Raw genomic sequence first — 40,546 nt, 5'->3', positions numbered from 1 at the left:
GAGCAACAGGAACCTGGTCAAGTACAGCGCGGCAGTTTTACCGACGGGGCCAGGGTCCCACGAATGAACCCATCACACCCTTGTTTACGGCACGCGACAACTGGCAAAACTATCAGGTGGCCTGCGCCAAGCCCCTTTAGCGTGCGCGCTTCAAGGTCTCACTCGGCAGCTCGCAAAACAGCTGCCGATAGCTCTCTGAAAACCGCCCCAAATGCCAGAACGACCAGCGCATAGCCACCTCGGCCACGGTCGCCTGCGCGCCGCGCAATAAATCCCGGCGTGCACCGTTGAGCCTGCGCAGGCGCAACCAATGCGCTGGCGGTAGGCCAGTAAAGGCCTTGAACGCCTGCTGCAACTGGCGCAGCGACACCCCGGCCACCTTGGCCAACTGCAACAAATTGAGGGTTTCGTCCGGGCAGTCGGCAGCCCACTCACTGACCCTGTGCATGATCGCCCGCTCCTCATCACGCCGCTCACGGGCGTCGCCGTGCAAGCAGTGCCCGGCATTGTCGAGAATAAACAGGCAGTCTTCGAGCAACTGCTCACCCAGCGCCCTGCCCTGCACCGGGCAAGCCGCCTGGCCTAGCTGGGTCAGCGTGGCGCTTAGCCAGTTGCCGAACAAGGCGTTCTGCCGGCAGCTCAGCGGCACCATGAACAGCCCGCGCAAACGCTCAAGGTCCAGGTGGTGGCTGGCCAGAAACGGCTGCTCGAACACCACCGCCACTTCCTGGTAGTTCTCGGGGGTTATCCAGATATTGCGGCTGTCTTCGTTGAGCAGGTACAGGCTGTTCTCGCTGCGGTCGAAACAGAACGCCAGGGCGCCGCTGGGGGCGCGGAAGCATTGCTCGACCCGGGTATTGAGATGCTCTTCATAGACCTGCACGCCCTCCAGCCCCAACCAGCGCAAATGGCCACTGAAATGGCCGGGCGACATCTGCTGGTAATGCTGTTGCCAGCTGGGGGTGGCGCGGGTCTGCTCAGCGACATCGGTGGTATGAAAGTGCTGAACCTGCAAGGCGGTTGGCGCTGTCACGCGTTGTCCTTGTGCACTCTTCTGGTGCATTCATGGGCGAAGAAAGTGGATAGATCGCCCTGGCGGGCTGCAGCCAAGATAGTCGCCAGCGTCACCTGTGGGAAGTGCTTGCGTGCAAAGCGCAGCTTGCCGCCCACCACAACAACCCAACCAAGAGGTCTGTATGAACGCCCCCTTCGATCAGCTGTCCGCCTGGCTGAAAGAACACCGCATTACCGAAGTCGAATGTGTGATCAGCGACCTGACCGGCATCGCTCGCGGCAAGATCGCCCCGACCGCCAAGTTTCTCCATGAGCGCGGCATGCGCCTGCCAGAAAGCGTGCTATTGCAGACGGTCACCGGTGACTATGTCGATGACGACATCTACTACAGCCTGCTCGATGCCGCCGATATCGACATGATCTGCCGCCCCGACCCCAGCGCTGTGTACCAGATCCCGTGGGCCATCGAGCCTACTGCAATCGTTATCCACGACACCTTCGACAAGCACGGCGAGCCCATCGCGCTGTCACCGCGCAATGTCCTGAAAAAAGTGCTCAAGCTTTACGCCGACAAAGGCTGGCAGCCCATCGTGGCGCCTGAGATGGAGTTCTACCTGACCAAACGCTGCGAAGACCCCGACCTGCCTTTGCAGGTGCCGCTGGGCCGCAGCGGGCGTGCCGAAAGCGGGCGGCAGTCGTTTTCCATCGATGCCGCCAACGAATTCGACCCGTTGTTCGAGGACGTGTACGACTGGTGTGAACTGCAAGGGCTGGACCTGGACACACTGATCCACGAAGACGGCCCGGCGCAGATGGAGATCAACTTCCGCCACGGCGATGCGCTGGACCTGGCCGACCAGATCACCGTATTCAAACGCACCCTGCGCGAGGCTGCGCTCAAGCACAACGTGACGGCCACGTTCATGGCCAAGCCAATCACCGACGAGCCCGGCAGCGCCATGCACCTGCACCAGAGCGTGGTAGACATCGCCAGCGGCAGGCCGATATTCGCCAATGAAGACGGCAGCATGAGCGAGCTGTTCCTGTACCACATTGGCGGTTTGCAGAAGTACATCCCCAAACTGCTGCCGATGTTCGCACCCAACGTCAATTCGTTCCGCCGCTTCCTGCCCGATACCTCGGCGCCGGTAAACGTCGAATGGGGTGAAGAAAACCGCACGGCCGGCTTGCGCGTGCCGACGTCCAGCCCGGAGGCAATGCGCGTCGAAAACCGCCTGCCGGGCGCGGACGCCAACCCTTACCTGGCGATCGCGGCAAGCCTTTTGTGCGGATACATCGGCATGGTCGAGAGGCTCGAACCGAGCGCGCCAGTGCAAGGCCGCGCCTACGAGCGGCGCAACCTGCGCCTGCCCATCACCATTGAAGATGCGCTGCAACACATGGAGGACTGCGAGGTGGTGCAGCAGTACCTGGGGCAGCAGTTCGTACAGGGTTATGTGGCGGTCAAGCGTGCCGAGCATGAGAACTTCAAGCGGGTGATCAGCTCCTGGGAGCGCGAGTTCCTGCTGTTGAGCGTTTGACAGGCACGGCCTCATCGCAGGCTGTCGCCAGTGCCCACAGGACTCCAGGTCAGGCCTCGATATTGTGGCTGTGCGCGCTCTTTGTGGGAGCTGGCGAAGCCTGCGATTGGGCTGCACAGCAGCCCCACGCACCGAACTCCAACAACAACAACAACAACCAACAAGGTGTCGACATGCGTTACAAACAAACCCTGATCAGCACGACCCTCGCCCTGCTGTTTACCGGCGCAGCCCAGGCCCAGCCTACGGTCAGCGTGTACAACTGGACCGACTATATCGGTGAAACCACCCTTGCCGACTTTCAAGCGAGCAGCGGCATCAAGGTGGTCTATGACGTGTTCGATTCCAACGAAACCCTCGAAGGCAAGTTGCTCGCCGGGCGCACGGGCTACGACGTGGTAGTGCCGTCCAACCACTTCCTGGCGCGCCAGGCCAAGGCCGGCGCATTCCTGCCCCTGGACCGCAGCAAACTGCCTAACTGGCAGCACCTTGACCCTGCGTTGCTCAAGCAACTGGAGAAGAACGACCCCGGCAACCAGTACGCGGTGCCGTACCTGTGGGGCACCAATGGCATCGGCTACAACGTCGACAAGGTCAAGGCGGCGCTGGGCATCGACAAGATCGACTCCTGGGCGGTGCTGCTGGAGCCTGAAAACCTGAAAAAGCTCAAGCAGTGCGGGGTGGCCTTCATGGACTCACCCGACGAGCTGTTCCCGGCGGTGCTCAACTACCTGGGCATGGACCCTCGCAGCGAAAAGCCCGGCGACTACGTCAAGGCCGAAGCCCGGCTGCTGGAGCTGCGCCCGTACATCACCTACTTCCATTCCTCCAAGTACGTCTCGGACCTGGCCAATGGTGACGTGTGCGTAGCGTTCGGCTATTCCGGCGATGTGCTGCAGGCTGCGCAACGCGCCAAGGAAGCCGGCAATGGCGTCAACGTCGCCTACAGCATCCCCAAGGAAGGCAGCAACCTGTGGTTCGACCTGCTGGCCATCCCCAAGGACGCCAAGAACCCAGAACAGGCGCTGGCGTTCATCAACTACCTGCTAGACCCCGAGGTAATCGCCAAGGTCAGTGCCACCGTCGGCTATGCCAACGCCAACCCCGACGCCAAGGCTGACATGGACCCGGCGCTGGTCGCCAACCCGGCCATCTACCCACCACAGGAGGTGCTGGACAAACTCTATATCTCGACCATGCCTAGCCCCGGGATACTGCGCCAGATGACCCGTGCCTGGAGCAAGATCAAGTCCAACCGCTGAGCCGAGTACACCCATGCCTCATATGACTGAACACACCGCTTCCTACTACGCGGCGTGCGCGCGGCAGGCCGCTGAGTATCCGCCCCTGGACCACGACCTGGACGCCGATGTGTGCGTGGTTGGTGGTGGCCTGACCGGCGTCAACACAGCCCTGGAACTGGCCGAGCGCGGGCTGTCGGTGGTGCTGCTGGAAGCCCGCCGCATCGGCTGGGGAGCCAGTGGGCGCAATGGTGGCCAGCTGATCCGCGGTATTGGCCACGATGTGTCGGGCTTCGCTCCGCATGTTGGCGAGGATGGCGTGCGCTACTTGCAGCAAGCCGGTATCGATTCGGTGGCGCTGGTGGCGCAGCGCATCGCGCAGTACGCCATCCAGTGCGATTTGCACTGGGGCTTCTGCGAGCTGGCCAACACCCCGGCACAATACGCAGCCTTCAGCCACGAACTGCACGCGCTCAATGCCCAAGGCTACCCCCACGAGACCCGGCTGGTGAGCCCGGAGCGCATGCACGAAATCGTTGCCAGCGACCAGTACGCCGGCGGGCTGGTGGATATGGGGTCGGGCCATCTGCACCCACTCGACCTGGTGCAGGGCGAGGCCCGTGCAGCCCACAGGCTGGGGGTGCGGATTTTCGAGCAAAGCCCGGTGCTGCGTATCGAGCACGGCAGCACCGTGACCCTGCACACCGCGCGCGGCAAAGTGCGCGCACACAGCGTGGTGCTTGGCTGCAACGCCCACCTGGATGAACTGGAACCGCGCCTGAGCGGCAAGGTGCTGCCGGCCGGCAGCTACGTGGTGGCGACCGAGCCGCTGCCCGAACAGGTGGCACAGGCGTTAATTCCGCAGAACATGGCCTTGTGCGACCAAAAGGTCGGGCTCGACTACTACCGCCTCACCGCCGACCGGCGGTTGCTGTTCGGCGGCGCCTGCCACTACTCAGGCCGCGACCCGGAGGACATCGGCGCCTATATGCGGCCCAAGTTGCTCAAGGTATTCCCGCAACTGGCTGAAGTGCGCCTGGACTACCAATGGGGCGGCATGATCGGCATTACCGCCAACCGTTTCCCCCAAGTGGGGCGGCTGAGCCAGCACCCCAATGTGTTCTACGCCCAAGGGTACTCAGGCCACGGCCTGAACGTGACCCACTGGACGGCAAGGCTGCTGGCTGAAGCCATTGCCAGCGGCCATAGCCGTGGGCTGGATGTGTTCGCTGCCGTGCCGCACCTGACCTTCCCCGGCGGCAAGGCGCTGCGCTCGCCGCTGCTGGCCTTGGGGATGTTGTGGTACCGGCTGCGCGAAGCCTTGGGGTGAGAAACGCCGCACTGTAGGAGCGGCCTTGTGCCGCGATGGGCCGCGCAGCGGCCCTGAAAGCTCGGCTTCATAGAAAATCACCGGGGCTGCTGAGCAGCCCTTTCGCGGCACAAAACCGCTCCTACATACCGCGTGCAGTACTCCTTTCGGCGCCGCTGCTGGCCAACCGCCAAGCACCTGCTAGCGTTGTTCTGGCCCCTCCCCTCATGGACGCCTGCAATCATGAAGCAACTGCCTCGCACCACCCTGCTGTGCGCTGCTCTGCTGGCTTTGGTCGCCTGCACAAGCAACCAGGTCGACCCCAAGGACTATTCCGGGTTTCTCAAGGACTACAGCCGGCTGAAACCAGCTGAAAGCGTATCTGGCGCGCCGGTCATGCGCTGGATCGACCCCGACATCAAGCCCGGCCAGTACACCAAAGTGTTCATCGAACCGAGCCAGTTCTACCCCAAGCCGCAGCCCACCGAAGTGATTTCTGCACAAACCCTGCAGGAGATCACCCGCTACTTCAATGAAGCCATGCGCCGCGAGCTTGGCAGCGTGCTGACGCTGGCCAAGCAGCCTGGCCCGAATACCATCGTGGTACGCCCGGCGATTACCGCCGTTTCTACCAGCAACGAGGGGCTCAAGCCTTACGAAGTGGTGCCGATTGCACTGGTGGCAGCAGCAGTCAACACCGCCGCTGGCGGTCGCGACCAGGATGTGGTGATTGCAGTAGAAGCTGCGTTTCTGGACGGTTCCAGCCAGAAAGTACTGGCCCAGGTAGTGCGCAAGGGCAGCGGCAAGGAGCTGGAAAACGACACCCAGAAGCTCACGCTCAACGACGTGAAGCCAGTGCTCGATGGCTGGGCCAGTGACATGCGCAAAAGCTTTGTGAGCCTTGAGAAGAAAGCCCGATAACCGTGTGATGCCAGCCGGTCATCCGGTGACTGGCTGGCAAACGGGTTGGACGCAGGTGGTCAGGCCACCAGGCTGTAGGCAATCGCCGACAGCGTAATCAGCCCGATCAGCACCACGAACAGATTCGACAGCTTGCCCGAGTACTGGCGCAACGCCGGTACCTTCTGCACCGCATACATCGGCATGAGGAACAGCAGGCAGGCGATCACCGGCCCGCCCAGGCTTTCGATCAAGCCCAGGATGCTTGGGTTGAGTGTGGCCACCGCCCAGCAGGTCACCACCATGAACAGCGCCGTCACCCGCTCAAGGCGTTTGGCCGGCCATACCTTGCCGCGGCCACGCAGACTTTTGACGATCATGCCCTGGAACCCTTCGCTGGCACCGATGTAGTGGCCGAGGAACGACTTGGTGATCGCCACCAGCGCGATCAACGGCGCAACAAAGGCGATGACCGGGGTCTGGAAGTGGTTGGCCAGGTACGACAGCACCGAAATGTTCTGCGCCTTGGCCTGGGCAAGGTCAGCCGGGCTCAGGGCCAGCACGCAACTGAAGCAGAAGAACATCACCGTCAGCACCATCAGCACATGGGCTGTGGCCAGGATGCGCCCGCTCTTGCGGTCGGCCTGGGCACCGTAGCGGTGCTTCTGGTCGACGGCGAAGGCCGAAATGATCGGCGAATGGTTGAACGAGAACACCATCACCGGAATCGCCAGCCACAGGGTCAGCAGCAACTTCGAGGCGCTGATGCCTTCATTGGCCTGGGCGAAGAAAGCACCGTTCCAGTTGGGGACCAGGCTGACCGCCAGCAGCAACAGCGAGGCCACGAAGGGATAGACCAGCACACTCATGGCCTTGACGATGATCTGTTGGCCACAACGCACCACAATCATCAGCCCGCAGATCAGCAGCAACGCAAGCAGCGCGCGGGGCGGCGCGTTGACGTGCAACTGGTGCTCGAAAAAGCTGGTCAGGGTGTTGGTCAGCGCCACGCTGTACACCAGCAGGATCGGGAAGATCGCAAAGAAGTACAGCAACGTGATCAACTTGCCGGCGCCGGCCCCGAAATGCTCCTCGACCACCTCGGTAATGTCTTCGTTACCGCCTTTGCGCCCAGACAGCACGAAGCGGGTCAGTGCGCGGTGGGCGAAAAAGGTCATCGGGAAGGCCAGCAAGGCCAGGATCAGCAGCGGCCAGAAGCCGCCAACACCTGCGTTGATCGGCAGGAATAGCGTGCCGGCGCCGATTGCGGTGCCGTACAGGCCTAGGGCCCAGGTGGTGTCGTGACGGTTCCAGGTGGTCGAGCCCTGAGCCGAAGCCTGGACAGCCGAATCCTCACGAATAGTCGTGGTGGTGTGTACATCAGTCATTGGTATCGCCTTGTAGTTGTTTTTGTTGCGGGTGCTACGGGGTTTTTCGGGTAAAACGGGGCTAGCCGGGCGGCCCCTGGCGTGGGGCCGGCCCTGGCTGCATCAGCATTCGACGAAGGCGACGGCGAGGCCGCCGCGCGAGGTTTCCTTGTAGTTGGCGTGCATGTCGGCACCGGTGTCGCGCATGGTGCGGATCACTCGGTCAAGCGAGATGAAGTGCTCGCCATCACCGCGCAGCGCCATCTGTACCGCGTTGATGGCTTTTACGGCGGCGATGGCGTTACGTTCGATGCACGGCACCTGCACCAGGCCGCCGACCGGGTCGCAGGTGAGGCCCAGGTTGTGTTCCAAGGCAATTTCGGCAGCGTTTTCCAGTTGCGGGGGCGTTGCCCCGAGCACCTGGGCAAGGCCGGCAGCGGCCATCGAGCAGGCTGAACCCACCTCTCCCTGGCAGCCCACCTCGGCGCCAGAAATAGAGGCGTTCTTCTTGCACAGAATGCCCACGGCGGCGGCGGCCAGCAAAAACGTCACCACATCATCGTCACAGGCTTCAGGGCTGAACTTCATGTAGTAATGCAGCACCGCCGGGATGATCCCGGCTGCGCCGTTGGTGGGCGCAGTGACCATGCGCCCGCCGGCGGCGTTCTCTTCGTTGACCGCCAGGGCGAACAGGTTGACCCATTCCATGGCGCTCAGCGTCGAGCCGATCACGTTGGGTTTGCCCAGCTCCTGCAAGCTGCGGTGCAGGCGTGCGGCACGGCGCTTGACCTTAAGGCCACCCGGCAGAATGCCTTCGTTTTGCAGGCCGTTTTCGACGCATTCGCCCATCACCGCCCATATTTTCAACAGCCCTTCGCGCACCTCGGCTTCTGGGCGCCAGGCGCATTCGTTGGCCATCATCAATTGGCTGACGCTCAGGCCATGCTGCTTGCACAGGGCCAGCAGTTCAGCGCCGCTGGAGAACTCAAAGGGCAATGCAACATCGTTGGCACTGGCAGAGGGCGCGTCGATCTCACTTTGCTCGACAATAAAACCACCGCCGACCGAGTAATAGGTCTGGCTGAACAGGCTGTGCTCGCCGTCAAAGGCCTCAAGCGTCATGGCATTGGGGTGGTACGGCAGGCTTTCATCGAGCAGGCGCATGTCGCGGTTGTACTGGAAGGCCACCGAATGGCTGCCATCGAGCATCAGGCACTGCTCCTGCATCAGTTGGTCGATACGCGGCTCGATGCTGTGTGGGTCAATACGGTCTGGCCATTGGCCCATCAGCCCCAACAGGCAGGCGCGGTCGGTGGCATGGCCGACGCCTGTGGCCGACAGCGAGCCATAGAGGCGCACCTCGACCCGCGTGACCTGGGCCAGCAAGCCGCGCTCGCGCAGCGCCTGGGCAAAGGTCGCGGCCGCACGCATTGGGCCGACGGTATGGGAGCTGGACGGGCCGATGCCGATTTTGAAAAGGTCGAAAACACTGATAGCCATGCTAATGCCTTGCCGAAGCTACGAAAACGCGGTGCTCACGGCGCTGTAGAAAATTTGAGCGGTATTGCCAATTTAGGAGATACTGACGCGGTTACCACTCGGTGACCAACGAAACTTCCTACACAAGCCTTTAGCAGGACTAAACGATGAAGGGCCCACTCAACGGCCAGGTGTACGTCTGGCTGCATGTGTTTTCATGCGCAGCTCGGCACCTGTCGTTTACCCGCTGCGCCGAAGAGCTGCACATCACGCCAGGCGCGGTCAGCCAGCAGATGCGCCAGCTTGAGGAGCGCCTGGGGTTTCGCCTGTTCCTGCGTCGGGCCCGGGGTGTCGAGCTTTCGGCGGAAGGCCAGCGCCTGGCGCAAACCGTAGCCGAGGCCTACGGCAGTATCGAAGCCGAGTTGCTGCGCCTGGATGCCGGCGAAATTCGCGGCACCCTGCGCCTGCGCTCGATCCCGTCGTTTCTGGCCAAGTGGCTGACACCACGGCTGCCGCGTTTCCAGCAGCGCTACCCCGACATCGAACTGCGCCTGGTGGCCGAAGACAGCAACCAGGCCCTGCACCCTGAAGACTTCGACCTGGCCATCGACCTTAACGACGGCAGCTACCCCGGCATGCTGTCCACGCCGTTGCTGGACGAGCAGATCTTTCCGGTGTGCTCACCGGCGCTGCTGCGTGGCCGCCCGCCCCTGCACGGCCCGGCTGACCTTGCCCACTACCCACTGCTGCACGACATCACCGCCTGGCGCGGCAGTTCCGAGTATGCCGAATGGGAGTTCTATCTGGCGGGGATCGGCGCTGAAGGGCTGGACGTACGCCGCGGCCACACGTTCAACCGCAACCACCTGAGCATCGAGGCGGCGATTGCCGGCGTGGGCGTGGCCATCGCCCGGCGCACACTGCTTAACGATGAGCTGGAGCGCGGCGCGCTGATCGTGCCGTTTGGGGTGCCGATCGCCAACCACAAGCGTTATGTGCTGCTGTATCCACCCGGCGGGCTGACCCAACCGGGCGCGCGGGCGGTGCATGACTGGCTGGTGGAAGAGGCGCAGGTGTTCAGGGCGTTGCACCCGCTGGGGCTGGTCGAGGTGTGAGGCTAAAGCGCAGGGTCCGCGTTGCGGCCGAAGTACACCGACGGCGACACCCCCAGCGTGCGCCGGAACATCGCACTGAACGCGCTGGGGCTTTCGTAACCCTGATCCAGCGCCACTTCCAGCACCGACCGCCCCGTCGCGAGGGCATCGAGCCCTGCGAGCAAACGCATTCTGCGCAGCCACTGCACCAGGCTCAGGCCCGTCTCGCGCTGGAACGCACGGGTCAGCGTGCGCGCATTGAGCCCGCAAAACTGCGCAGCCCGCGTTAGCGTCCAAGGCTCGCCAGAGGCCAGGCGCAAGGCTTCGCACAGCTCTTGCAATAGCGCGGAGCGCGGGCTGGGGACATGCAGTGCGAGCACCGGCAGCACGCGAATCTCATCAAGGATCAGCGCCATCACCCGTGCCTCGCGGCCATCGGCGGCGTAGCCGGGGCTGATATCCATGGCACAGATGATCAATTCGCGCAGCAGCGGTGAGATTTCAACTACCTGGCACTGCTGCGGCAAGCCCGCGCGCACGCCAGGGTCGATGAACAGCGTGCGCATGCGCACCATGCCAGACATGCGCAGTTCGTGCTGGCTGCCGGTGGGCACCCACACTCCCCGCCCGGGCGGCACCACCCAGCTGCCTTCCAAGGTATTGACCGTGATTACACCGCTGATGGCATGGATGAGCTGCGCCCGGTCATGGCAATGCGCGGCGATGTGCTCGCCATGGGCGTAGTTCTCGGCGAGCGGCAGGATGGGTGGGCGGGTCATGGGCGGTGGCTGCCTGTTGAATGATGGGGTACCACAATTTTTTGTGGCCGCTGCAAACCTGTGCTGGCCTCATCGCAGGCTGTCGCCAGCTCTCATAGAGCAAACGCTAACTAACTGATTTACAACGAAACGTGGGAGCGGGCTTGCCCCGCGATAGCGATAGCACTGCCAACATCGCATCGCGGGGCAAGCCCGCTCCCACGTTGCCCAGTTCTCGGCGCGGCAGCGCAGCCCGGAAGGGCTGGGTGATCTCCCACAGGAATCTGAGCCAAACCTCAACATTGCCGTGGAGCGCGGTCCCTGTGGGAGCTGGCGATAGCTTGCGATGAGGCCGGAACAGGTTTGCACAAAATTACCTGCTGCGCAGCAGCAACGCTGCCATTGCACACCCCAACAGCGCCAGGCATGACAGGTAAAAAGCATCCGAATAGGCCATCAAATATGCCTGCTCACGCACACTTCGGTCGATCAGCGCCAAGGTTTGCATAACCTCCGGCGACTGCGGGTCAACCATACCGCCCGGTAACCGCTGCTGCAGCGCGCCGTCGAATATCGTCAGCCCTTCGCCCACGCGCACCGAATGAAAGCGCTCACGCAGCGACACCAACTGGGTCAACAGCGCCGTCCCCAGCGCACCACCCAGGTTGCGCAGCATTGAGATCAGCGCCGAGGCCGACCCTGCCTGGGCCTTGTCCAGCCCCTTCACCGCCAGCACCGACAGCGCCACCATGATCAACGGCTGGCCAATGCCCCGCACGACTGTGGACGGGATGATCACATTGCTGCCCGCATCCGCCGTCAACTGCGCACCCAGCCAACACCCCAACGCCATGATGGCAAAGCCGCTGGCCACCAGCACCTTGGCGTTCAGCCAGCGCATCAGGCGCGGCAACAGCGGTGCCAGCAGCAACTGCACCAGGCCATAGGCGATCAGGCTCTTGCCAATTTCGCTGGCATTATAGCCCTGCACCTGGGCCAGATAGTTGGGCACCAGAAACACCAGCCCGAAGGTCGCCGCACCGAATATCGCCATCGCCAGGCTGGCCACGCCGAAGTTGTAGCTGCCGAGCAGGCGCAGGTTGATGAAAGGCCGAGCGCCCCAAAGCTGGCGGTGGATGAACAGCGCCAAGGCAACGGCTGCCAGCAGGCTTGCCGACACGATGAACCCCGAGTCGAACCAGTCCTTGCGCCCACCCTCCTCCAGCACGATCTGCAGCGCGCCCAACCCCAGCGCCATGGCTGCGATGCCTAGCCAGTCGGCACGGCGCAAGGCGCTGCGGTCGCCCGCCTGGCCCTTGATCGACCACGCCACCGCCGCCAGCAACGCCAGCCCCGGTGGCAGTTGTAACAGGAAGATCCAGCGCCACGAATACATGTCGGTCAACCAGCCGCCAATCGACGGCCCTGCTGCCTGCGCCACGCTGTTGGACAGGCTGAACAGGGCCATCCCCAACGCGATCCGGCTGGCCGGCAGTTCGGTAATGATCAACTGCATGGAAAGCGGGATCAGTACGGCACCTGCTGCACCTTGAATAACGCGCAAGGCTATCATCACCGACAGGCTCGGCGCCAAGGCGCAACTGACCGAGCTGAGCAGAAACACCGCCGAGCCCACCAGCATTACCCGTCGCAGGGAAAACACCTGCACCAGCCAGGCCGTCAGTGGGATCATGCTGATCTCGGCCACCAGGTACGCGGTGGAAATCCACGAGCCCTCCTCGAAGCTTGCCCCCAGCGCCCCCTCGATCTCGGGCAAGGCGGCGCTGGTGACATGCACGTTCATGCCAGCCATGAAACAGCCAAACAACCCGCCAATCACGGCCACCCAGGCACGGGGTGAAACCTTCTCTTCAGCGCTCATGCCGGGTATCGACCGTGGCAATCACCGACATGCCCGGCAGCAGGCGCGGCGCGCCCACGGCGTTTGGCTGCAAACGAATCCGCACAGGGAAGCGCTGGACGATCTTGGTGAAGTTGCCCGTGGCATTGTCCGGTGGCAGCAGCGCAAATACCGCGCCCGAGCCCGGCGAAACACTGTCGACGGTACCCTGCCAATGCTCGCCGAAGGTGTCGACTTCCAGGCGCACGGGTTGGCCTGGCTGCAACTGGGCCAGCTGGGTTTCCTTGAAGTTGGCCACCACATAGGCCTGCGCCACCGGCACCACGGCTAGCAATGGCAAGCCAGGCGTTACATATTGCTGTTGGCGGACCTTGCGCTGGCCCACCACGCCATCGAACGGCGCGCGGATTTCGGTATCAGCCAAGGCACTGCTGGCCAGGGCCACTTCAGCGCGGGCCTGGTCGAGGTCGGCCTGGCGCTGGGCAAGCTCAGCCTCAAGTTGCCGGCCACGCTGGGCCAGCACCTCTTTGTGTGCATGCTGGCGGGCAAGCTCGGCATCGGCGGCGCGCTGCAAGGCATTGGCCTGAATGCGCGTGGCCCGGGCCTGCTCCATGCGTTGCAGGCTGGTAGCCTGCCACTGCGCCAGGCGCTGGTAGCGCTGCCAATCGGCTTCGGCACGCTGCGCTTCACCACGGCTGCCGCCGCGCTCGGCATCGGCACGGGCAATGGCCTGCACCTGCTCGTTCTGCTCGGCAACGAAGGTGCGCAAACGCAGGCGCTGCACCTGCAGCGCGGCCTCACTGACGGCGAGGCGCGCCTGCGCCTTGCGCAGATGGTCGTGAAAGTCACGGGCATCGAGCCGAACCAGCAGATCGCCAGCCTTGACCGTAGCGTTGTCGGCGACCGTCACCTCAGCCACATAACCACTGACCCGTGCGCTGATCGGCGCCCAATCGGCGCGTACGTAGGCGTCGTCGGTTTGCTCCAGAAACCGCCCAGCCTGCCACCAGTAGATGCCATAGGCTGCCAGCACCACACTCAGCGAGCCGGCCAGCCCTAGGCGCAACACACGCTGGCGCCGGCGCGCGCGCAGTGCGCTTGAGTCGAGCTGAGGGTCAGGGCTGACCGCCTGGTTCATGATGCACTCCATCCATTTGGGGGAGCGCCAGATTAAGGAATCTCCACGTGTCGTTCGCACGCGAATCGGTACAGGCTCGTCGCAAAATGGACAGTGAGGTTTCAGCTTTGCAAAAAGCTCAGCACCTCTGTTGCCGCCGCTGCCGGGTCTTCCTGCATGAAGCAATGCCCGCCGGGCACCTGCTGCGCGCTCACGTGCGGGTTCAGGGCAGCCAGCCGTTTGGCCGAGTGGACCACATACGGGTAGGTGCGTTCGCCATACAGCAGCAGCGTCGGCGTAGTGATCTGCCCCAAGTGTTGCCAGAGCCTTGTGGGGAAAGAGCTGAAGATATCCACTTCGCGGCTAGGCCGGCACTTGAGCACCACGCCCTCCCCGCAATCACCAATGGCGTGCTCGACGTAGGCATGCAGCGCGGTATCGGCCCAGCCCTTGAAAATGCCTCGCCCCTGCAACGAAGCAAGCGCCGCCATGCGGTCGGGCCAGTGACTGCGCCGGGTTGCAGCTTTGCGCGCAAGCGCGTGGCGACGTTGCAGCCCAACCATCGCCGCCGCCCCCAGCAAGCCGAGCATGCCCCGGCTGAACAGCACCGGGTCCAGCAGCACCGCGCGCTGGAACAGCTGTAGCTCGCGGGCCAGCATCAGGCCGGTGATCACCCCGCCAAAGCTGTGGCCTACGGCAACACAGGGCGCGTCGCCGTATTCGCCACGCCCGGAGGCAAATGCCTCCAGGGCAAGTTCGGCGGTACGGTTCCAACCGCAGAATTCCCCGCCGTGATCACTGTCGCCGTGGCCCTGAACGTCGCTCAACCAAAGGTCGAAGTGCTCGCTCAGGCGCAGTAGCAAGGGTTGATAGGCCAAACTGCAAAAGCCATTGCCGTGCAGGAAATGCAGCAGCGGCCGGCCGCTGGCCGCCGTGCGCCAGCCACGCAAGGTAAAGCCTTCGGCGCAGTCATGGGACCAGGGAATCAACTCCATCTGTTGCTCTCGTCGCGTCTAGGAAAACGACGATTCTACAAACAGCAGGGGGTACAGTGAAATCACCAGCAGCAAGGCCATTGCGACATTGAACAGCAGCACCGCCCGCGGCTTGCGCAAAAGGTTGCGCAATGCGCTGCCAAACATCACCCAGATGCCGACACTGGGCAGGTTGACCAAGGTGAACAGCGCCGCAATGACAATCACGTTCACCACATAGCCCTGGGCCGGCGTGTAGGTCGTGATGGCGCCCACTGCCATGACCCACGCCTTGGGGTTCACCCACTGGAATGCCGCAGCGCCCCAGAAACCCAGTGGCTTGCGCTTGCCTGTGGTATCGCTGGACATCGGCCCGGAGGTTGCGATCTTCCAGGCCAGGTACAGCAGATACGCCGCACCGCCATAACGCAGCACGGTGTACAGCGGTGGCCACATCTTGAACACCTCGCCCAGCCCAAGCCCGACTGCCAACACCATCACGCCAAAGCCCACACTGATGCCCAACGCGTGGGGCACGCTGCGACGCACGCCGAAGTTCACACCCGATGCCAGCAGCATGGTGTTATTGGGGCCTGGGGTGATGGATGAAACAAAGGCGAACAGCACGAACGCGCTGAGCAGATCGAAGGAGGCAAGCATGGCGATGTATCCAGATGATTCTAAGTTGTAGCCCCACAGTAACGGAGCGCAACATCAACTCACCGGTACAGTTGCTCGGTATTGCGTACGTACAGCTGACTGACACGATACCCAGATTTCATGGAATCAAATTGAACGCTTGGCGCCGCGCACGTTTCAAACCCTTGATGCACGTCTGCAAACCCCCACCAGGAGCCCACGCCCGCTATGAAGATGCCTTGCCGCGCTCCCAACGCCCGCCTGCAACTGGACTATGTTCGCGACACCCTGTTTGGCCCTGTGGCGCTGAGCGTCGAATGCCAGGCTCAGCTTGCCGCGCTCAATCTGCAAGGCCGCCCTGCCCTGCAGGTACATATCTGCCCGCCGCTGCCAGACAAAGTCGACCGCGCCCACAGCGTGGCGTTTATCTGGGATGGAAGGAGCTATCACGGGGTGGTACGTGACCGGGGCAAATGCGGAGATGGCGGGATTAACCTATTGGTAGAGTTGCAATAAGTTGCCCTACGCATGCCCGGGCAGCTGGTGCCCTGGCATGCGTAGCTTAAGCTTAGGCAATGGCCTTGAACGGCTGCGCGAGGCGTTCGCGCTGGCTCTTGAGCCTGGCAACCAGGCTGACGATATCGCGGCAACTGTTGAGTTTGGCCACCGAGATACCGGTGATGGTGAGACACTCTGCCAACGATTGCCCTTGGCCCAGGCGAATGGTCAGGTGTTGCCCATCGGTGCAACTGACCTCGCAGCGATCCGGCAGGCAGGCCTGCTCGATCATCTGGCGCATTTCAAGCATCGAAACTCCGATCAACGACATGGTACGACCCTCTCTGGTCATGGATGGCCCGTTGTTGTGTGTAAAAAACCAGCCTCGGCGGGCGCTCCTTTGCCCGAGGCGTCGATGATGCACAAGATCCTCTAGCACCTTAGTGGAAGAACCCAGCGTGGAGTCGACTGTTCGATCAGATGCACGGGGGGCCCGACAGGCGGTTGTGCGGCAGGTCATTCCGAGCTTAGGAGCAGGCCTTGCTCAACCGCAACATTGCTGGCTGGACCCAATCCTGCGGGAAATGATAGAGAGTTGTGGCGAGAACAGGGTTGTACAAAAAACATAGAATCTCCCACAGGGTCCGGTGTAGGCCGCCACCTCCCGCGTCCAGCTGGGCGACAGGGCCGCCCAAAGCGCTCGACTAGACTGGATCAGTGCGCCGCCCCACGCTCACTGCCGCCCATTTGCCCAAAACGCCCGGCATGGAAATCATCGAATGATTCAGCAATCTCTGCCTGGCTGTTCATCACGAACGGCCCATACCCGACGATGGGTTCATCGATCGGTTCACCACTGAGCAACAGCACGCTGGTGTCCTCAAGCGCCTCGATATGCACCTGGTCGCCATCACGCTCCAGCAGCACCAGGCTCGCAGGCCCTGCGTCGCGCTCGCCATTGACCCGTAGCTCGCCACGCATCACCACAAGCGCCGCATTGCGCCCGGCAACCAGCGGCAGTTGCAGCGAGGCCCCGGCGTTGAGCCGCAAGTCCCAGACATCCATTTCGGTGAAGGTCTGCGCAGGCCCCTGGTGGCCCTGATAGCGCCCGGCGATCACGCGCACGCTGCCCGCTTGATTTTCAAGCTCGACGTGGGGAATGTCGGCGGCCAGCAAGGTTTGATAGCCCGCAGCAGCGCGTTTGTCCTTGGCCGGCAGGTTGACCCACAACTGCACCATCTCCATCGGCCCGCCACTGCTGGCGAAGGCTGGCGAGTGGAACTCCTCGTGGATGATGCCGCCCGCTGCGGTCATCCACTGCACATCGCCAGGGCCGATCAGCCCGCCTGCCCCGGTCGAGTCGCGGTGCTCAAGCTCGCCTTGATAGACGATGGTCACCGTCTCGAAACCACGGTGCGGATGCTGGCCGACGCCACGGCGCTGTGTGGTGGGTGTGAAGTGATGGGGCCCGGCGTAATCGAGCAGCAGAAACGGACTGATGTGCCGAGCGAGGTTGTCGTAGGTGAACAGGCTGCGTACCGGGAAACCGTCACCGACCCAGTGGGCGTTGGGGTTCTGATAGATACCTTGGATGGTTTTCATGGACTGGCTCCTCTTGGCTGGCCATCACCTTACCGATGATGCCAATGTCGCGGTAGATGGCCAGAATGGCACTCATCGTTCTACTGCTGGAACAACCAGAAACGCTGCGGGGCAAGCCGCCCCCACCTTTTCAGGCAGGAGCGCGCTTGCCCCGCGATAGCTCAGGCTGCAGCTCAGGCGATGGCCGCGTCCACCAGCACTTGTGCTTCCTGGACCAACCGCGCCAAATGCGCTTCGTCGATGAAGCTTTCGGCGTAGATCTTGTAGATGTCCTCGGTACCCGATGGGCGCGCGGCGAACCAGCCGTTGGCGGTCATCACTTTCAAGCCACCAATTGCCTGGTTGTTGCCTGGCGCGTGGCTGAGGATCTGCTCGATCGGCTCACCGGCAAGCTCGGTGGACTTCACCTGTTCCGGTGCAAGCTTGCTCAGCAGCGCTTTCTGCCGCGCATCGGCCTTGGCCTCGACGCGAGTGGCGTAGGGTTTGCCAAGCTTGGCAGTCAGTTCGGCGTAGATCTGGCTCGGGGTACGGCCAGTGCGTGCGGTCATTTCTGCCGCCAGCAGCGCCGGGATCAGCCCGTCCTTGTCAGTGGCCCACACCGAGCCGTCCTTACGCAGGAACGACGCACCGGCGCTTTCCTCGCCACCAAAGCCAAGCGAGCCCTCGAACAGACCCTGGGCGAAAAACTTGAAGCCGACCGGCACTTCATACAGCTCACGCCCCAGCGCAGCAGTAACTCGGTCAATCAGGCCGCTGGATACCACGGTTTTGCCAACCGCAGCGTCCGCGCGCCATTGCGGACGATTGCGATACAGGTAATCGATAGCCACCGCCAGGTAGTTGTTCGGGGCCAGCAGGCCGTCCGCGGTCACGATGCCGTGGCGGTCATGGTCAGGGTCGCAGGCGAAGGCCACATCGAAGCGCTCGCGCAGGCCGATCAAGCCTTGCATGGCGTAAGGCGAGGACGGGTCCATGCGAATCTGGCCGTCCCAGTCGACGCACATGAAGCGGAAAGTCGGGTCTACTTCGCTGTTGACCACTTCCAGATCCAACTGGTAGCGCTCGGCGATGGCCGCCCAGTAGCGCACGCCAGCGCCCCCCAAAGGGTCAACGCCCAGGCGCAGGTTGGCGCTACGAATCACATCAAAATCAATGACATTTTCCAGGTCGTCAACGTAGTTGCTGACGTAGTCATGGCGTTGCGTGGTGGGGGCATCGAGCGCCTGCTGGTAGCCGATGCGCTTGACCCCGGCAAGGCCTGCGGCCAGCAGTTCGTTGGCCTTGGCCTCGACCCATTTGGTCACGTCGCTGTCGGCTGGGCCGCCATTGGGCGGGTTGTACTTGAAGCCACCGCTTTGCGGCGGGTTGTGCGAGGGAGTGATGACGATGCCATCGGCCAACCCACTGCTGCGGCCACGGTTATAGCAAAGGATGGCGTGGGAGACCGCTGGTGTTGGGGTGTACTCGTCATCCTTGCTCAGCTTTACCTGCACGCCGTTGGCGGCAAGCACTTCCAGCGCGCTGGCAGCGGCTGGGGCCGACAACGCGTGGGTGTCGGCGCCGATGAACAGCGGGCCGTCGATGCCGCTCTGCTGGCGGTACAGGCAAATGGCCTGGGTGATCGCCAATACATGGTCTTCGTTGAAGCTCAGCTCGAACGAGGTGCCCCGGTGGCCGGAGGTGCCGAACGCCACGCGCTGGCTCGCCACGCCCGCGTCAGGGCGGCCGGTGTAGTAGGCGGTCAACAGGCGGGGAAGATCGACCAGCACACTGGCCGGAGCCGGCTTGCCTGCCAAAGGACTGAGCGTCATGCAGAACCTCGAAATCAACGAATGTTGGGGTTGGAACACGCAGTGTACTGGGAGTTTCAATGCCATGCGATGGCTGTGTTCAGGCGCATTGCCACCAGCTTGGGAACATCTGCCGCACCCGCGGCTCGGCAAAGCGCTCATCGATCAGCAGCAACACACCACGGTCATCGTCGCCACGGATTACCCGGCCCGCAGCCTGGATCACTTTGCGCACGCCAGGGTACAGGTACGCGTAGTCGAAACCGGCACCGAACTGGCGGCCCAGGCGCTGCTTGAACTGTTCGTTGACCGGGTTGACCTGCGGCAGACCGAGGGTTGCGACAAAGGCGCCAATCAGCCGCGTGCCAGGCAAGTCCACCCCCTCCCCAAAGGCACCGCCAAGCACGGCGAAACCTACGCCGCAGCCGTCGGGGGCGAAGCGTGCGAGAAACGCCTCGCGGCTGGCCTCATCCATGCCCCGCTCCTGGCGCCACTGCGGCAACTGCGGGTGGTGTTCGGCCAACAGCTGCGCCACCTGCTCCAGGTATTCGAAGCTGCTGAAAAACGCCAGGTAGTTGCCGGGCTGCTGCTGATATTGACGGGCGATCAGCTGGACGATTGGCAACAACGAGGCCTGGCGCTGCTGGTAGCGGGTGGAAACCTCGCTGACGATGCGCACCTGCAACTGCTCAGCGCGAAACGGTGCTGCTACCTCCAGCCAGGCAGTGTCAGCGGGCATGCCTAGCAAGTCGCTGTAGAAATGGCGTGGGTTCAGGGTTGCCGAAAACAGCGTGACACTGCGCGCCGCCGCCATGCGCGGGGCCAGCAAGCGCGCCGGCACCACGTTGCGCAGGCACAAGGTGGCCAGGCGCCGGCCACGGCTGGCACTGCGCTGGCTGATATCGAAGATGAAATGTTCGTCGAACAGTTCCGCCACGCGGCTGAACTGCAAGGCCTGGAAGAAGAACTCCAGTACCTTGGGCTCGACCTCAGCCGGTGCCTGGTTCATGCGTTCCTGAATCAGCCCGATGCATTGCTGCAGCGCCCGTAGAAAGGCCTCTGGCAGTTGCTCGCAGGCTTGATACGGCGCCACTTGCGCTTTGTACAGGGCGTTCCACTGGCGATTTATACGGTCCAGTGCGCTGCCAAGCCCGGCAGGCTTGCTTTGGCGCAGGGCCAACAGTTGGGCTTGATCAAAGTTTGCGCTGTACATCTGCCGGCCGCGTTCGACCAGGTTGTGCGCCTCGTCCACCAGTACCGCTGTGCGCCACTGGTTTACCTGGGCCAGGCCAAACAGTAATGCATGGGTATCGAAGTAGTAGTTGTAGTCGGCCACCAGCAGGTCAACCCAGCGCGCCATCTCCTGCCCCAGGTAATACGGGCACACCTGGTGCGCCAACGCGACTTCGCGTAGCGCTGCGCGGTCCAGCACCAGCACCTGGGCGGCGGCCTCGCGGGCTGCGGGCAAGCGGTCGTAGAAGCCTTTGGCCAGCGGGCAGGATTCGCCATGGCAGGCGTTTTCAGGGTGCTCGCAGGCTTTGTCGCGGGCGATCAGCTCAAGGGTGCGCAGCGCAGGTTGCGGGCAGGCGCCAGTCAGCTTGCGCAAGGAATCCAGCGCAAGCGCGCGGCCTGGGGTTTTAGCAGTCAGAAAATACAGTTTGTCTAGCTGTTGCGGCACCATCGCCTTGAGCAGCGGGAACAAGGTGCCGAGGGTCTTGCCAATGCCGGTACTGGCCTGGGCCATCAGGCAGCGCCCAGTGCTTACCGCCTTGTAGAGGGTTTCGGCCAATTGCCGTTGGCCTTGGCGGAACTCGGGGTATGGGAAGCGCAGTGCTTGCAGGCCGAGATTGCGCTCGGCCAAGCGCTGTTCCTGTGCCTGGGCCCAGGCCAGAAAGCGCTCGCACTGCAGTTCGAAAAACAGCTGCAGCTCAGCGGCGCTATGGCGCTCGCTGATCACCGTCTGCGCATCACTGTCGACATCCAGGTACACCAGCGCCACCTCGATGTGCTCAAGCTGGCGGGTTTGGCACAGCAGCCAGGCATAGACCTTGGCTTGAGCCCAATGCAGCTGGCGATGGTTGGCAGGTTGGCGGGCGAGGTCGCCACGGTGGGTCTTTATCTCTTCGAGGCGGTTGCAGGCTGGATCGTAGCCGTCGGCCCGGCCGCGCACCCGCAGGCTTTGATAGTACCCCTCCAGCGCGACTTCGGCCTCGTAGCCGGCGGCACGTCGCGCCACCACCCGGCGATGGCCGGCGATGCCTTCCTGTGCGGTGGGCGACGGGGTAAAGCGCAGGTCGAGGTCGCCGACCTTGGCGCTGAACTCGCACAGGGCGCGCACCGCAACGGTATAGCTCAAGCCGCCGCCTGCCAGCGCACATGGCAAACCGCCACGGGCAACCCATGCTGCTGGTAGAACTCCAGCCAGCGCAGTTGGTTGTCCTGCAGGCGGTCGCCAGGCCCTTTGACCTCGACCATGCGGTAGCGGCCTTCACCCGGCCAGAATTGAATCAGGTCGGGCATGCCAGCGCGGTTGTTGCGTATATCCTGCAGCAGCCGTTCGAAACAGGCTTTAAGGTGCGCCGCCGGCAGGCAATCCAGGGCGTGGTCGAGCAACTGGTCTTCGAGCATTTGCCAGAACACGAAGGGCGATTGCAGGCCCTGCTTGGCGCTCCGGCAGGCGCGGATGGCGTCGCGGTAGCTGCCGTCGTCCAGGCGCGCGAAACACTGTGCGAACAAATCGGCACGGCGCTGCTGGAAGTCGGCGTCGTAGAGGTCCTGAGGGCCGGCCTGGAACGGGTGGAAGAATGCGCCAGGCAGTGGCGCGAAGATCGCCTCCCAGCACAGCAGCCCAAACAGGCTGTTGAACAGCGTGTTTTCAACATAATGTGCGGCGCAGCCCTGCCCTTGCAGGTGCACGCGCACCGCCTCCTCTACGCCAAGCGCAGCCAGCGCGGCCGGTAACTGCAACTCGATCACCTCGACCGCTGCGTTACGCCGGCGGGGCCGTGGCGGCCCGCCGAGTTTGCGCGCCAGGCGCGGCAGCATGCGCTCCAATGCCTGGCGTTCCAAGGGGTTGGCCGGCGCGCCAGCCATGCTTTGCGCCAGGGCATGGGCTTGGGGCCACTGCTCACTGCGTTCGAATACCCGCACCTGGCGGATACGCGCCTCAGGGTGGTCGCATGCGCTGTAGATGCTCAGTGCCAACGCCCAGTCGGCCCGCCGTTCGCAATGCTGGCCGAGGGCAAACAGCACCCGTGAGCGGCGCCGGGCCAGCCATGGGTTTTGGCTGTCCAGGCCCTCCAGCAAGGCCAGCAACGTCGCGGGTGGCTCGCCCTGCTCCAGGCGCTCGGCGCACTGGTGCAGGGCCATGGCAAGGTCCACCTCGGCGCGAGCACGCAACGCCCGTGAGCTATCACTGAAGGCCACCTGCTCGTAGCGCCAGACACCCAGGTCGGCCAGCACGAACTCGTGCCAGTCCTGATACAGGTTGCCGAAAAACAGTAGCCGTAGCCGATCACACAGGGGCTGCAAGCGCCATTGCACAATCTGCACCTTGAAGCCTGGAAACCACTCTGCCAAAGGGCGAGGAGCAAGCGCCAGGGCCTGCAACTGATCAAGCAGCTCGGCCTTGCCGGCCCTGGGCCGCTGCAATTGACCGGCAAAGCAGCTGACCACCTCATCCTTGCGCAGCAGCGCCCACAGTTGCTCGACCGACAGCGGCGCCTGTGCGTCGACCCACCCCAGTGCCAACAACGGTGCCAGCGCTACATGCACATCGCCGATCTCGGCGTAATCGAGCTTGTCGCTGCGAAACAGCTCGCCCTTGCGCATGACCATGCGCACCAGCAAGGCCTGCGAAGGTGCCGGCAGCGTGGCGAAGGTATGCATGAACGCCTGCTCCGTGGCATCGAGCAGGTCGGCATAGCGTTGCTCGACCCAGCCCAGCACCTGGCGGAAGTTGTGCAGGTAATACAGCGGGTCGTCGACGGAATGGGCGATCACAGGGCAAAGTCGGGCAAGGAAACGGGTACTGTTTATACATACAGATCCCCGCCCAGGACAAGGGCCACGGATCACATCGGATGAACGGGCCCTTAACAGGAACGAGCCTGATCAGCAGAGGTAAGAACCCGAGCGTACGTGAAATCTGTCAAAGTTCGGCTAGGCAGGTTACCCAGAATTCGCGCAGAAACGCGAAATTCTGGCGCAGTCTCTGGTTTCATATACCCATCATGTGAACTGCAAGGCCGGCCAGTGCGCAGGCGAACAGCACCTGGATCACACCTCGCTTGAAGCGAAACAACGCAAACGCAGCGGTAACCGTGATCACTGAAGCAGGCCAGTCAAATGCCCCATCGAAGCCTTTTGGCCAAAGCACGTGGTAACCGAAGAACATGGCGAGGTTCAGGATCACCCCCACCACCGCGGCGGTGATGCCTGTAAGCGGGGCGGTGAATTTCATCTCGTTGTGGGTCGACTCCACGAGTGGGCCGCCAGCAAGGATGAAGATGAACGACGGCAGAAAGGTGAACCAAGTGACGAGACTCGCTGCGACTGCGCCGGCAAGGAGTGGGTGTTCAGCACCGAACATCGGATGGAGGTAGCCACCGACAAAGCCAACGAAGGCAACCACCATGATCAATGGCCCTGGTGTGGTTTCCCCTAGGGCGAGGCCGTCGATCATCTGGGTGGGTGACAGCCACCCATAGTGCCCGACAGCCCCTTGGTAGACATAAGGCAACACCGCATATGCGCCACCGAACGTCATCAGTGCAGCTTTGGTGAAGAACCAGCCCATTTGCGTCAAGCTGCCACTCCAGCCAAACGCCAAGGTCAGCAGCCCCATAGGCAGTACCCACAGCCCGGCACCGACCAGCAGCAGGCGCAGCAGACGCCCCGAGCTGAAGCGGGCATGCTCGGGAGGTAGGGTGTCGTCATCGATCAGCGCCGGGCCAAAGCGGTTGTTCGCAGCCCCATGGCCACCACCGATGACGAATTTGCCTGGGGCGAAGCGACCGCCTGTGTAGCCAGTGATAGCGGCGACCAGCACGATAACGGAAAATGGCACATTGAAGGCGAAGATGGCCACGAACGAAGCCCCCGCCATGGCCCACAGCCAGCCATTCTTCAGCGCTCGCGATCCAATTCGGTGGGCTGCATGGATGACAATGGCCGTGACTGCCGGCTTGATGCCATAAAAGATCCCCGCGACTACCGGTACCTCGCCAAAGGCGACGTAGGCCCAGGACAAACCGATCAGGATGAACAGCGAAGGCAGCACGAACAATGCACCCGCAATCACCCCACCCCAGGCGCGGTGCATAAGCCAGCCGATGTAGGTGGCGAGCTGCTGCGCCTCAGGGCCAGGTAACAACATGCAGTAGTTCAGTGCGTGCAGAAACCGCTTCTCGCTGATCCAGCGGCGACGCTCGACCAGCTCCTGGTGCATGATCGAGATCTGCCCGGCGGGCCCGCCAAAGCTGATGAAGCCCAGCTTGAGCCAAAACAGAAACGCTTCAAACATGCCAATCGGCTGCTGAGCCGCTGGCGATGGCGGCTGCCTGCTCACAGTGGGGCTGGTATCAGCCATGGTGTTTTTCCTCACTCACAGAAGCGCTTAGCTGGGCCTGGAAAAAGGCCTTCTGCGACCGTTGTCAGTCGCCATCGCGAAAGCGTCCTCTCAAACCTGCGATGACATATCGCCGGAAAATGCAGCAGGATAGCTTGCTCCACATGACAGCGCGATCAGGCCCGGCGTGAGTCCCGCTGATCGACACCTTTGTCATTGCGCTGCGCTTGAACTTGGCAGCATGCGCTTGAGGGTGTTGTCCTTGATCAAATAATGGTGCGCAAGCCCTGCACAGGCATGAAGCCCGATCAAGGCGTACCCGGCGTTGCCAATGAGCTCATGCCAGTCCTTCAGCGTCCTGGCCAATGCTGGATCGACAGACAGCGGCGAAGGCAGAATCACGCCCCAGTACGGCACTGGTTTACCCGCAACGCCCAGCATCAGCCAGGCCAATAGTGGCGTGACGATCATCAAACCATACAAGGCCAGGTGGGTGACGCTGGCCATCGCCGTCTGCCAGGCAGGTGGCTTGGGCAGAATGGGAGGACGTGGGCTAAGCCGACCAATCAGGCGTACCCATACCAATGCAAATACGGCGATCCCCATCAGCGCATGAAACCCAAGCAATGGGCTCTTCAATGCGCTGCCTCTCGGCAATGCGCCACGCAATTCGATGCAGGCATAAATGCCGATGAACAAGATGACCATGCTCCAGTGCATGATGATGGACAGGCGACCATATCGGTCAGTACTTGAACCGCGCTTCATCTCCATGGCCTCGCACAATTAGAGGGATATCCGTTGCCATAAGGCGCGATGGAGGAGCCATTCCCGGCAACCGGACAGTGTCAGGTTGCAGGCTTAAGCTTAAGGAAGTCTGAAGTGGCCAGCGTCAGCTGCCGTTTGCATGACCGTCAGCGCCTGGGCTGGAGCGTTCAGGCCGCTGGAAAAAGCAAAGTGGCGGTTAGCCCGCCGCTTGCCCGGTTGTCCAGGCGCACCTGCCCGCCCAGCCGCTCGACGATGGTCGCTACGATGGAGAGCCCAAGGCCTGCACCATTTGGGCTGTTACGGCTGTAAAAACGCTCGAATACCCGCGACAGGCTCGCCTCATCGATACCCGGCCCCTCATCCTCCACTACCAGCTTGAAGTGATTGCCCTGGCGCCTGAGTGACACGGTGATGCGGCCGGCCGGCGGGGAGTGCTCTACCGCGTTGGACACAAGGTTCTGCAGCGCGATGCCCAGGGCGCCGGCATCGATCGCCAGGAGATGATCGCCTTCACCGATATCCAGTGAAGGCTCCAGGCCTCGGTCCAGTATCCATGGGGTCAGGTCAGCCAAGGTGTCGGTGACTACTGCGGCCAAGTCGACCTGTGTACTCGCGCGCTGCCCCAGCCTTGGTTCCACACGGGCGAGCGTCAGTAACTGATTGACCACCCGGGTGAGCCGGTCGACCCCGCCCATTAGAAAGCCCAGCGCCTTTTGCCGCTCGGCATCGTTGCTGGCTTCCAGCGCGTTCTGCGCATGCAGACGCAAAACGGCCAGGGGTGTACGCATTTCGTGGGCGGCATCGGCGATAAACCGATGTTCACGCCGCAGCAGGTCCTCGATCTGTGCCAGCAAGCGATTGATGGCCGCTTGCATGGGCTCCAGCTCCGAGGGTAGCGGCACCAGCTGCAACGGTTCGAGCGAGTCGGCGTGGCGCCCGCGGATGACATCGGCCATGTTCTGCAAGGGCCGCAGCCCCCAGCCAATCGCGGCCCAGACCAACAGCGCTAAAGCCAGGCTGCCGAGCAGGAACGGGAACAGGGTGTGGCGCACGATGCGGTCGATCAGGTCGTAGCGGACATCGTCGCGCTCGCCTACCCAGATCACCCAGTGCCGTTCGGGTACTGGCAGCACGAAACCGCGCCACTGCTCGCCATCACTGGAAAAGTCGTAGAAACCGGGAACCGTCGGTGTTGGGTCGATGGTCGGCGCACTGGGTGTATGCACCAGCAGGCCAGCGTCGTCCTGCCAGACCTGGAAGGCTAGCTTGCTTTCATAAGGGTGGCCCACTTGGTGTCGCCCAGCCTTGCCCAAGGCGTCGTTGAACGCCTGGTACAGCATCTCACGCGCACCATCCTGCACCGGCATGCTCATGACACCCTGCAGCAGGCGGGCGTTCTGGGCGAGATGGGCGTCATACACCTCGTTAATTTCGCGGCGGCTGTCGTGGTAGTTGTACAAGGCAAGCAAGCCGGTGCCGATCAGCAACAACAGCATCACCCGCCACAGGGTGCGTTGGCGCAGCGAGCTCATGCTTTGGCCTCGACCAAGTAGCCAATGCCGCGCACCGTGCGAATGAGGCCGGTGAACAGCTTCTTGCGCAGGTGGTAGATGTTCACCTCCAACGTATTGCTCTCGGGCTCCTCATCCCAGCCATACAGCAGTTGGGTCAGGCGTTCACGGGTGAAGACCTTGCCGGGTTGCGCCAACAACTCGTGCAGCAGCACGTACTCCTTCGGGGTTAGCACCACTTCAACGCCGTGGTAGTGAACCTGCTGGGTGGCCGGGTCGAGGCTGACCCCGGCATGTTCGATCAACACCTTGGCGCGCCCGGCGCTGCGCCGCAGCAAAGCCCTGAGGCGCGCCTTCAACTCGTTGAGGTCGAACGGTTTGACCAGGTAATCGTCAGCACCGGCATCCAGGCCGGTGATGCGATCGTCGAGGGCGTCCCGTGCGGTGAGTATCAGCACTGGCAGGCTGTCGCCGCCGGCGCGTACCCGCCGCAGCAGTTCAATGCCATCCATACGGGGCAACCCCAGATCCAGAATCACCAGGTCGAAGCTTTCGTGCTGCAACGCATGCAAGGCGCTGACACCGTCACGCAACCAGTCGAGGGTGTAGCCCTCCTGGCGCAAGCCGTCGCAGATCCCTTCTCCCAGTGCGATGTCATCCTCAACCAGCAACAGACGCATGTTCAGTCCTGTTTGTCCTTGATGGCCTTGAGTAAAGCATCGATATCGGCGCGCCGACCCTGATCGGCCAATTCACGCCCTGGCCGTGGCGGAGCCTGCAAGGCTTTCTGCAGGGCGGCAGTTGCTTCAGGGTAGTGCTTTTGCCGGAACAAATGATCAGCCCAGAAATAATTGCTGTCGATACCGCTGGGGTTGATCTGCAAGGCTTTGCGCAGCAACTTGTCGGCCATATCGGCATCGCCGAAACCGATCGGCCAGCCGGGCACCTGGTCGTATAGTGTGCCCAAGCTGGTATAGGCCGAGCCCTGAAGCGCATTGGGGTCCAGTTTCATGGCCTGCTCCAGGCTGGCCTTCGCCGCTTTGACTTTGCTAAGTGCTCCGATGCCGCCGGTGGCGCCCGCCCAGCTGCTGTTGATGATGCCTTCCCAGATCAGTGGCTCTGGTGTGCCTGGGTATTGATGCGCGAAATCCGCTGCGTCACTCGCCAGCTTTTCGAATGCGTCGGCACGCTTGTCCTTGGGTAACTGGTACTGGATCTGCGCCCAGCGCTGTTGCAGATCACTCAGGTGCTGCGTACCTGCCTGGTCCAGTGCCCAGGTAAAGGGGGCAAATACTAGCAAGCTAGCGATAAGCAGTCGCTTCATTTGATCGATTCCTTGGAATGGCTACCGATGTAGCGGCGGATGACAGGCAATTGTTTGCGCAGTGCTCGGTCGACCACACCCGGCAACATGCCGTTAATGCGCACGAAGAGCTTCTCCGGCCAGCCCAGATAAAGTTCGCTGCGCTCGGACTGCATCGCCTCGAGCACTGCACGGGCAACATCCGCCGGGTCGTCCATACCGACTTTCAAGGCCTGATTGAGCGCTGTTGCAGCGCTGCTGTTCATTGTCGTGCGCGTCGCCCGGGGCGCTGCATAGAGCACATTCACCGTGGTGTCGGCCAGCTCGCGGCGAAGTGCTTCCGAGAAACCGCGCAACGCGAACTTGCTGGCGCAGTAGGTGGCATAGCCGGGGTAGCCGATCGAGCCATAGGTGGAGCCGACGTTGACCACCAACGCCTTGGGTTGGGCGCGCAGCAACGGCAGGCACGCACGGGTCAATTGCAGAGGGGCCTTCAGGTTGATGTCCAGCAACTCGTCGAGTGCGTGCTCGTCCAGTTGGTCGAGCAAGGCGAAGCGGTTCACCCCGGCAGCGTTGATCAGCACATTGACGCCCCCCATTTCACGGGCCCGAGCGACAACCTGCTCGCGCCCTTCCTGAGTGCGAAGGTCGGCGGTCTGCCAACGCAGCCGGTCCGGGTAGCGGTTCATCAGGCCGGCCAGCTTGCCCATGTGCCGACTGACCGCCAGTACCCGGGCACCGGCTGCGCACAGTTGTTCGGCCAGTTCCAGGCCGATGCCACCACTGGCACCGGTGAGAATCACCACGGATTCAGGCAAGCGCATGGCGCACCTCGTGCTGCCCGGCGCGTGGCAGGGTTTGGAACATCTCGGTGTACAAGCGGTAGACGACCTTGGCAGCGTGGATGACGGCTTGCTGGTCATCCTCATCATCAAGGCGATCCATCAGTTGCTTGTACGTCACCATGTGGTCCTGGTCGAGCGCACCATGGGAGCTCAGGTAGCTGAAGGCTTTGTCAGGCAAGGCAAGCGTACTTTGGATGGTGCCCGCAGCCTGGGTCGCCAAGGCGATGCTGGTGCCTTCAAGCACATTGACCATGCCGAACAGCCCGGCCGGGTTGCCGCGGGCGATCAAGTCATAGAGGTAGGCGACCATCAGCTCGATCGATTGCGCTGGTCGGCCATCACGTACGGCCTCCCAGTTGCCGCCGCAGGCCTTGATGTCGTTGAGGATCCACTGCTCGTGGCCGTACTCCTCTTCGATGTATTCGCATACCGCGCCGCGCAGCCACTCCAGGCGCGAAGGCAGGCGCGAGCCACAAGCCATCATCAATGGGACGGTGTGGCGCACATGGTGATAGGCCTGGGTCAGAAAGGCGATGTAGCTGTCAAGGCTGACCTGGCCGGCCAGCGCGTCCCGAATGACCGGCACGGCGAACAGCGCCTGACGTTCCTGAGCAGTTTGTGTTTGCAGGGTATCGAAAAAGGACATGGTCAACCTCACAGCGAAATGTCGGATAACAGGGCGTGATAGCGCTGCAGGATCGCCGCGCGTCGCGGGCGGCCGTTGGCAGTCAGTGTTTCGTCGCGGGCGCTCAATGGAGCGCTAAGACGGCGCCAGGTATGCACCTGGGCGTAATCGGGCAATTGCGCGTTGCTGTGTTGTACGGCCTGCTCGATGGCCTCGTCGCTGGCCGTGGGGTCCAGTGGCCAGAGCAGTGCCAGGTTGCGCGGCAGGCCTTCGCCATGCACGAACGCCTGGGCAATCACGCCGCCCTGGGTGAGCTCGGACTCCACCCACTCCGGGTTGACGTTACGCCCGAAACTGGTGATGAACTGGTGCTTCTTGCGCCCGTCGAGGTAGAGGTAGCCCTCTTCGTCGAGGTGACCGAGGTCACCCGTAGCCCACCACTTGTCGGTGACCTGCGTGTCCTCCAGGTAGCCCAGCAAGGTCGAGCCGGCCACCAGCACCTCGCCATCCCCCGCGATGCGCACCTGCACATGGGGCAACGGCTTGCCAACGCTGCCAGCGCGCACGGCCCCTGGGCGGTTCAGCGCCACCACCGAGGCGCACTCGGACAGCCCGTAACCCTCGAACACCGGCAAGCCCACCGCCTCGGCCCGGGCCAGTAAGCTGGGTGATACGCGCGCGCCGCCCACCGCCACGAAGCGCAGCGGGCCAACACCGATGAGCCCGCGCTCGATGGCAGTGACCAGCCCCATCAGCAGCTGCGGCACAAGAATCAGGCTGTGCGCGCCACTGAGCGCGATGGCCCCCAGCAAGCGTTTGAAATCCACCTGGCTTGCCCCGCCCATGCCCAGCTGTTGCTGCGGGTAGAGCTGGACGCAGGCGCCCGCCATGAGTGCGGCGTACACCCCCAGGTTCTCCAGCAAGACACCCAGCGGCAGTACGGCCAGATAACGCTGAGGCTCGACTGGCCGGCTGGCCGTTTCCAATTCACGCGCCACCCGCAGCATGGCCTCAGCCCCCAGGCACACGCCTTTGGGTGCTCCGGTGCTGCCAGAGGTGTAGGTGATCTTCGCCGTGCCCGCCGGCATCGCAATGGCGCCGTACGGGCGCGTCCAAAAGCCCTCTGGCTCATGCTGGACAAAGCCCTGCTCTAGAAGCTGGGCCGTCCATGGTTGTTCGCACAGAACGATGGTGGCACCACTCTGCCTCAGGCAGTGGCGGAACTGAGCGGCGCTGAAGAACGACGGAACGATCACGCAAGGGCGCTCGGCAAACAGTGCCGCCAGGTCCCAGAACAGCACTTCAGGCCCGTTATCCAGTACCACCACGAATGCACCCGGTGGCTGACTTTGCAAACGGGCGATACGGCACTCAACCTCGTCGAGAAATTGCCGGTAGGTAAAACGCCGAACCGGGCCCTGCACAGCTATAGCATCAGCTTCATGCTCGGCACGCTGGAGCAGCAAGGCCCTAAAGGCGCTCAGTTCATGCCGCATTGCCTGCCTCCTGGGCTAAGCAGGGAAACCCAAAGCGCTGAAATACACCCGCGCGAGTCAGAGCATCAAAGCCAAAGCCGATGTTGCCTGCGAATACCTGGGGGCGTTGATCGTAGTAGCGCCCCCACTGGTCCATCTGGCCCTGTAGACGTTCCGGGTCGGCCGCGGCCAATACCGTGGGCATCAGCCCCAGCCGCTGGAAACTGTTGATCAGCGTCGCAGCGCCCGTGAATGTGACCCACTGAAGACCACGCATGGCCAACAACCACGTCACGGCAATGATCATTATCCGTGCGCTACCGGCGCTGAGTGACGCCAGGTTGCCCACTTCAACCATGCATGCCCGGTCCAGAGAAGCGCCGGCAACCTGCGAGATGGCCGCCTCTATAGGCGCATCCAGATATCGCTCCAGGAACAGAGGGCCATCGCTCGCCGGTCGCATGCCAGCGGCCGCGATCAGTCGGCCATGGCTATCATGTAGTGCCAACAGTTCTGGCAAGTAATGCTGCACATCTGCCTGATGCACAGTGGCAAAGCACTGGTGGATGAACTGCTGCAAGCCTTCGCGTGCAGGATCCCCTGCCACGTGGAGCGTCAGGTTCGCGTTATGGTCGGCATGGCTGCCAATGGGTAGCGGGAGCAGATTGCTCCAGTGAGGCTGGGTCATGAAACTCCCCCCGTTTTGGTTCGACGGAGGGATTATCGGGGCCGAATCTGAATGGAATCTGAAGTCGAACAGCCCAGGGCGTTTGTGACTATCGTACGACGCGTAGAGAGAACGGATTGCCTACTGCAAGGGCTGCGCATTCACTGAACGTCTGCTAACGGTCCAGACTGTGTGAATACGCGGTAAATTCATCAAAAAACCACAGTCAAGCTGACTGCCTGTGGCTCTTAGTCCAAGTTCAGCCCGGCACTCCCCTAAGCCATTAATTTTAATAGTCATCACCCCATAATCTGTTGGCCGCCGACGGGATCAAACGTCATCACCGCTGGCCTGCGCCCACATGTTGCTGCGCCGGCGGCGCTATCGGGCGGGCCTTGGCCAATGCGCGCAGCGCGATGTCGCGGCGCGCCAGCAACGCGACCAGGCGGCGCACTTGCGGACGCAATGCACCGGCGTAGAGCGCACGCAACTGAGCCATCTCCAGGCCACTGACCTGCATCAGCCAGGCAGTGATCGCCGACGCGCAGCGGCGCCCTTCCAGCGCTCGGTGCAGGGCAGGCAATGCCACCAGCATGCCAGGGTGGCAACGCACCAGAAACAGCTCCAGGCGCCGCCCCTGATCGGAAAACGGCGCGAACGCCTGACAAACCAGTTGCTCGATGGTTACGCCGAGCGCGTCTGCCAGACGTTCCTGGGCATCCTCGCGCAGTGGCTGCGGCCATTGCACCGGCAAGTGGGCAAACTGCTCGACCACCGCACGACTGCCAGCGCGATAGCCGCGCTGCTCGATGAACTGTGCGTACAGCCCGCGCAGGTGTGCCAACGGCACGGGGTCGAACAGCCCAGCGGGGCCGTGCACTTCACACGGGAGCACCTTGACCCGCCCGAGCATGCGGTCGAGCAGGTCGTCATTCTCCAACTGCTGCAGAAACCCCTCTAGCGCTATCACCTGAAGTACCTTGGCGTCCTTGCGCAGGGCCATGGGGGCAGCGCGCTGCAGCGGCAAGGCCAGCAGGTTGTGCAGTTGCATCAGGCCTTCTGCCAGCACCCCTACACCATGGGGCAAGGCATCGGCGGCGCCACCGGTAATCGCCCGCAGGCAGTGCCGCCCCCAAGCCATGAAGCGGTGCCGCTGTGTCGTCGGTAGCACGGTAAACAGTGCGTCGACACCGGTGCCGGCGTGGAGGGCCTGGTCCAGTACTGTTGCCAGCTCCAGATAAGCCCGTGCCCCCAGTAACGCTTCAGGGCGGCAAACACCCAGGTGCCCGAACAGCAACCAGGCGTTGCGGGCGACAGCACGTTGCTCCGTGGTGGCTACCGGACGGGCGCTGTAGGGCCCAATCTGCCCAGCGTCGGCACGCAGCAACTCTACGCGCGAGTCATCCTCCAGAAACAGCGCGCCGAAGCAGCGGTCGTGCAGGGCCAGCGTGGTGCTGTCGAGCCCCGGCAAACGCGCCACCAGCACCCGCAGCAGGAAGCTGCGGCCATAGCGCTTGGCAAGGCTCAATTGTGCTGCCCGCAGGCAGGCCAGCAAATGCGCGCTGCGGCGGTCGGCGCCTAGCAGCACCATGGCGCGGAACTCGCTGATCTTGCCGGGCCCGCCGGCGATCACCAGCATCCGCTGCATCAGCAGGTGCACAGACGCGCGTTGCGCCTGGGTCATATGCTCGAGCAGGCGTTCGAGCACCTGCTCGCGGACATGGTGCATGGCAAGGTCGTGGATATTGTCGTTCATGTGACCACCTTTCCTTCCTGGATGGGCTTGCATCGAAGGTCAGAGTTTGCCAGATGAAGATAACCCTCAAGTTGAAGGAAATTTCCGAAAATGCTGAAGGATTGTGGGAAATGAGGGGGTAAAGAGGCGGGAAGTTGAGCTTGTTAGTGGCTGCTTTGCAGCCCATCGCGACACAAGGCCGCCCACACACTGACCGCGTCGGGGCACTGAAAAGCGCCGCGCAATAATCTTCAATACCTCGCGCGACCTGCCCCCCACACTGCGGCCTCTACCACTACCAGAACCCGCACCATGAATCAGTTCCTGCTCATCGCCCTCGCCCACTTCCTGGCCCTGCTGTCACCCGGGCCTGACTTTTTTCTGATTGCCCGCACTTCGGCCAACGCCGGTTGGCGCGCAGCCAGCGGGGCGTGCCTGGGCGTCGCGTTGGCCAATGGCCTGTTCATTTGCCTGGCTTTCGCCGGCGTATCGGCACTGCGCGAGGGCAGCGCGCTGTTCATCGTCCTGCAACTGGCCGGTTGCGCCTACCTTTTATATATCGGCCAGTTGTTCGTGCGCTACGCCGGCTGCAGCAGCCTCACCGGGGGCAGCGCCCATGCCGCTCCCAGTAGCTGGCTGGCAAGCCTGGGCATGGGACTGGCCTCGGGCATCCTCAACCCGAAGAACGCGCTGTTCTACGCAAGCCTTGCAAGCCTCGTGGCCGGGAGTGCCACCTGGTTGCAGGTGGCGTACGGCACCTGGATGTTCAGCGTGGTGCTGGCCTGGGACCTGCTGGTGGCGCTGGCTATCGGTAATCAGCGAGTGTTGCACCGCTTCGCCCAGGCCTTGCCTTGGCTGGAACGCGCCTCAGGCGTGCTGCTGATAGTGCTGTCAGGTGCCATGCTTATACGTCTGGCGCTGGGCTGAGCAGCTCCAGTGAGGCAATGTCCAGCAGGCTGAAGCAACCACTGCTCCAGCCGCCAGTGTCCAGGTGCCAGACGTTGCCCAGTACTTTCATCTGCACTACCGCCGTGTGGCCGACCAATAGCGCGCGCAACCCCCCCACCGGTTGGCTGTCGCCTTCTTTCAGCCGGCGGCGCGACCACTGGCAAACCTCACGGGCCGCAGGGTCGTCGTCGTGCAGCAGGCTGTCACGCAGCTGCGCCCAATCGCTGAAAGGGCTGTCAGCATGCAATAACCCGACGGGGCCGTCAGCGGTGGCTACCTCAAGGGCAATGGGCAGGTTCAGGAATGCCTCCACGAACGGTTCCTGCTCCTCGGCCGGCAGGTCGAGAAACCAGCCACCGCCTGCCGCCCGATACATCGCCGGGTCAAGCCGACCGCCGCGCGCATGGCTGATAGCCAGTGATTCGTGGTTGCCCTGTACCGCGTAGAACCACGGCTGTGCCAGCCACTGCAACGCTTGCGGGCTGTGCGGCCCACGGTCCACCAGGTCGCCGACGCTGAACAACCGGTCTACCTCGGGGTTGAAACCAACGCTGTCCAGGCATTGCTGCAAACGCTGGAAGTGCCCATGAATATCCCCCACGGCCAAGTCTCGCCCGCGAGTGTTGGCGGTTACCCGCCGAAAACGGCTCATTGCATCGACCCTCTGTGACGGCCTGGCGGCAGGCCGTACCTGTTGCACAGCATGGCACAGGGCTCACGGCTCAAGCGCGCAACCGACGCAGGGCGATTGGCGCGATCAAACGATGAAAAGGCGCTACCGGCAGCATATACAAGCGCCCCAGCCAATTATGGGTGCGCACCACAGTGCTCACCAGCACCTGGCACTGACCGTTCGCGGCCGGCTGGCGGGTCAGCGCGATGTGCACGTCCAGATGGCGGTCGCAGTCAGCCAGCAGCACCTCGCTGTCAGTATTGACCAGCAGTGTCCAGATACCGACCCGCTCGCCCGGCTGGTAGCTGGCCGGTGCGCGGCTGCGGTCGATTGCACTCAGGCGCCCGAGGTTCTTCAGCCCGACCAGGCGCACCAGCCGGTTGCGCAGCACCATAAGGCCGTCGATCCAGCCCGGCATGCGGGTCATGAGTTGCAGAAAGTACCCCATCGCGGGCATGTCACCGGCCGCCAAGGTGATACCCCGGCAGTGACGAAACTCGGCCTGGGCTGCGTGGGGTGTTATCAACGAATCGGCGGGAATGGCCGTAGCGAAGGTCATACAGGTCTCCATCCTTGGAATAGGCGACTTCGTGCTGGTGAGGCGATTGTTCCGATTGTATCCTCGAACACCCCACGCACACCAAGGATGGAATCCCGTGAAGCTCTGCGCCGTACAACTGGCCTCGCACAAGGGCGACCTGGCCGGCAACCTGCACCGCCACTTGCAGGCCATGGAACAGGCAGCGGCCCACGACGCCGAGCTGGTGGTGTTCCCTGAACTGTCCCTCAGTGGCTATGAACCCACCTTGGCGCAGCGCGTTGTCACCGCCGCTGATGACGTATTGCTCAGGCCATTGCAGGCGCAATGTGACCGCCTTGATGTAACCGCAGCCATCGGCCTGCCGATGCCCGCCGCTGCTGGCGTGCACATCGGCATGCTCATCCTGCGCCCGCGCCAGGCGCCTTTGCTCTACGCCAAGCAGCGCCTGCACGCCGACGAGTTGCCGTTCTTCGTGGCCGGTGCGCAACCGCTGGTATTTGCCGCCGGCGCGCTACAGATTGCCCCGGCGATCTGCTACGAGTCGATGTTCATCGAGCACGCCCACAGCGTGCGGGCACTGGGCGCAGAGCTGTATCTGGTCAGCGTGGCGAAAACCGCCAAAGGGGTCGCCGAGGGGTTTGCCCACTACCCCAAGGCGGCGCGCCAGTCGGGTATGGCGGTGTTGATGGCCAACTGTGTGGGGGCGGCCGACAACTTTATCGGCGCCGGCCAGTCGGCGGCGTGGGATGCCCAAGGCAACCTGCTGGGCCAGCTGGATGAACACAGCGAAGGCCTGCTGCTGCTCGATACCACCCGCAACAGCGCCCAGGCCTTTGCGCTGGAGTTCGCCCCATGAGGTATGTGCTTGTGGTGCTGGCAAGCTACGCCAGCGCCTGGTATGTGGTCGGCCTGTTGATTCGCGGGCAACTGGCGGATATCGCCGAAGGGCTGCGCCATCAACATGACGCGCCGCCGCCTGGGCAATACCTGCGTGAAGTGCAGGCCCATGCGCGCCAAGCCCAGCGCACCTACAGCCTGCTGGCCGGCAGCGTGTTGGCAGTGTTGCTGGTGCTGCTGTGCGCCTGGCTCGGCTGAGCTACAGGCCCAGCGCCAGGCTCTGGCGCCCTTCCAGGGCCAGCAGGTACTGCTTGGCCGGCAGCCCGCCTGCAAAACCGGTCAGGCTACCCGAGGCGCCAATTACCCGGTGGCACGGCGCAATGATGGAAATGGGGTTGCGCCCATTGGCGGCGCCAACGGCACGCACCGCCTGAGGGTTGCCGATGCGCTGGGCGATATCGCGGTAGCTGCGCGTCTCACCGAAAGGAATGGCCAGCAGCGCCGCCCACACCTGGCGCTGAAACTCGGTGCCGACAAAGTCCAATGGCAGGTCGAAGGTGCGGCGCTGGCCTGCAAAGTACTCGCCTAGCTGGCGTGCAGTTTCACGCAGAACGGCATTGTCGTCGTCACGCTCAAGTTCGCCCAGGCGAACACGGTTTTCACGCTCGGTTTCCCAGAGCACCGCCGCCAGGCAGGCACCGCGGGCCACCAGGGTCAGGGTGCCCACAGGCGATTGCATCAAGGTGAAGGTGCAGGGCATGGCAGTTTTCCGGGGCGACGGGCCCCGCACTTTACCCCCAGGTGCGCCGCTGCGCGACCCCACCCATCACGCACCCACTGCAAAGCATGCCCCAGCTATGCGACAATGCCGCCCAATGTCCGGCCTCAACCCCCGCATTCATCGCCCAACAGCTAGGTCGCAGCCTGCATCGCTGCTGTAGACACTCGCCCAAAGGCCAACCCAAGCTCCCACTGGAGCGAGCCGTGAGCACTCGGGCTTCCTGAGCCATGGCCGCGTAAGTTACTGATAGGTAAGCGCTTTGATCTCCACCGCGAATATCACCATGCGCTATGCAATGGGGTATGGCGGGTGGAGATGTGTTGATTTTGCTGGGCGAAATACCCCTCACCTACCCACCGAAACGCAAAGGTTGGTACGCGGATTGGTCCGGCGGACATTTCCTAGGTCTGATGCCGTTCAGGCATAACCCCCTCCCAGTGCGAACTTGGCAGCGGTTTTCAAGACCGTATCCAGAACCCAGTAATCTCAACGTCTGTGCCCAAGAATCGATTCCAGATCAACTAATATATGGCACGGCTACAGGCCGTATGCTGCAAGGGCTGCCGTTTCAGTTTTGGAACCGATTTTTGGTCACACCCTCCAGTTATGCAGTAGTAAGGTGGAAAACCGCTCTCGGGCCACTTCTGATGCAACGCAGGGTTCGGCCTTGATGGCCCCATCCTCGCCACTACTGTCATCTCCCGTCGCCCGCGACTGGGCGTTTCCTAAGCTGCCTGGCAAGAACATTGATTTCCCCTTCGACGCTTCTTTCTCTTGGGCTTTCCCTTCTTAGGCCCGAGCGATTTCAGCTTTCGCCATCACGAATAGTGACCCTCACTCCCGTTTCCACGATCTCGTACTCGCCTTCAGAGAGCCTCCTCACAGCGCCGCCTGTACGGATTTCGAAATGCTTCAACCCGTCATGTCGGATCATCCCCCTGGAGGATCTCTCAACGACCTCGTCCTGGTATATGTTGATCACGTACTCTAAATTATCCGTGCCAACTCCAATTATATTCCCAACATATTTGTCTGCCATGTCCGAACACCTGCGTGAACTGTCAAAGTAGTTGGATCCCAACCGAGTGCTTCTCGATCGATTCCTTAGACCTCAATTCAATGATAGACACGTTCTCTCCCGCGCCCCGGAACGACGCGGATGTGAACGGTGGCGTGGTCACATGAAGACGCTGAAGCCGGAGATCTGGGCCCAAGCCCTTCCCACCAACTCAGCATTAGCGAAGTAACAATCGACCCACCCAGTAAACAGGTGCCCACACGGCGCCAAGTGCTGACGTCTTTTGCGAACACCACGAAAAAAGAGCCCGCCGAACCCTCCTCACAACTGTAGAGAGGTCTAGCTGGATAAAGGCAGCACCCAAGCCGGCGCTTTCAAGTACCACTGTCACTGCGAGAGCGCCGGTACTTGGTTTGGCCATAGAAAACTGCTCCCTATATAAAAGTCCGATATTCGAAGGACAAAAAAACCGCCCTTAGGCGGCTAGCTGCTTAACTATCTGCGGAGGGCAGTCCGTAGGGCGCGTCATGAGCTCAAATGTACCGATTACGACTGAGCGTGCTTCGCTTTAGAGTCGGAATCACTGACCTTACCGTACCGACTGTAAAGCTCCGCTTTGGATGCTCGCTCGATTAGTGAAGATTTCTTTTCACTTCCGCTCGCGCCCGGTGTAGATCCTTCACCGCGGTTGCCCGAGGGGTGCTCGCCTTGATGTGCTTGTTTATTCTTCATAAAAACCTCGTGTGAGCTCTGATTTGAGAGCAATATTTGATAGTGAACATATTCAGAGGCCACTTCAAATTAGAGATTCAATTTCGATCTCAGTGATCCCTCTGCTTCGAGCTGGCTCATCAGGTTAAAGCCCAAAGAATCGTCAGCCTCACCACAGCCTGCACGCTTTGGGCGTTGCGCCCCCGCTCCTTGTCCCGATTTCGCAGGTGGTCCTAGCGAAGCTTTTGGCGCGCATAGTAAGCGGTATTGGGCGCGCGCGATCGATCCGGCGGCACAGGCCCCTCATTAGACATTGTATCTAGATCGATATAGTCGTACCGATCTTTTGGAGCAACCTTATCCAAGCGCAGAACTTCTGCAATGCCAAGCCCTTTATCTTCTGCAGGCGTAGCGTCCGGAGAAGCTCTCCCTGGAACATCACTATCAATAGGCATAAAAACCTCTCAATAACCCAGAAAATCTGAGCTGCTTTGAGTATGCGCGCTGCATTACTTGAAAAGTTTTATATCAGACCACCGGCAAAACTTAAATCTCGACAAGACCTTGAATAATAAGTTCAAGGCCGCTCAGGCCTCCTGCCGGCCTGGCGATGCCTCTCAACTGAATTTACCCGGCGAGCATGGGCCGACTGCGGCCAGCCCTCATTACCCACCATCCATCCCACCGATCCCTGCGGAGAGCTGCTTTCGCTGAGCCATTCACCGAGCTGAATCGCCCCTCGATCCGTAAACAGCTTTGAGCGTCCGCTTTTGGCCGATAGCTGCCGCCTAAACAGTCTTTCTACCCTTTCCCCGGACTTGAATCGACGCGTATCGACTCATAGCGGACGTTCAGACCAGGCGTCCTTGCGAATTACATATGGAAAAACGTATATTCGATAATCCATATGTATTGGTACTGCCATGATCACCCCGCCTGATGTCTTCAAGTGCCTATCCGACGAGACCCGTGTTCGCGCCACCCTGTTGATCGCTAGCCTCGGTGAGCTATGTGTCTGCGAACTGATGTGCGCGCTGAACGACAGCCAACCCAAGATAAGCCGCCACCTCGCGCAGCTGCGCAGCAATGGTCTGCTGTTAGATCGTCGACAGGGTCAGTGGGTGTACTACCGCCTTAACCCGGAGCTTCCCGCCTGGGTGCATGAAATGCTGCAGGTGACCTTGCAGGCCAACTCAAAGTGGTTGGCAGACAACTCGCTACGGCTGCAGAACATGGACGGCCGCCCCGTCCGTGACGCTGCTTGCTGCTGACCAACATCGAGCGAGATCCTCATGCTGATCGCCATTGCTGTTTTTGTCTTCACCCTCATCCTGGTCATCTGGCAACCGAAGGGG

At 62.3% G+C, this 40,546-nt stretch carries 37 protein-coding genes; 10 read left to right on the top strand and 27 right to left on the bottom strand.

Annotated features, from left to right (window positions below; genetic code table 11):
* Window positions 1–136: 136 nt before the first annotated feature.
* Window positions 137–1,033, bottom strand: a complete 897-nt coding sequence (locus HU720_RS13720) for a helix-turn-helix domain-containing protein (RefSeq protein ID WP_186520470.1) — start codon at window positions 1,031–1,033, stop codon at window positions 137–139.
* A gap of 163 nt (window positions 1,034–1,196) precedes the next feature.
* On the opposite strand from HU720_RS13720, the gene HU720_RS13715 reads away from it, so the two are divergent.
* From HU720_RS13715 to HU720_RS13700, 4 genes are all read left to right on the top strand, one after another.
* A complete protein-coding gene (locus HU720_RS13715) occupies window positions 1,197–2,555 on the top strand; it encodes a glutamine synthetase family protein (protein WP_186520469.1) in 1,359 nt (452 codons plus the stop codon).
* Between the two features lie 173 nt (window positions 2,556–2,728).
* Window positions 2,729–3,817 (top strand): polyamine ABC transporter substrate-binding protein, encoded by a 1,089-nt coding sequence (locus tag HU720_RS13710; RefSeq protein ID WP_186520468.1) that lies wholly within the window; start codon window positions 2,729–2,731, stop codon window positions 3,815–3,817.
* A 13-nt stretch (window positions 3,818–3,830) separates the two neighbouring features.
* Window positions 3,831–5,126, top strand: a complete 1,296-nt coding sequence (locus tag HU720_RS13705; RefSeq protein ID WP_186520467.1) for an FAD-binding oxidoreductase — start codon at window positions 3,831–3,833, stop codon at window positions 5,124–5,126.
* A gap of 222 nt (window positions 5,127–5,348) precedes the next feature.
* On the top strand, window positions 5,349–6,026 hold the full coding sequence (locus tag HU720_RS13700; RefSeq protein WP_186520466.1) for a DUF3313 domain-containing protein: 678 nt from the start codon (window positions 5,349–5,351) through the stop codon (window positions 6,024–6,026).
* Between the two features lie 59 nt (window positions 6,027–6,085).
* On the opposite strand, the gene HU720_RS13695 is transcribed toward HU720_RS13700, so the two are convergent.
* Window positions 6,086–7,393 (bottom strand): serine/threonine transporter, encoded by a 1,308-nt coding sequence (locus HU720_RS13695; protein ID WP_186520465.1) that lies wholly within the window; start codon window positions 7,391–7,393, stop codon window positions 6,086–6,088.
* Between the two features lie 102 nt (window positions 7,394–7,495).
* Complete coding sequence (locus HU720_RS13690; RefSeq protein WP_186520464.1) at window positions 7,496–8,872, bottom strand: L-serine ammonia-lyase; 1,377 nt, start codon at window positions 8,870–8,872, stop codon at window positions 7,496–7,498.
* A 146-nt stretch (window positions 8,873–9,018) separates the two neighbouring features.
* On the opposite strand from HU720_RS13690, the gene HU720_RS13685 reads away from it, so the two are divergent.
* A complete protein-coding gene (locus HU720_RS13685; protein ID WP_186520463.1) occupies window positions 9,019–9,966 on the top strand; it encodes a LysR substrate-binding domain-containing protein in 948 nt (315 codons plus the stop codon).
* Between the two features lie 2 nt (window positions 9,967–9,968).
* Here HU720_RS13685 and HU720_RS13680 read toward each other — a convergent pair whose 3' ends face one another.
* The 5 genes from HU720_RS13680 to HU720_RS13660 form a co-directional block, all read right to left on the bottom strand.
* Entirely contained in the window at window positions 9,969–10,724 is a 756-nt protein-coding gene (locus tag HU720_RS13680) for a helix-turn-helix transcriptional regulator (protein WP_186520462.1), read from the bottom strand.
* Window positions 10,725–11,076: 352 nt separating this feature from the next.
* Window positions 11,077–12,585: an MDR family MFS transporter gene (locus tag HU720_RS13675; RefSeq protein WP_186520461.1), complete on the bottom strand. Its 1,509-nt coding sequence runs from the start codon at window positions 12,583–12,585 to the stop codon at window positions 11,077–11,079.
* Window positions 12,575–13,702: an HlyD family secretion protein gene (locus tag HU720_RS13670; protein WP_186520460.1), complete on the bottom strand. Its 1,128-nt coding sequence runs from the start codon at window positions 13,700–13,702 to the stop codon at window positions 12,575–12,577. Before HU720_RS13670 ends, HU720_RS13675 begins: the two co-directional genes overlap by 11 nt.
* Before the next feature lie 101 nt (window positions 13,703–13,803).
* The gene (locus HU720_RS13665; protein WP_186520459.1) at window positions 13,804–14,676 is read right to left on the bottom strand and encodes an alpha/beta hydrolase; all 873 of its coding nucleotides are present in this window, start codon (window positions 14,674–14,676) and stop codon (window positions 13,804–13,806) included.
* Window positions 14,677–14,694: 18 nt separating this feature from the next.
* Entirely contained in the window at window positions 14,695–15,315 is a 621-nt protein-coding gene (locus HU720_RS13660) for a LysE family translocator (RefSeq protein ID WP_186520458.1), read from the bottom strand.
* A 207-nt stretch (window positions 15,316–15,522) separates the two neighbouring features.
* On the opposite strand from HU720_RS13660, the gene HU720_RS13655 reads away from it, so the two are divergent.
* Complete coding sequence (locus HU720_RS13655) at window positions 15,523–15,810, top strand: hypothetical protein (protein WP_186520457.1); 288 nt, start codon at window positions 15,523–15,525, stop codon at window positions 15,808–15,810.
* 52 nt (window positions 15,811–15,862) lie between these two features.
* Here the strand turns inward: HU720_RS13655 and HU720_RS13650 are convergent, their stop codons facing one another.
* The 15 genes from HU720_RS13650 to HU720_RS13580 form a co-directional block, all read right to left on the bottom strand.
* Window positions 15,863–16,123, bottom strand: coding sequence for a DUF1652 domain-containing protein (locus HU720_RS13650; RefSeq protein WP_186520456.1), 261 nt, complete (start codon window positions 16,121–16,123; stop codon window positions 15,863–15,865).
* Window positions 16,124–16,506: 383 nt separating this feature from the next.
* Window positions 16,507–17,394, bottom strand: a complete 888-nt coding sequence (locus HU720_RS13645; protein WP_186520455.1) for a pirin family protein — start codon at window positions 17,392–17,394, stop codon at window positions 16,507–16,509.
* 173 nt (window positions 17,395–17,567) lie between these two features.
* A complete protein-coding gene (pgm, locus tag HU720_RS13640) occupies window positions 17,568–19,205 on the bottom strand; it encodes a phosphoglucomutase (alpha-D-glucose-1,6-bisphosphate-dependent) (protein ID WP_186520454.1) in 1,638 nt (545 codons plus the stop codon).
* Window positions 19,206–19,284: 79 nt separating this feature from the next.
* Window positions 19,285–21,540 carry an ATP-dependent DNA helicase gene (locus tag HU720_RS13635; protein WP_186520453.1) on the bottom strand — a complete coding sequence of 752 codons (2,256 nt, stop codon included), beginning with the start codon at window positions 21,538–21,540 and terminating at the stop codon, window positions 19,285–19,287.
* Complete coding sequence (locus tag HU720_RS13630) at window positions 21,537–23,186, bottom strand: VRR-NUC domain-containing protein (RefSeq protein WP_186520452.1); 1,650 nt, start codon at window positions 23,184–23,186, stop codon at window positions 21,537–21,539. The genes HU720_RS13635 and HU720_RS13630 overlap by 4 nt, the downstream gene beginning before the upstream one ends.
* Before the next feature lie 217 nt (window positions 23,187–23,403).
* Window positions 23,404–24,774 carry a chromate efflux transporter gene (gene chrA / locus HU720_RS13625; RefSeq protein ID WP_186520451.1) on the bottom strand — a complete coding sequence of 457 codons (1,371 nt, stop codon included), beginning with the start codon at window positions 24,772–24,774 and terminating at the stop codon, window positions 23,404–23,406.
* A gap of 192 nt (window positions 24,775–24,966) precedes the next feature.
* Window positions 24,967–25,521, bottom strand: a complete 555-nt coding sequence (locus HU720_RS13620; protein WP_186520471.1) for a cytochrome b — start codon at window positions 25,519–25,521, stop codon at window positions 24,967–24,969.
* Between the two features lie 167 nt (window positions 25,522–25,688).
* On the bottom strand, window positions 25,689–27,053 hold the full coding sequence (locus HU720_RS13615; RefSeq protein ID WP_186520450.1) for an ATP-binding protein: 1,365 nt from the start codon (window positions 27,051–27,053) through the stop codon (window positions 25,689–25,691).
* Entirely contained in the window at window positions 27,050–27,712 is a 663-nt protein-coding gene (locus tag HU720_RS13610) for a response regulator (protein WP_186520449.1), read from the bottom strand. The genes HU720_RS13615 and HU720_RS13610 overlap by 4 nt, the downstream gene beginning before the upstream one ends.
* 2 nt (window positions 27,713–27,714) lie before the next feature.
* The gene (locus HU720_RS13605; protein WP_186520448.1) at window positions 27,715–28,356 is read right to left on the bottom strand and encodes a hypothetical protein; all 642 of its coding nucleotides are present in this window, start codon (window positions 28,354–28,356) and stop codon (window positions 27,715–27,717) included.
* The gene (locus HU720_RS13600; protein WP_186520447.1) at window positions 28,353–29,159 is read right to left on the bottom strand and encodes an SDR family oxidoreductase; all 807 of its coding nucleotides are present in this window, start codon (window positions 29,157–29,159) and stop codon (window positions 28,353–28,355) included. Before HU720_RS13600 ends, HU720_RS13605 begins: the two co-directional genes overlap by 4 nt.
* On the bottom strand, window positions 29,146–29,826 hold the full coding sequence (locus HU720_RS13595; RefSeq protein WP_186520446.1) for an iron-containing redox enzyme family protein: 681 nt from the start codon (window positions 29,824–29,826) through the stop codon (window positions 29,146–29,148). The genes HU720_RS13600 and HU720_RS13595 overlap by 14 nt, the downstream gene beginning before the upstream one ends.
* A gap of 8 nt (window positions 29,827–29,834) precedes the next feature.
* A complete protein-coding gene (locus HU720_RS13590; protein ID WP_186520445.1) occupies window positions 29,835–31,301 on the bottom strand; it encodes an AMP-binding protein in 1,467 nt (488 codons plus the stop codon).
* Entirely contained in the window at window positions 31,291–31,968 is a 678-nt protein-coding gene (locus HU720_RS13585) for a thermostable hemolysin (protein ID WP_186520444.1), read from the bottom strand. Before HU720_RS13585 ends, HU720_RS13590 begins: the two co-directional genes overlap by 11 nt.
* A gap of 319 nt (window positions 31,969–32,287) precedes the next feature.
* Window positions 32,288–33,703 carry a hypothetical protein gene (locus HU720_RS13580; protein ID WP_186520443.1) on the bottom strand — a complete coding sequence of 472 codons (1,416 nt, stop codon included), beginning with the start codon at window positions 33,701–33,703 and terminating at the stop codon, window positions 32,288–32,290.
* Between the two features lie 291 nt (window positions 33,704–33,994).
* Between HU720_RS13580 and HU720_RS13575 the strand changes: the two genes are divergently transcribed.
* Window positions 33,995–34,609, top strand: a complete 615-nt coding sequence (locus tag HU720_RS13575) for a LysE family translocator (protein WP_186520442.1) — start codon at window positions 33,995–33,997, stop codon at window positions 34,607–34,609.
* Here HU720_RS13575 and HU720_RS13570 read toward each other — a convergent pair.
* Both HU720_RS13570 and HU720_RS13565 read right to left on the bottom strand, forming a co-directional pair.
* Complete coding sequence (locus HU720_RS13570; RefSeq protein ID WP_186520441.1) at window positions 34,587–35,282, bottom strand: metallophosphoesterase; 696 nt, start codon at window positions 35,280–35,282, stop codon at window positions 34,587–34,589. The two genes, HU720_RS13575 and HU720_RS13570, sit on opposite strands and share 23 nt — an antisense overlap.
* A gap of 70 nt (window positions 35,283–35,352) precedes the next feature.
* Entirely contained in the window at window positions 35,353–35,862 is a 510-nt protein-coding gene (locus HU720_RS13565; protein WP_186520440.1) for a DUF2867 domain-containing protein, read from the bottom strand.
* A gap of 97 nt (window positions 35,863–35,959) precedes the next feature.
* On the opposite strand from HU720_RS13565, the gene HU720_RS13560 reads away from it, so the two are divergent.
* A complete protein-coding gene (locus HU720_RS13560) occupies window positions 35,960–36,700 on the top strand; it encodes a carbon-nitrogen hydrolase family protein (RefSeq protein ID WP_186520439.1) in 741 nt (246 codons plus the stop codon).
* Window positions 36,697–36,939 carry a hypothetical protein gene (locus HU720_RS13555; protein ID WP_186520438.1) on the top strand — a complete coding sequence of 81 codons (243 nt, stop codon included), beginning with the start codon at window positions 36,697–36,699 and terminating at the stop codon, window positions 36,937–36,939. Before HU720_RS13560 ends, HU720_RS13555 begins: the two co-directional genes overlap by 4 nt.
* 1 nt (window position 36,940) lies before the next feature.
* On the opposite strand, the gene HU720_RS13550 is transcribed toward HU720_RS13555, so the two are convergent.
* On the bottom strand, window positions 36,941–37,441 hold the full coding sequence (locus HU720_RS13550) for a methylated-DNA--[protein]-cysteine S-methyltransferase (RefSeq protein ID WP_186520437.1): 501 nt from the start codon (window positions 37,439–37,441) through the stop codon (window positions 36,941–36,943).
* An 826-nt stretch (window positions 37,442–38,267) separates the two neighbouring features.
* Window positions 38,268–38,501 carry a hypothetical protein gene (locus HU720_RS13545; RefSeq protein ID WP_186520436.1) on the bottom strand — a complete coding sequence of 78 codons (234 nt, stop codon included), beginning with the start codon at window positions 38,499–38,501 and terminating at the stop codon, window positions 38,268–38,270.
* Window positions 38,502–40,114: 1,613 nt separating this feature from the next.
* Here HU720_RS13545 and HU720_RS13540 point away from each other — a divergent pair.
* Window positions 40,115–40,462 carry a metalloregulator ArsR/SmtB family transcription factor gene (locus HU720_RS13540; RefSeq protein ID WP_186520435.1) on the top strand — a complete coding sequence of 116 codons (348 nt, stop codon included), beginning with the start codon at window positions 40,115–40,117 and terminating at the stop codon, window positions 40,460–40,462.
* The last annotated feature ends 84 nt before the right edge of the window (window positions 40,463–40,546 follow it).

This window comes from Pseudomonas sp. SWRI51, assembly GCF_014268825.1.
In the GTDB taxonomy this organism is placed as follows: domain Bacteria; phylum Pseudomonadota; class Gammaproteobacteria; order Pseudomonadales; family Pseudomonadaceae; genus Aquipseudomonas; species Aquipseudomonas farsensis.
This window is presented reverse-complemented; position numbering and strand designations above follow the sequence as displayed.

Bases quoted from the DNA above. Each gene is read 5' to 3' on its own strand.
- HU720_RS13715 (WP_186520469.1), top strand. From the start codon at position 1,197: ATGAACGCCCCCTTCGATCAGCTGTCCGCCTGGCTGAAAGAACACCGC.
- HU720_RS13710 (WP_186520468.1), top strand. From the start codon at position 2,729: ATGCGTTACAAACAAACCCTGATCAGCACGACCCTCGCCCTGCTGTTT.
- HU720_RS13705 (WP_186520467.1), top strand. From the start codon at position 3,831: ATGCCTCATATGACTGAACACACCGCTTCCTACTACGCGGCGTGCGCG.
- HU720_RS13700 (WP_186520466.1), top strand. From the start codon at position 5,349: ATGAAGCAACTGCCTCGCACCACCCTGCTGTGCGCTGCTCTGCTGGCT.
- HU720_RS13695 (WP_186520465.1), bottom strand. From the start codon at position 7,393: ATGACTGATGTACACACCACCACGACTATTCGTGAGGATTCGGCTGTC.
- HU720_RS13690 (WP_186520464.1), bottom strand. From the start codon at position 8,872: ATGGCTATCAGTGTTTTCGACCTTTTCAAAATCGGCATCGGCCCGTCC.
- HU720_RS13685 (WP_186520463.1), top strand. From the start codon at position 9,019: ATGAAGGGCCCACTCAACGGCCAGGTGTACGTCTGGCTGCATGTGTTT.
- HU720_RS13680 (WP_186520462.1), bottom strand. From the start codon at position 10,724: ATGACCCGCCCACCCATCCTGCCGCTCGCCGAGAACTACGCCCATGGC.
- HU720_RS13675 (WP_186520461.1), bottom strand. From the start codon at position 12,585: ATGAGCGCTGAAGAGAAGGTTTCACCCCGTGCCTGGGTGGCCGTGATT.
- HU720_RS13670 (WP_186520460.1), bottom strand. From the start codon at position 13,702: ATGAACCAGGCGGTCAGCCCTGACCCTCAGCTCGACTCAAGCGCACTG.
- HU720_RS13665 (WP_186520459.1), bottom strand. From the start codon at position 14,676: ATGGAGTTGATTCCCTGGTCCCATGACTGCGCCGAAGGCTTTACCTTG.
- HU720_RS13660 (WP_186520458.1), bottom strand. From the start codon at position 15,315: ATGCTTGCCTCCTTCGATCTGCTCAGCGCGTTCGTGCTGTTCGCCTTT.
- HU720_RS13655 (WP_186520457.1), top strand. From the start codon at position 15,523: ATGAAGATGCCTTGCCGCGCTCCCAACGCCCGCCTGCAACTGGACTAT.
- HU720_RS13650 (WP_186520456.1), bottom strand. From the start codon at position 16,123: ATGTCGTTGATCGGAGTTTCGATGCTTGAAATGCGCCAGATGATCGAG.
- HU720_RS13645 (WP_186520455.1), bottom strand. From the start codon at position 17,394: ATGAAAACCATCCAAGGTATCTATCAGAACCCCAACGCCCACTGGGTC.
- pgm (WP_186520454.1), bottom strand. From the start codon at position 19,205: ATGACGCTCAGTCCTTTGGCAGGCAAGCCGGCTCCGGCCAGTGTGCTG.
- chrA (WP_186520451.1), bottom strand. From the start codon at position 24,774: ATGGCTGATACCAGCCCCACTGTGAGCAGGCAGCCGCCATCGCCAGCG.
- HU720_RS13620 (WP_186520471.1), bottom strand. From the start codon at position 25,521: ATGAAGCGCGGTTCAAGTACTGACCGATATGGTCGCCTGTCCATCATC.
- HU720_RS13615 (WP_186520450.1), bottom strand. From the start codon at position 27,053: ATGAGCTCGCTGCGCCAACGCACCCTGTGGCGGGTGATGCTGTTGTTG.
- HU720_RS13610 (WP_186520449.1), bottom strand. From the start codon at position 27,712: ATGCGTCTGTTGCTGGTTGAGGATGACATCGCACTGGGAGAAGGGATC.
- HU720_RS13605 (WP_186520448.1), bottom strand. From the start codon at position 28,356: ATGAAGCGACTGCTTATCGCTAGCTTGCTAGTATTTGCCCCCTTTACC.
- HU720_RS13600 (WP_186520447.1), bottom strand. From the start codon at position 29,159: ATGCGCTTGCCTGAATCCGTGGTGATTCTCACCGGTGCCAGTGGTGGC.
- HU720_RS13595 (WP_186520446.1), bottom strand. From the start codon at position 29,826: ATGTCCTTTTTCGATACCCTGCAAACACAAACTGCTCAGGAACGTCAG.
- HU720_RS13590 (WP_186520445.1), bottom strand. From the start codon at position 31,301: ATGCGGCATGAACTGAGCGCCTTTAGGGCCTTGCTGCTCCAGCGTGCC.
- HU720_RS13585 (WP_186520444.1), bottom strand. From the start codon at position 31,968: ATGACCCAGCCTCACTGGAGCAATCTGCTCCCGCTACCCATTGGCAGC.
- HU720_RS13580 (WP_186520443.1), bottom strand. From the start codon at position 33,703: ATGAACGACAATATCCACGACCTTGCCATGCACCATGTCCGCGAGCAG.
- HU720_RS13575 (WP_186520442.1), top strand. From the start codon at position 33,995: ATGAATCAGTTCCTGCTCATCGCCCTCGCCCACTTCCTGGCCCTGCTG.
- HU720_RS13570 (WP_186520441.1), bottom strand. From the start codon at position 35,282: ATGAGCCGTTTTCGGCGGGTAACCGCCAACACTCGCGGGCGAGACTTG.
- HU720_RS13565 (WP_186520440.1), bottom strand. From the start codon at position 35,862: ATGACCTTCGCTACGGCCATTCCCGCCGATTCGTTGATAACACCCCAC.
- HU720_RS13555 (WP_186520438.1), top strand. From the start codon at position 36,697: ATGAGGTATGTGCTTGTGGTGCTGGCAAGCTACGCCAGCGCCTGGTAT.
- HU720_RS13550 (WP_186520437.1), bottom strand. From the start codon at position 37,441: ATGCCCTGCACCTTCACCTTGATGCAATCGCCTGTGGGCACCCTGACC.
- HU720_RS13545 (WP_186520436.1), bottom strand. From the start codon at position 38,501: ATGGCAGACAAATATGTTGGGAATATAATTGGAGTTGGCACGGATAAT.
- HU720_RS13540 (WP_186520435.1), top strand. From the start codon at position 40,115: ATGATCACCCCGCCTGATGTCTTCAAGTGCCTATCCGACGAGACCCGT.